Source organism: Bacteroidales bacterium (assembly GCA_017521245.1).
Taxonomy (GTDB): Bacteria; Bacteroidota; Bacteroidia; order Bacteroidales; family G3-4614; genus Caccoplasma_A.
The window spans coordinates 230,687-288,357 of the sequence record JAFXDI010000001.1; the positions used below are offsets into that span (position 1 = coordinate 230,687).

The 57,671-nt window shown below is 35.4% G+C and carries 44 protein-coding genes (2 of these 44 running past the window's edge); 26 read left to right on the top strand and 18 right to left on the bottom strand.

What is annotated here, in order from left to right; genetic code table 11:
- From metH to IKK64_00920, 3 genes are all read right to left on the bottom strand, one after another.
- On the bottom strand, nucleotides 1-1,471 hold the 5' portion of the coding sequence (gene metH / locus IKK64_00910; protein ID MBR4118620.1) for a methionine synthase. Its footprint begins 2,207 nt before the window's first position; only the first 1,471 of its 3,678 coding nucleotides appear in the window; its start codon is at nucleotides 1,469-1,471; the stop codon falls past the left edge of the window.
- Nucleotides 1,472-1,483: 12 nt separating this feature from the next.
- Nucleotides 1,484-2,047 (bottom strand): crossover junction endodeoxyribonuclease RuvC, encoded by a 564-nt coding sequence (gene ruvC / locus IKK64_00915; GenBank protein ID MBR4118621.1) that lies wholly within the window; start codon nucleotides 2,045-2,047, stop codon nucleotides 1,484-1,486.
- Nucleotides 2,048-2,875: 828 nt separating this feature from the next.
- The gene (locus IKK64_00920; protein MBR4118622.1) at nucleotides 2,876-4,210 is read right to left on the bottom strand and encodes an NADP-specific glutamate dehydrogenase; all 1,335 of its coding nucleotides are present in this window, start codon (nucleotides 4,208-4,210) and stop codon (nucleotides 2,876-2,878) included.
- Between the two features lie 340 nt (nucleotides 4,211-4,550).
- On the opposite strand from IKK64_00920, the gene dut reads away from it, so the two are divergent.
- From dut to IKK64_01010, 18 genes are all read left to right on the top strand, one after another.
- Nucleotides 4,551-4,988 carry a dUTP diphosphatase gene (dut, locus tag IKK64_00925; protein MBR4118623.1) on the top strand — a complete coding sequence of 146 codons (438 nt, stop codon included), beginning with the start codon at nucleotides 4,551-4,553 and terminating at the stop codon, nucleotides 4,986-4,988.
- A gap of 1 nt (nucleotide 4,989) precedes the next feature.
- Nucleotides 4,990-6,753 carry a tetratricopeptide repeat protein gene (locus IKK64_00930; protein ID MBR4118624.1) on the top strand — a complete coding sequence of 588 codons (1,764 nt, stop codon included), beginning with the start codon at nucleotides 4,990-4,992 and terminating at the stop codon, nucleotides 6,751-6,753.
- Nucleotides 6,753-7,571: a DUF4292 domain-containing protein gene (locus IKK64_00935; GenBank protein MBR4118625.1), complete on the top strand. Its 819-nt coding sequence runs from the start codon at nucleotides 6,753-6,755 to the stop codon at nucleotides 7,569-7,571. Before IKK64_00930 ends, IKK64_00935 begins: the two co-directional genes overlap by 1 nt.
- Before the next feature lies 1 nt (nucleotide 7,572).
- A complete protein-coding gene (locus IKK64_00940; protein MBR4118626.1) occupies nucleotides 7,573-8,796 on the top strand; it encodes a peptidoglycan DD-metalloendopeptidase family protein in 1,224 nt (407 codons plus the stop codon).
- 6 nt (nucleotides 8,797-8,802) lie between these two features.
- On the top strand, nucleotides 8,803-9,744 hold the full coding sequence (locus IKK64_00945) for a GNAT family N-acetyltransferase (GenBank protein ID MBR4118627.1): 942 nt from the start codon (nucleotides 8,803-8,805) through the stop codon (nucleotides 9,742-9,744).
- 8 nt (nucleotides 9,745-9,752) lie between these two features.
- Nucleotides 9,753-11,192, top strand: a complete 1,440-nt coding sequence (locus IKK64_00950; GenBank protein MBR4118628.1) for an O-antigen translocase — start codon at nucleotides 9,753-9,755, stop codon at nucleotides 11,190-11,192.
- 194 nt (nucleotides 11,193-11,386) lie between these two features.
- A complete protein-coding gene (gene dnaN / locus IKK64_00955; GenBank protein MBR4118629.1) occupies nucleotides 11,387-12,514 on the top strand; it encodes a DNA polymerase III subunit beta in 1,128 nt (375 codons plus the stop codon).
- Nucleotides 12,515-12,535: 21 nt separating this feature from the next.
- Entirely contained in the window at nucleotides 12,536-13,312 is a 777-nt protein-coding gene (locus IKK64_00960; GenBank protein MBR4118630.1) for a 3'-5' exonuclease, read from the top strand.
- A gap of 2 nt (nucleotides 13,313-13,314) precedes the next feature.
- Nucleotides 13,315-14,508, top strand: coding sequence for a bifunctional phosphopantothenoylcysteine decarboxylase/phosphopantothenate--cysteine ligase CoaBC (coaBC, locus tag IKK64_00965; protein MBR4118631.1), 1,194 nt, complete (start codon nucleotides 13,315-13,317; stop codon nucleotides 14,506-14,508).
- A 3-nt stretch (nucleotides 14,509-14,511) separates the two neighbouring features.
- On the top strand, nucleotides 14,512-15,420 hold the full coding sequence (locus IKK64_00970) for a DUF4835 family protein (protein ID MBR4118632.1): 909 nt from the start codon (nucleotides 14,512-14,514) through the stop codon (nucleotides 15,418-15,420).
- A 1-nt stretch (nucleotide 15,421) separates the two neighbouring features.
- A complete protein-coding gene (gene recN / locus IKK64_00975; protein ID MBR4118633.1) occupies nucleotides 15,422-17,077 on the top strand; it encodes a DNA repair protein RecN in 1,656 nt (551 codons plus the stop codon).
- 4 nt (nucleotides 17,078-17,081) lie between these two features.
- Nucleotides 17,082-17,819, top strand: a complete 738-nt coding sequence (rlmB, locus tag IKK64_00980) for a 23S rRNA (guanosine(2251)-2'-O)-methyltransferase RlmB (protein ID MBR4118634.1) — start codon at nucleotides 17,082-17,084, stop codon at nucleotides 17,817-17,819.
- Between the two features lie 170 nt (nucleotides 17,820-17,989).
- Complete coding sequence (locus tag IKK64_00985; protein ID MBR4118635.1) at nucleotides 17,990-22,777, top strand: DUF4981 domain-containing protein; 4,788 nt, start codon at nucleotides 17,990-17,992, stop codon at nucleotides 22,775-22,777.
- 312 nt (nucleotides 22,778-23,089) lie between these two features.
- Nucleotides 23,090-23,767 (top strand): hypothetical protein, encoded by a 678-nt coding sequence (locus tag IKK64_00990; protein ID MBR4118636.1) that lies wholly within the window; start codon nucleotides 23,090-23,092, stop codon nucleotides 23,765-23,767.
- A gap of 5 nt (nucleotides 23,768-23,772) precedes the next feature.
- Nucleotides 23,773-24,318 (top strand): cob(I)yrinic acid a,c-diamide adenosyltransferase, encoded by a 546-nt coding sequence (locus IKK64_00995; GenBank protein MBR4118637.1) that lies wholly within the window; start codon nucleotides 23,773-23,775, stop codon nucleotides 24,316-24,318.
- A gap of 118 nt (nucleotides 24,319-24,436) precedes the next feature.
- Nucleotides 24,437-24,658 (top strand): DUF2795 domain-containing protein, encoded by a 222-nt coding sequence (locus tag IKK64_01000; GenBank protein MBR4118638.1) that lies wholly within the window; start codon nucleotides 24,437-24,439, stop codon nucleotides 24,656-24,658.
- 244 nt (nucleotides 24,659-24,902) lie between these two features.
- Nucleotides 24,903-26,069: an exonuclease SbcCD subunit D gene (locus tag IKK64_01005; protein ID MBR4118639.1), complete on the top strand. Its 1,167-nt coding sequence runs from the start codon at nucleotides 24,903-24,905 to the stop codon at nucleotides 26,067-26,069.
- Between the two features lie 13 nt (nucleotides 26,070-26,082).
- The gene (locus tag IKK64_01010; protein MBR4118640.1) at nucleotides 26,083-29,487 is read left to right on the top strand and encodes an AAA family ATPase; all 3,405 of its coding nucleotides are present in this window, start codon (nucleotides 26,083-26,085) and stop codon (nucleotides 29,485-29,487) included.
- Nucleotides 29,488-29,580: 93 nt separating this feature from the next.
- Here IKK64_01010 and IKK64_01015 read toward each other — a convergent pair whose 3' ends face one another.
- The 3 genes from IKK64_01015 to IKK64_01025 all read right to left on the bottom strand — a co-directional run bounded on the left by IKK64_01015 (nucleotide 29,581) and on the right by IKK64_01025 (nucleotide 35,778).
- A complete protein-coding gene (locus IKK64_01015; GenBank protein ID MBR4118641.1) occupies nucleotides 29,581-31,740 on the bottom strand; it encodes a S8 family peptidase in 2,160 nt (719 codons plus the stop codon).
- A 173-nt stretch (nucleotides 31,741-31,913) separates the two neighbouring features.
- Nucleotides 31,914-33,887: a threonine--tRNA ligase gene (thrS, locus tag IKK64_01020; protein MBR4118642.1), complete on the bottom strand. Its 1,974-nt coding sequence runs from the start codon at nucleotides 33,885-33,887 to the stop codon at nucleotides 31,914-31,916.
- A gap of 208 nt (nucleotides 33,888-34,095) precedes the next feature.
- Complete coding sequence (locus tag IKK64_01025; protein ID MBR4118643.1) at nucleotides 34,096-35,778, bottom strand: T9SS type A sorting domain-containing protein; 1,683 nt, start codon at nucleotides 35,776-35,778, stop codon at nucleotides 34,096-34,098.
- Between the two features lie 169 nt (nucleotides 35,779-35,947).
- Here IKK64_01025 and ybaK point away from each other — a divergent pair, with 169 nt between their 5' ends.
- Entirely contained in the window at nucleotides 35,948-36,430 is a 483-nt protein-coding gene (gene ybaK, locus IKK64_01030; protein MBR4118644.1) for a Cys-tRNA(Pro) deacylase, read from the top strand.
- Between the two features lie 344 nt (nucleotides 36,431-36,774).
- Here the strand turns inward: ybaK and IKK64_01035 are convergent, their stop codons facing one another.
- From IKK64_01035 to tilS, 10 genes are all read right to left on the bottom strand, one after another.
- Nucleotides 36,775-38,025 (bottom strand): phosphoglycerate kinase, encoded by a 1,251-nt coding sequence (locus tag IKK64_01035; protein ID MBR4118645.1) that lies wholly within the window; start codon nucleotides 38,023-38,025, stop codon nucleotides 36,775-36,777.
- Between the two features lie 94 nt (nucleotides 38,026-38,119).
- Entirely contained in the window at nucleotides 38,120-38,950 is an 831-nt protein-coding gene (gene pyrF / locus IKK64_01040) for an orotidine-5'-phosphate decarboxylase (GenBank protein MBR4118646.1), read from the bottom strand.
- Between the two features lie 104 nt (nucleotides 38,951-39,054).
- Entirely contained in the window at nucleotides 39,055-40,164 is a 1,110-nt protein-coding gene (prfA, locus tag IKK64_01045; protein MBR4118647.1) for a peptide chain release factor 1, read from the bottom strand.
- A 181-nt stretch (nucleotides 40,165-40,345) separates the two neighbouring features.
- Entirely contained in the window at nucleotides 40,346-41,119 is a 774-nt protein-coding gene (locus tag IKK64_01050) for a prephenate dehydrogenase (protein ID MBR4118648.1), read from the bottom strand.
- A gap of 98 nt (nucleotides 41,120-41,217) precedes the next feature.
- Nucleotides 41,218-42,291 carry a bifunctional 3-deoxy-7-phosphoheptulonate synthase/chorismate mutase type II gene (locus IKK64_01055; GenBank protein MBR4118649.1) on the bottom strand — a complete coding sequence of 358 codons (1,074 nt, stop codon included), beginning with the start codon at nucleotides 42,289-42,291 and terminating at the stop codon, nucleotides 41,218-41,220.
- A 30-nt stretch (nucleotides 42,292-42,321) separates the two neighbouring features.
- Nucleotides 42,322-43,485, bottom strand: coding sequence for an aminotransferase class I/II-fold pyridoxal phosphate-dependent enzyme (locus tag IKK64_01060; protein MBR4118650.1), 1,164 nt, complete (start codon nucleotides 43,483-43,485; stop codon nucleotides 42,322-42,324).
- Between the two features lie 259 nt (nucleotides 43,486-43,744).
- Nucleotides 43,745-44,734: a hypothetical protein gene (locus tag IKK64_01065; protein ID MBR4118651.1), complete on the bottom strand. Its 990-nt coding sequence runs from the start codon at nucleotides 44,732-44,734 to the stop codon at nucleotides 43,745-43,747.
- Nucleotides 44,735-44,840: 106 nt separating this feature from the next.
- Nucleotides 44,841-45,953, bottom strand: a complete 1,113-nt coding sequence (locus tag IKK64_01070) for a hypothetical protein (protein ID MBR4118652.1) — start codon at nucleotides 45,951-45,953, stop codon at nucleotides 44,841-44,843.
- 153 nt (nucleotides 45,954-46,106) lie between these two features.
- Nucleotides 46,107-46,946: a GntR family transcriptional regulator gene (locus IKK64_01075; GenBank protein ID MBR4118653.1), complete on the bottom strand. Its 840-nt coding sequence runs from the start codon at nucleotides 46,944-46,946 to the stop codon at nucleotides 46,107-46,109.
- A complete protein-coding gene (gene tilS, locus IKK64_01080; protein ID MBR4118654.1) occupies nucleotides 46,947-48,266 on the bottom strand; it encodes a tRNA lysidine(34) synthetase TilS in 1,320 nt (439 codons plus the stop codon). It lies immediately after the preceding gene.
- A 135-nt stretch (nucleotides 48,267-48,401) separates the two neighbouring features.
- On the opposite strand from tilS, the gene pheS reads away from it, so the two are divergent.
- The 7 genes from pheS to IKK64_01115 all read left to right on the top strand — a co-directional run bounded on the left by pheS (nucleotide 48,402) and on the right by IKK64_01115 (nucleotide 55,896).
- The gene (gene pheS / locus IKK64_01085) at nucleotides 48,402-49,421 is read left to right on the top strand and encodes a phenylalanine--tRNA ligase subunit alpha (GenBank protein MBR4118655.1); all 1,020 of its coding nucleotides are present in this window, start codon (nucleotides 48,402-48,404) and stop codon (nucleotides 49,419-49,421) included.
- A 3-nt stretch (nucleotides 49,422-49,424) separates the two neighbouring features.
- Nucleotides 49,425-50,054 (top strand): endonuclease III, encoded by a 630-nt coding sequence (nth, locus tag IKK64_01090; protein ID MBR4118656.1) that lies wholly within the window; start codon nucleotides 49,425-49,427, stop codon nucleotides 50,052-50,054.
- 393 nt (nucleotides 50,055-50,447) lie between these two features.
- A complete protein-coding gene (locus IKK64_01095) occupies nucleotides 50,448-52,625 on the top strand; it encodes a tetratricopeptide repeat protein (GenBank protein MBR4118657.1) in 2,178 nt (725 codons plus the stop codon).
- A gap of 82 nt (nucleotides 52,626-52,707) precedes the next feature.
- Complete coding sequence (locus tag IKK64_01100; protein MBR4118658.1) at nucleotides 52,708-53,334, top strand: TetR/AcrR family transcriptional regulator; 627 nt, start codon at nucleotides 52,708-52,710, stop codon at nucleotides 53,332-53,334.
- A gap of 12 nt (nucleotides 53,335-53,346) precedes the next feature.
- Nucleotides 53,347-54,093 carry a 3-oxoacyl-[acyl-carrier-protein] reductase gene (fabG, locus tag IKK64_01105; protein ID MBR4118659.1) on the top strand — a complete coding sequence of 249 codons (747 nt, stop codon included), beginning with the start codon at nucleotides 53,347-53,349 and terminating at the stop codon, nucleotides 54,091-54,093.
- A gap of 214 nt (nucleotides 54,094-54,307) precedes the next feature.
- Entirely contained in the window at nucleotides 54,308-54,994 is a 687-nt protein-coding gene (locus tag IKK64_01110) for an RNA pseudouridine synthase (GenBank protein ID MBR4118660.1), read from the top strand.
- A gap of 5 nt (nucleotides 54,995-54,999) precedes the next feature.
- Nucleotides 55,000-55,896, top strand: a complete 897-nt coding sequence (locus IKK64_01115; protein ID MBR4118661.1) for a WYL domain-containing protein — start codon at nucleotides 55,000-55,002, stop codon at nucleotides 55,894-55,896.
- 203 nt (nucleotides 55,897-56,099) lie between these two features.
- Here IKK64_01115 and IKK64_01120 read toward each other — a convergent pair whose 3' ends face one another.
- Together IKK64_01120 and IKK64_01125 are read right to left on the bottom strand one after the other, a co-directional pair.
- A complete protein-coding gene (locus IKK64_01120; GenBank protein ID MBR4118662.1) occupies nucleotides 56,100-56,612 on the bottom strand; it encodes an NUDIX domain-containing protein in 513 nt (170 codons plus the stop codon).
- A 4-nt stretch (nucleotides 56,613-56,616) separates the two neighbouring features.
- Nucleotides 56,617-57,671, bottom strand: the 3' portion of a protein-coding gene (locus IKK64_01125; protein ID MBR4118663.1) for a DNA topoisomerase 3. The gene runs 1,030 nt beyond the window's last position; only the last 1,055 of its 2,085 coding nucleotides appear in the window; its start codon lies beyond the right edge, outside the window — the gene reads right to left on this strand; its stop codon occupies nucleotides 56,617-56,619.

Sequence of the window (57,671 nt, forward strand, 5' to 3'; positions counted from 1 at the left end):
TAAAAGTGTCAGCTTGTCCCTCTTCGTCAAAAGCCATAACCACAACCGCAGCCCCCATATCTCTAATGCGTTTAGCCCTCTCTTTGAATATCTCTTCACCCTCTTTAAGACTTATAGAGTTTACAATAGCTTTACCCTGTACATTTTTCAATCCTGCCTCAATAACTTCCCAATCCGAAGAGTCAATCATAAAAGGAACTCTGCAAATTTCAGGCTCTGCGGCAAGAAGTCTGAGAAAGGTAATCACCTCCTCTTTAGCATTTAACATGCCATCATCCATATTGATGTCAATAATTTGAGCACCATCGTTAACCTGTTTAAGAGCAATTGATAGAGCCTCGCTGTAACTCTTCTCATTAATCAACCTCAAAAACTTTCTTGAACCAGCAACATTACATCTCTCGCCAACATTAACAAAGTTATTCTCCTTGCATACAGTCAAAGGCTCAAGTCCGGCCAAAACAAGTTTACACTCCTTCTCGGGGAGAGTGTGAGGCTTACCATTTTTAGCAATTTCAGCAATAAGTTTAATATGCTCAGGAGTAGTTCCACAACAACCACCAATAATATTTACAAGTTGCTCCTCAATATATGGCTTAATATCATTTGCCATTAATAGGGGAGTTTGGTCATACTCTCCAAATCTGTTAGGTAAACCAGCATTAGGATGAACCGATATCGCAAAAGGAGCAATCTCCGATAATCTGCGTAAAAAAGGTAAAATATCCTTAGCTCCAAAAGAACAGTTAATTCCAACTGTTGTAATAGGAGCATGAGATATTGACGCAACAAAAGCTTCAAGTGTCTGCCCGGAGAGAGTACGACCTGTGTTGTCGGCAATAGTAACCGATATCATCAATGGAAGTTCAATACCTTTCTTCTTAAACAGATACTCCACAGCATCAATCGCACACTTTAAGTTAAGAGTGTCAAAGACAGTCTCTAAAAGAATAATATCAACACCCTCATCAATAAGCACCTCAATCTGCTCGCAATATGCATTATAGAGTTCATCGTATGTAATTGCTCTTGCGGCAGGGTTATTAACATAGGGGGAGATAGAACAACTCTTATTGGTAGGTCCAACACTACCTGCAACAAAGCGAGGTTTATCGGTAGTAGAGAACTCTTTTACGGCCTCTTTAGCAACTCTTACAGCACATCTGTTAATTTCCTTTACATAACTTTCTAAACCATAATCACTCATCGAAACCGATGTAGCATTAAAACTATTAGTCTCAATAATATCAGCACCAGCCTCAAGGTACGCTTTATGAATATTCTTGATTATGTTAGGTTGGGTGAGAACTAAAATATCGTTATTTCCTTTTAATTCATTTTGATAATCCTTAAATAAATCCCCTCTAAAATCATTCTCGCTCAAATTTAACTTCTGAATTTCAGTACCCATAGCACCATCCAGAATAAGAATACGACTATTTAGAAGTTCTCTCAGGTTGTATATTGACATAAAAATAAAATACTATTTAATAATTTTATTGGGGTTTTTAGAAATAAACTCTTTCCAACTCTTGCATCCCTTTCCTGTAATTGGCGATTTCATTTGATAAAAGTGGCATAATGCAGCCGCAACAGCATCCGTAGCGTCAAGTTGGGGAGCCATCTTCTCATCGGGTATATGTAAAATACGTTTAAGCATATCAGCCACTTGCTCTTTTGAAGCAGCACCATTGCCGGTAACAGCCATTTTAATTTTAAGGGGAGCATACTCTGTAATAGGTAATTCGTGATGAATAGCGGCAGCCATAGCAACACCTTGAGCTCTACCAAGTTTTAGCATCGATTGCACATTCTTTCCAAAAAAAGGAGCCTCAATAGCCAACTCTTTAGGAGAGTATTGAGTAATTAAACTTGAAACACGTTCATATATTCTGTTGAGTCTAACATAATGACTCTCAAACTTATTAAGTTTAAGAGTGCCCATCACCACTAACGATGGTTCTTTACCATTACACTCTATAATACCATAGCCCATAACGTTAGTACCGGGGTCAATGCCTAATATTTTAATATTTGTATCTGCCATTCTTTACTATTAAAGTACAAATATACGATTAAGCGAGCGAAATAATATCAAGTTTACTTGAATATTTCACAGCGAGTGGAAGTATATTGGAGGTTTACCTCAAATATAGAATAAAAAAGCGAGCGAAATAATATCAAGTTTACTTGAATATTTCACAGCGAGCGAAAGTATATTGGAGGTTTACCTCAAATATAGAATAAAAAAGCGAGCGAAATAATATCAAGTTTACTTGAATATTTCACAGCGAGTGGAAGTATATTGGAGGTTTCCCTCAAATATACAATAAATAAACGAGCGAGAAATAAGAAGTTAACTTCAATATTTTTACGCCGAGAGCGAATGATTTTTGACTATATCATAAATAAAACAAAGAAAAATCAAACAAAATGTGAAATTCTATATCTAAAATAGTGCTAATACAAAAAAATATATATAATATTGTATCTGTAACCAAAAAGAGGGAATATATAGAAGTTTAACCGATAATACAGATTTATATCGTTATCGTTTTGTTAATTATATTTAGAGATAATCTTTTATTTTTTTTGATAAATATTATACTCTAAAGCAACCTATCCCTTAATATTTTGAAATAACAAAGTACTGAGTCCATTAATTGTGCTCAATTAATGGATTTTGTAATGTTTTTTCATGATTTTGATGTGGTGTGTCCGTGAGGTTGCACCACATTTTTTATGAGAAAGTTATGGAGTTATTGAATATATATTGTAGGGAAGTGTAATGCTATTTATAATTTTATCTGAAACATAAAAAAGTTCCAAAATCTTTCGACTTTGGAACTTAAATATTGAGTATTGTCTATATTAATTACAAAACACCTTGAGCCATCATTGCTTTAGCAACTTTCATGAATCCAGCAACGTTTGCACCCTTAACATAGTTGATGTATCCATCCTCTTGTTTTCCGTAAAGAGTACATTGAGAGTGAATATCTTTCATAATTGATTGAAGTTTAGCGTCAACTTCTTCTCTGCTCCAACTTAGTTTAATTGAGTTTTGAGTCATCTCCAAACCACTAACAGAAACACCTCCGGCATTAGCCGCTTTACCAGGAGCATAAAGAATCTTGGCATTCAAGAACTCCGCAATAGCGTCGGGAGTTGAAGGCATATTTGCACCCTCTGATACAGCAAAACATCCGTTTGCAAGAAGTGCGCGAGCATCATCTCCGTCAATCTCATTTTGAGTTGCACTTGGCATTGCAATATCGCATTTCTCATTCCAAGGACGAGCGCCTTCAACATATTTGCAACCATATTTCTCAGCATACTCTCTAATGCGTCCGCGTTGAACATTTTTTAGGTTGAATATGAAAGCAAGTTTCTCTTCATCAATACCATCTGGGTCGTAAATATAGCCATTACTATCTGACATTGTAATAACCTTAGCACCAAGGCTGATAAGTTTCTTAACTGTATATTGAGCAACATTACCCGATCCTGATACAGCAACTACTTTATCTTTAATGTCAATGCCTTTGGTTTTTAGCATCTCAAGCAAGAAATATACGTTACCATAACCTGTTGCTTCAGGGCGAACCAATGATCCACCAAACTCAATACCTTTACCTGTGAAAGTACCAGTGTTTTCAAGAGCCATTTTTTTGTACATTCCATACATGTAACCAACTTCACGACCACCAACACCAATATCACCAGCAGGAACGTCAGTTTGAGGTCCTATATGACGCCACAACTCAGTAACGAATGCTTGGCAGAAACGCATAACCTCCATATCAGATTTACCACGGGGGCTGAAGTCTGAACCTCCTTTACCACCACCCATAGGTAGAGTAGTAAGCGAGTTTTTGAAAGTTTGCTCAAAAGCAAGGAATTTCAAAATAGAAAGGTTTACAGAAGAGTGGAAACGGATACCACCTTTGTAGGGACCAATAGCGTTATTGTGTTGGATACGATAACCCATGTTAGTTTGAACTTGACCTTTGTCATCAACCCAAGTAACTCTAAAAGTGAAAACTCTGTCAGGAATACAAAGTCTTTCAATCAAATTATATTTATCAAACTCAGGGTGTTTGTTGTACTCCTCTTCAATTGTCATTAAAACCTCTTCAACTGCTTGATGATATTCAGGCTCGTTGGGAAAGCGTCTTTTCAAATCGCTTAAAACTTTTTTAACTTCCATTTTTTTATAAATTTAAAATTGTTATTAATTCAAAACACTTATCTTGTATAACCTATTTGTGTGTTGTTTTGTTTGCAACCTGATAGGCGTTTTTTCAAGACCGATGCAAAGGTAATATACTAAAACGTAATTTTGCAACTTTTTTACGATTTTTTTTGACAAAAGATGATTTTTTTACACTTGTACTAACAAAAAGTTATCATAATTGCAAAAAATATGCCTTTTTGTTACAAAATATATTCGTAAAATATACACCAAATATACAACTAAATAAAATTGCTAACCTATTGTTATACTCGCACATATTTATTATCTTCGCACCATAAACAAATTAAACAAAATGGTAAAGGTAAAAGTTATAAATAAAGGAAAACATGCACTTCCCGAATACGGAACATTGCATGCAGCAGGAATGGATGTAAGAGCCAATCTTTCGGAATCGGTAACGTTAAAACCTATGGAGCGTAAAATAATACCCACAGGTTTATATATTGAGTTGCCCGAAGGATATGAGGCACAATTACGACCACGTAGTGGATTAGCAATAAAAAAAGGAATAACACTTTTAAATACTCCAGGAACAATTGATGCCGATTATAGAGGCGAGGTAGGAGTTATATTAATAAATCTTTCGCAAGAAGACTTTATTGTAGAAGATGGCGAGCGCATATGTCAAATGGTAATAAAACCATATACTCGAATTGAGTGGGAAGAGACAGAAACTCTTGAAGATAGCGAAAGAGGAGCAGGAGGCTTTGGACATACAGGAGTAAAATAAGATGCTCTATCAAATTAAATTAGCGAAAAAGATATTTTTATTGGTGTTACTATTTCAAATAACATCAACAGTAACCCTTTTTGCTGATAACGGAGAGCAAAACAATGATAAGATAACATATCTTTTGTTAGAGGCGCAACGTCTTGAGCAGACTCATAACCCGGACTCTCTTGTAGCTGCATTTGAAATGTTGAAAGCGGCCATAAAAGATGACAACTTGAATCAGGACGCAAGATTTAAACTCTCATCATATTATTACAAGATGAATATGCCCGACAAATATTATGATAATATATTGAAGGCGGCATATTCTGACACCACAAACTATTACTATAACATAGTAGCGGCAGATAATGCACAAAAAATTGGGGATTACGAAATGGCTACGGAGATATATGAGAGATTAATCCGAAACTATCCCAATGATGAGAGCCTCTATACAATGATGGCAAATCTCTATTTAGAACAAGCAAATATTGAAAAAGCCATAGAGTGTTACAATAAGGTTGAACGATTGACTGACAACACGGAGTATGCTGCATTTGCAAGAGCAGATGTATATCTCTATTTAAAACAATACGACAAAGCCGCCTCTGAATTTAAGCGTCTGTTAAAAAACGATTCCACCAATATAACCTATCTATTATCTCTGTCGCAACTCTATATCCAAATAGATAGTCTTACACAAGCAAAAACCTATATCAGCAAAGCAAAAGATGCAGGAGCAGGTTGTGAGATATCGTTATATGATTTAGAGTATTACAAGGCTCAGAATAACAATGATAGTGCAAAAATATCAATGTCTCAGGTGTTGAGTTGTCCCGATATAGTATATAGTGCAAAAAAAGAGATATTGCGAGAATATATATCAGGCATTTTAGATAATAATGAAAAACTCAATTCATCATACGAAGAACTACAAGCTGATTTAAAAAATACCGATTCTCTATTTAAATATTTGATAGAGGAGAATCCTCGCGAAACATTTATAAAGATGCTCTATGCTGAGGTTTTACAGATGCAACAAAGATATTCTGAAGCAATAGAGCAGTGCCATTCAGCACTCTATATTTCGCCATCAGATATGGATATTCATCGACAATTAATAAGAATGTTAGCATTCTCTAAAAACTATGAAGCAATGAATATTGCAGTAGAGAATGCATCGGAGTATGCCGATTCAACATTTATATTAGAATCTTCAGCATACTACTATTCAACTCAACAAGTCGAAAAGGCTATATCGGAGTTAAACTCTGCGGCACAAAAATACAGTTCACCGCTATTCCTTTCACAAATATACTCTACAATAGCAGATATATATTTTAATGAAGGGGAGAAATATTTACCAGAGAAATACTATAAATTGTCGTTAGAGTATAATCCAGACAATACAATGACACTCAACAATTATGCCTACTATTTAGCACAAACAGGAGGAGATCTCTCATTGGCAGAGAATATGAGTGCCAGAACCATTAAAGAAAAACCCGATGATCCAACATATCTCGATACATACGCATGGATATACTTCAAACAAGGGAAATATCTCTTTGCTGAGTTATATATAAAAAATGCAATGGATAAAGGAGGACGAAATAATCCTGAGGTTGTAGAACATTATGGCGATATATTATATCATCAAGGAAAAGTTGAAGATGCGCTTGTGCAATGGCAAGAGGCATTAGAGATGAACAAAACCTTAGGTAATGATAAAGCGATTCTTAAACAGAAAATTGAAAAGAAAACTTATATCAAAGAGTGATGAAAATTAGATATAAACACATATATATACTGCTACTGCTTATAGTTTTTTTAGTATCTTCGTGTCGAACAACAGATGAAATATCAATACCAGAACAAGAGACTAAGAAAAGTGAATTGTTAATATTTGAGAAGATAATAGAGCAGCAACCACAATTTTCAACAGCAACAACAAAATGTAATGTTGCTATCGACAAATTGAGTTCAAAGGCTCAAATAAAGATGATAAACGGAGAGTATATTCAAATATCTTTAACACCACTATTAGGAATAGAGGTATTTAGGATAACAATGACTCAAGACTCAATTTATGTAATTGACAAAATAAATTCACAGGTAGCAGAAGAACCCCTTGCTTCAGTAAAAAAATATCTTCCACAAGGAGTAGGTATAAAAGAGTTACAAAAAATAATATTGGGAGTTCCATTTCTTGTTGCCGATACGCTAACAAACAATAAATATAAAAAATTTGAATGGAATAGAACTCCAGAAACAGTTCAAATGCAAAGTGTATTAGATAAGTCGGCATCAATTATGTTCTCAAACAATTTAGAAGGAGTATTGCAATCAACAACCATTGAGTATAATGCAAAACCAATAGTGGAATTTAAATATACCTCTCACAAACCCGATGCTCAAGCAAAGTTACGACCATCACAAATTAAAGTATGGTCAAATATTCCGCAATTAGGTATGCCCATATCGGCAACAATAAGTGGTATGTCAGTTGAGTGGAATAAAAGAGTAGTAAAAGATACAAAAATCTCATCACGTTATAAACGAGTCTCATTAAGTCAACTATTAGGGAACTATTTTTAATATGATATTCAGGGTAATAATCTTTCTGTTAGCATTTGTAATAGCAACACCAACTGTGAGTGCTGCATCAACAAATGTAAAAACTCTTAAAGAACAAAAGAGTAAGGCAGATAAACAAGTAGCAAATACAAATAAAAAACTAAAGGCAGCGCAACGCGAAGCAAAAAAATCACTATCTGCTTTAAATGAAATATCTGCCGAGATAAAGACGCAGAATAGAGCAATAAATAAACTCAATAACGAAATAAGCCGATTGCGCAGAGAGGAGAATGCTTTAACTCGTGAAATAGAGCTTGCCGAAAAAGAGATAAAAGCAAAGAAAGACGACTATGCTAAGTCAATGCAGAGCCTATATCGAAAAAACTCAGGGCAGGATATATTTATATTTCTTTTCTCTGCCAACTCGTTTAAACAAGCAATGCGAAGAGCAAGATATTTAAAGGAGTTCTCAGCATGGCGAAAAACACAAGCATTAGAGATTACCGAACATCAACAAAAGTTGGAGAAGAAGCGTGAAGAGTTACGAGAATTGCGTGAAGAAAAAAACAAAATAGTATTGCAACGAACAACTGAGACGAATAAACTTAAAACTCAGGAGCAGAAACAAAAACAGATAGTAAATAAAGCTAAGAAAAACGAAAAGGCTCTACGTAAAGAGTTGGAGAAGCAGAAAAAACAAGCAGCGGAGTTAAATCGTAAAATAGAGCAATTAATAGCAGAGGAGGCACGACGCTCATCGTCATCGTCATCATCAGCAGGTGGCTCATATAGCGGTTATAAGATGACAAAAGATGAGCAGAAATTGGCTACAAATTTTGAGCAAAACAAAGGTAAATTGCCAATGCCATTATCTGGTAAATATAAGATAGTTGGTCATTACGGAACGCAACAACACTCTGAGTTAAAATATGTTCAGGTAAACAATAGTGGAATAGTAATTAAAACAATACCGGGAACATCGGCACGAAGTGTTTTTGATGGAGTAGTAACCCGTATATTTGTAATGCCGGGATACAATAGTTGTGTGATTGTCCGACATGGAAACTATCTAACCATCTATTCAAACCTTAAAGAGGTATATGTAAAAACTGGCGACAAGGTAAAAACACGCCAAGCAATAGGAAAGATATATTCAGATATTGAAGATGACAATGCAACACTATTGCACTTCCAGATATGGAAAGAGACAAATAAATTGAATCCGGAAACGTGGTTAGGAGATTAAACGGATATGAATACCATAATATGTAAACGATACAACTCCTCATTTGCATCAGAGTGGGATAGAGTAGTAGAGGAGTCACGTAATGGAACATTTTTGTTTAAGCGAAACTATCTCGATTATCACTCAGATAGATTTCGTGATCACTCCCTGATGTTTGAATTAGGAGGAGAAATTGTTGCACTATTTCCAGCCAACCAAAAAAAAGAGATAATCTATTCTCATCAAGGATTAACATACGGAGGGGTTATAATGACTTCGCGTTGTAAAGGAGCATTGGTGCTTGAAATTTTTGAGAAGATGATAGGATATTATCGTGCTAATGGAATAAAAGAGATTATCTATAAACCTGTACCGCACATATATCATATTAAACCTTCTGAAGAAGATATATATGCTTTGTATAGATATAAAGCAGAACTCTATTCGTGCGGAATATCATCAACCGTAGATCTTACACAAGAGGTCTGTTTCAACTCTTTAAGAACAAGAGGTATAAAAAAAGCATTGACAAACAATATTGAGATAAAGGAAGAGTTTAATTTTGCTCCTTTTTGGGAAATGCTAACCCAAAATTTACAACAACGTCACTCAGTATCCCCTGTGCATACACTCAAAGAGATAGAAATGTTAAGGGATCGTTTTCCTGAAAATATCCGACTATACACCGCTACACAATCCAATGAGTTATTAGCAGGAGTAGTAATATATGAAACGCCAATGTGTATTCACTCTCAATATATAGCCTCATCGCAGAAAGGGAGGGATATGTCAGCATTAGATCTGCTCTTTTCAAATCTTATAAAAGAGCGTTACAAAGAGTATAGATATTTTGATTTTGGAATATCAACCGAATCAAACGGAGAGATACTTAACGAAGGATTACTATCTCAGAAAGAGGGCTTTGGAGCAACGGCTACAATATACAATTCGTATAAAATAACACTCTAAAAATATCCATGTCCGAAAAAAATAGCATATATAAAAGAATAGTTAATGCAACCTCCCTTTTTGGAGGAGTGCAGGTGATAAATATGCTATGCTCCTTAATCCGAAATAAAGTAATAGCAATACTGCTTGGAGCCGAAGGCGTTGGACTAATAGGTCTGTTTAATAGTGCAATAGAGATGGTCTCTTCGATGACCAATTTAGGCCTGCGTCAAAGTTCGGTGAGAGATATCTCTTCGGCATATAATACCACCACAGAAAAGTTTAAAAAAATAGCAGGAGTAGTCCGTAAACTCTCTCTTGTTTTAGGACTTCTGGGTGCTATGGTGTTTATTGGAGCAGCACCGCTTTTAAGCAAGATAACATTCGGAACAGATAAAAATCTATGGAGTTTTGTTATTCTGTCAGCAGCACTATTGTTTAATGCCTTGTCATCAGGCGAACAAGCAATATTGCAGGGTAGCGAAAAACTGAAAACCTTTGCCAAATCAACAGTAGCGGCCAGTGTAGTATCGTTAATTTTCTCACTTCCTTTGTACTATATATTTAGAATAGAAGGAGTAGTACCATCATTGTTGCTGACTTCCATATTTGCCTTCTCATTTAATTATTTGGCATCTCGAAAAGAGAAAATAGGAACAGAAAAAGTCTCTGTAAAAACAGCCTTTAAAGAGGGAAGTCCAATGTTAAAGTTAGGAATATATATGACTATTAGTGGGTTTATGACAACATTATTGAACTATATACTAATAGCATGGATGAATAACTACTCAACAATGACCGAAGTTGGATATTATCAAGCAGGATTTACCCTTGTAACACGATATGTAGGAATGGTATTTGTGGCAATGTCAACAGAGTATTATCCTCGATTGTCAAAGGTACAAAGCGATAATAGTCAAGTTTCGCTTCAGGTATCACGACAAATGGAGAGTTCAATCTTGATGTTGCTTCCAATTATAGCACTATTCCTATTGTTTCAAGATTGGATAATAGAACTCCTGTATTCGCCACAATTTGCAGTTGTATCAGCCTATGTGGGATGGGCAATCCCGGGAGTACTATTTAAAGCAATATCATGGTCGTTAGGTTTTATACTATTGGCAAAGGGAGAGGGAAAACTATTCTTAATAACAGAACTTATATCCGACGTAACAACATTGGTAATCAGTGTATTGTTGTATCTAATGTTAGGTCTTGAGGGATTGGGAATTGCCTATACCATTAACTTTGCAATATACACAACCTATATGTGGGTAATATGTAAAAAACGATATTGTTTTATCCCCGAAAGAACATTCTATTCGGTCTCTTTGATAGCATTTGTTTTAGTCTATACGCAAGCAATAATAGTGAACTTTGAGATATCAAGCTATGTTATACCATCCATTCTCTCTGTTATAGCAATACTCTTCTCATCTGCTGTGCTTTATAAGAGGCTAAAAGCATAGAGATACTTTTCACTGAAATACCTCAAATAGTGATAACTATCGGTTATAATTAAAGTTATCAACAATTAACTCAATTTTTTATATATAAAACAGAATATTTCTCAAAAAAACATTATATTTGCTTTTGTATGCCTTATGTTTTAGCAAAAAGGCAATTGGTTGAATATAAGTAAAATAAATAAAAAATAAGAATTATGAAATTTGTAGTATCAAGTTCTTCACTATTGTTTCATTTACAAACAGTTGGAAGAGTAATCAGTTCAAAAAACACAATCTCTATATTAGAGAACTTTTTGTTTAATTTGTCAGGAGATAAATTAACAGTAACAGCCTCTGACCAAGAGACAACAATGACCACATCAATTGAGGTTCAAGAGTCAGAAGGAAGCGGATTGTTTGCAGTATCAGCAAAAATGTTATTAGACTCGTTAAAAGAGTTGCCCGATCAACCATTAGCATTTGAAATCAATGATGAGACTTTAGACATATTACTATACTTCCAAAATGGTAAATTTAACTTTGTAGGAATAAACGGAAGTGAATATCCACAAAGAGCACAATTAAGTGAGATAGCAAAAACAATATCAATGGATTCAAGTGCATTGTTAAAAGGAATCAATAACACAGCATTTGCACTTGCCGATAACGATTTGCGTCCGGTGATGAGCGGTATCTATTTTGATGTTCACCCAGAATATGTAGTGTTTGTAGCATCAGATAGTCAAAAATTGGCATGTTTTAAAAATATGTCAGTTCAAACAGGACTTCAAACATCGTTTATTTTACCACGTAAACCGGCAGCGTTGTTAAAAAACATATTAGCAAAAGAGAGTGGCGATGTAACAATAACATTTGATGAGAAAAACGCATGTTTCAATCTTGAAAACTTCATTTTGAATTGTCGCTTGATAGAGGGAAATTATCCAAAATATGCCTCTGTAATACCACAAAACAATCCAAGTCAATTAATAATTGACCGTTCTATATTTACAACATCATTACGTCGTACGGCAATATTTTCAGACCAAGCAAGTAGTTTGGTAAAATTACAATTATCTCCCGATAAACTTATCGTATCAGCAAAAAATACCTCTTTTGCAACATCTGCCGAAGAGAGTGTAGCATGTAGTTATACAGGAGATACAATGAATATTGGATTTAGTGCCAACTATCTAATAGAGATATTGAACAATATGTCATCACAAGAGGTTTCAATACAACTATCTGATCCTTCAAGAGCAGGAGTTATTGTGCCAATGCAAAATGATGAGAACGAAGATATGTTGGTATTGTTGATGCCTATAATGTTAAACGACTTTTAAATAGTAGGTTCGTAGAACGCAATGGAACTTAATATCAAGAATCCGATAGTATTTTTCGATTTAGAAACAACGGGTCTTAACATTGCAACAGACCGAATAATTGAGATAAGTTATTTAAAAGTCTGGCCAAATGGTAAAGAGGAGAGTAAAACCCGAAGAATAAATCCAGAAATGCCAATCCCACCACAAAGCACTGCTATACATGGAATAACAGATGCCGATGTAGCCGATTGCCCAACCTTTAAGGAGATAGCAAAAACCTTGGCAGCAGAGATAAAAGGTTGCGATTTAGCAGGGTACAATTCAAGTCGATTTGATGTGCCGCTTTTGGTTGAAGAGATGTTAAGAGCAGGAGTTGATTTTGATATATCAAAACGTAAGCAGATAGATGTACAAACAATATTTCACAAAATGGAGCAACGTACACTTACTGCTGCCTATAAGTTTTATTGCGACAAAGAACTCGATAATGCGCACTCGGCACAAGCAGATACCCGAGCAACATACGAGGTGTTAAAATCACAATTAGAACGCTATCCTGATTTGCCTAACGATATGGCTGCATTGTCTGAATTTACCACCTACAACAATAATCTCGATTTAGCGGGAAGAATAATTGTGGATGAACAAGGGCGAGCAATATTTAACTTCGGAAAGCACAAAGGGAAATTTGTATATGATGTCTTTGCAACAGATTTAGGATTTTACGATTGGATGCAAAAGGGAGAGTTTACTCTTAACACAAAAAAAGTATTAACCAAATTGTATGCAGAGTATCAACTAAAAAAGAGAGGTTGATAATGTTAAAAGGTAAACATATAATTTTAGGGATTACAGGAAGTATAGCTGCATACAAAGCAGCATACCTAACCCGGTTGTTAATAAAAAAGGGAGCAGAGGTGCAGATCGTGATTACACCATCGGGCAAAGAGTTTATCACCCCTGTAACCCTTTCAGCATTAACAGGCAAACCAGTAGTTTCTGAGTTTTTCACTGCAAACACAGGGGAGTGGCATAGCCATGTCGATTTAGGCTTGTGGGCAGATGCAATGGTTATTGCACCGGCAACAGCCTCAACCATAGCAAAAATGGCAACAGGAGTTGCAGACAATATGCTAATAACAACATATCTGTCGGCAAAAGCACCAGTATTTGTTGCTCCGGCAATGGATTTAGATATGTATAAACACCCATCAACACAAAATAATCTAAAAACATTGCAGTCGTATGGTAACTACATAATAGAACCGGCATCAGGATTCTTAGCAAGTGGGCTCGAAGGTAAAGGACGTATGGAAGAACCCGAAAACATTGTAGCATACCTCGAAAAATTTTTTACCAAAGAGCAAAAGTTTGCAGGTAAAAAAGTTATGATAACAGCAGGACCAACATACGAAAAAATTGACCCTGTTCGCTTTATAGGAAATAACTCAACAGGAAAAATGGGATATGCCATAGCCCAAGAGTTTGCCTCACAAGGAGCAGAAGTGACACTAATATCAGGGCCTGTAAATCTCTCGTGTGGTCAAGAGATAAAACGAATAGATGTTGTATCGGCAAAAGAGATGTGTAAAGTATCGCAAGAGGAGTTTGTTGATGCTGATATTGCAATAATGTGTGCAGCAGTAGCCGACTATGCACCCAAAGAGTATAGTGCAACAAAAATAAAGCGAACAGGAGATTTAACCATAGAGTTGGTACCAAACCCTGATATCGCTGCAACTTTAGGAGAGATAAAAAAAGAGAATCAAATATTGGCAGGATTTGCACTCGAAACAAACGATGAAGAGGCAAATGCACAATCCAAACTTAAGAAGAAAAATTTAGACTATATAGTATTAAACTCACTTGCCGACAAAGGAGCATGTTTTGGATACGATACCAATAAGGTAACCATAATCGGCAAATCGGGGGAAAAAGAGAGTTATCCCTTAAAATCAAAAAGAGAGGTAGCAAAAGATATAGTTGAATACACATACAAACTATTAAAATAGCCAATGCGTAAAATAATATCGTTCATATTTTTTTCTCTATTAGCAACTACTCTATATGCACAAGAATTGAATTGCAAAGTAACAGTCAATTCAAGCAAAATAGAGAGTGCAGATACAGATTTGTTTCAAACTTTGGAGCAATCCATAACTGAATATATGAACGATAGAAAATGGAGTAATGCACAAATAGCGGTAAATGAACGTATTGATTGCACAATATATATAACAGTAAATTCAGTAGAAGATACCCGTTATAATTGCGACATACAAATACAAGCAAGTCGTCCAGTCTATAATAGTAATTACACCACTACCACATTAAATTTTAAAGATACAGAGTGTAGTTTCACATACCAAGAGTACGAACCACTCATATATAACGAGAGTATGTTTGAGAATAACCTTACATGTATTCTCAACTTTTATGCCTATTTGATTTTAGGAATAGACTTTGACACTTTCGCTCCAAATGGAGGAGAACTCTTTTTTCGCCAGGCAGAAAAATTTGTGATGATGGGGCAAGGCTCACAAGAGGCTGGATGGGAAGCATTTGGAAGTAATCGCAACCGAGCAGCCATATTGGCAGGATTTACCGAAGAGCGAACAGCACCCTTTAGAGAACTCTTATACCTATATCATTTAAAAGGATTTGATGAAATGTCTGTTTCGGTAGATAAGGGACGCAAAGTAGTAACAGAGACAATAAAAAATCAATTAAAAAAGATATATGAGGATAACTCAATGTCTGTATTGTTGTCAATATTCAGAGACTCAAAATTAGATGAATTAGTGAGTCTCTATTCTGAAGCACCCCAAACCGAACGAGAGGAAGTATATAAAATACTCTCCAACCTATATCCCACAGAGGAGCAACGCCTATCACAACTACGCAAAGGAAAAGAGAACAGGTAATATGTTAAAACGATTAAGCATAAAGAACTATATATTAATTGATTCCTTGACCATTGAATTTGGTCAAGGATTATCAGTAATAACAGGCGAAACAGGAGCAGGAAAATCAATACTTGTAGGAGCATTAGGTTTGTTAGCAGGAGCAAAACCTGACTCAAAGAGTATATCACCGGGAGCCGCCAAAAGCATAATTGAAGGCGAGTTTGATATCTCAAAATTATCCCTCCAACACATATTTGAAGAAAATGATATCGATTACGAGGATGAGACAATAATCCGCCGAGAAGTTTCGGAGAGTGGTAAATCAAGAGCATTCATAAATGACACCCCTGTATCAGTATCACTACTCAAAGATTTGTCAAAACATATAATAGAGATACACTCACAACATCAAAACCTACTCTTGGCAGATAACACATTTCAGTTAGATGCCGTAGATATATATTCAGGTAACGCAGAGCAGTTAAATCAATATAAAGAACTCTATAATGAATATATAAAAAAACAGAACGATTTAAAACAACTATTATCCCTTCAACAACAAGCAAAGCAAGAGGAGGAGTATATAAAATTTGTAGTTAACCAACTCAATGAAGCCGCAATAAAAGATAACGAAGAGGCAGAATTGGAGGAGGAACAAAATTACCTGTCACATGCCGAAGAGATAAAAGAGGGGTTTTATAAAACATCCCTCCTGTTTGACGAGGAGGATGGCGTTAATTCTAAACTCTCAAGCATGTTGTCCGAGATAAGGGCAATAAACAAAAAAGTAAAAACAGGCGATCTGTCAGATCGTTTAGAAGCACTATATATTGAAGCAAAAGATATAGCATCTGAGGTTGCTTCCCGACTTGATGAGATAGAGTGTGATCCACAACGATTAATAGAAGTAGAGGAGCGATTATCATTAATATACACACTTCAGAAACGCTATTCTCAACCCGATGTACCATCTCTACTACAATATAAAAAAGAGATGGAGGATAAACTCCAAACAATTGATGGAGCCGATGCAGTAATAGAGAAGTTAGAGAAAGATATAGCAAAACTGAAAATAGACCTTGTTGCAGCTGCAAACAACCTCACAGCAGCACGACAAAAAGGAGGAGAGTCATTTGCTAAAGCATTAATGGATATGGCACGCCCACTATCACTACCAAACCTAAATTTCAAAGTAGAGTGGGAGTCAACAGAAGAGTTTACCGAAAACGGAACAGAGAGAGCAATATTTACATTCACAGCAAATAAAAATATGCCACTCTCGCCACTATCAAAGAGTGCATCAGGAGGAGAAATATCACGTTTGATGTTATGTGTAAAAGCAATGATAGCAACAAACCGAGCAATGCCTGTAATGCTATTTGATGAAGTAGATTCAGGAATATCTGGCGAGACAGCAGGAAAAGTAGGAAGAATAATGTCCGAAATGTCATCTGAACGACAAATAATAGTAATCACCCACCTACCTCAAGTTGCAGCAAAAGGAGCGTGTCATTACAATATACAAAAACAAGACACAGAAGAACGAACCATTGCTATTGTTAAGAAACTAAATCAAGAGGAGAGAATAGCAGAGGTGGCACGAATGATGAGTGATGGAGATATAACCCCGGCAGCAATGAGTTTGGCAATACAATTATTAAAAACAAATAAATAGATAGATGATAAAGAGTAGCGATATGATATTTGGCATTCGTGCCGTAGCAGAAGCAATATCAGCAGGAAAAGAGGTAGATAAAATATTAATTCGCAAAGATCTCTCTGGAGAGTTGGCAGGAGAACTCTTTGAAATGTTGCGAGGAAGTAACATTGTAGTGCAACGCGTACCACAAGAGAAGTTAAACTCAATCACACGAAAAAATCATCAAGGAGTAATAGCGTTTATCTCACCAATAAATTATCAACCTATCGAAGAGATAGTAGCATCACTATATGAGCAAGGTAAAGTTCCATTTATCTTAGTGCTTGATCATCTAACAGATGTTCGCAATTTTGGAGCAATAGCACGTACTGCCGAGTGTGCAGGAGTAGATGCAATAATAATACCCTCAAAGGGAAGCGTGTCGGTAACAGCAGATGCGGTAAAAACATCGGCAGGAGCATTAATGAATATACCAGTCTGTCGAGTACAATCATTATATAACAGTGTTAAGTATCTAAAAGATTGTGGTTTGCAAATAATGGGAGCCTCTGAAAAATCGAATATCAATTACACCGATGCCGATATGACAACACCATTGGCATTGGTAATGGGAGCCGAAGACAAAGGCATCTCAACAGAGATACTATCGCTCACAGATACAACAGTATCGCTACCTCAATATGGAAAAATAGCCTCATTAAATGTATCGGTTGCAGCAGGAGTAATGATATATGAAGTATTGCGTCAGCGTAAATAAATTAAGAGTCTATTTAAAAACTTATTAAAAATCAGCACTATAAAAGAACTAAAATTTTATTTGTCAAGAAATATTACATATATTTGCAAATAATATAAAATTCATATTAACGTATAATTATATTAGGTGATAACAAATTTTGTATAATACAAACAACTAAAATATAAATTATGAAAAAAATCTATTCTTTAATTTTGAGTCTATTCCTAATTTGGAGTTATACTCAAGAGGTTAGATCAGAACTAATTGAAAATTCTGTATGGTACACTATTCAGAGTAGTTCTGGCTATTATGTAAGCAATGGGGCATCATCAACCAATGGGACAAGAATGTCTTTAACACTTGATAATGCAAATGCAGGAATAAATTGGACACTTACTAAAGTAGGGGAGTATTATGTAATAAATTCTGCTGCGGTTGCCCAGTCAATGGATTGTGGAGGATCAACCCCTACAACAATGAGTCAATGGGATAAAAGCACAACAAACCAAAATCAATGGTTTATTTTAGAACCAGTATCAGGGAAAACAGATACATATCTAATAATACCATATAATGCACAAGGGAGAGCATACTATGCAAATGGATCAAGCACATTAGAACCAACTGTAAAAAACACAACAGATGCAACACAACACTTTAAATTTACCTATGTAAAAGAAGTGGTGCCTGATTATTGGGAAAATGAGACCATATTTGAAGAGAACAAAGAAAATGGTCACGCAACATATATCCCCTATCCATCAAAGGCGCAAATGGAGGCAGATCAATATTACCAAACACCATGGACAACCCCAGAGTCAGACTACTATATGTCGTTGAATGGAACATGGAAATTCAATTTAGTAGAAGAGCCATCACTACGACCAATGGATTTTTATAAAAACGATTACGATGTATCAACATGGGATGATCTACCAGTTCCTTCAAATTGGGAGATGCACGGATACGATAAACCAATATATGCAAACGTAGAATATCCACATGCCAACACTCCGCCCACAATTCAACGCAGATCAGGGTATAGCGGATATGGAGTAAATCCAGTAGGCTCATATCGTAGAACATTCACTTTGCCGGAGAATTGGGAAGACAAACAAGTTTTCATAATGTTTGGAGGAATATATAGCGCAGCTTATGTATGGGTAAACGGTCAATATGTAGGATACACACAAGGAGCAAACAATGATCATGAGTTTGATTTAACCAAGTATCTAAAATCAGGAGAGAATACTCTATCAGTCCAAGTTTTCCGTTGGAGTGACGGAAGTTATTTAGAGTGTCAAGATATGTTCCGTATGAGTGGAATATTTCGAGATGTATATCTATTTGCCACACCAAAAACATTTGTACGCGACCACTACATCACATCAAATCTATCATCAAGTAGCAACTATACATCAGGAACATTTAATCTTGAGGCATGGATAAACAACCGTGCAGAAACAGCACAAACTGTCAAAGCACAAGTAGAGTTGAAAAACCCAGCAGGAGAAACAATATATACATCAGCAGAGCAAACAGTCAGCAATTTGGCAAGTGGCGCAGAGCAAAAACTAACATTCACAACATCACTCTCAAACCTTTTGCCATGGACAGCAGAAACACCTAATCTATACACTGCTATTGTAACATTAAAAGATAATTTAGGGCAAGTAACAGAAGTATTTTCAACAAAATACGGATTCCGTCATATTGATATAGCAAACAGAAAAGTTAGAATCAACGGCGAGGAGGTACTATTCAAAGGAGCAAATCGTCATGACACACATCCCCGATACGGACGAGCAGTAACAACAGAGAGTATGTTGCAAGATGTAGTTATGTTTAAACAAAACAATCTGAACATAATCAGAACCTCTCACTATCCAAATGCAGCAAAAATGTATGCAATGTTCGACTACTATGGTCTATATACAATGGATGAAGCCGATTTAGAGTGTCATGCTAATACCAGCATAAGTAACTATACATCATGGGCACCAGCCTTTGCCGATCGTACACGCCGTATGGCACAACGCGATCGAAATCACCCCTCAGTAATATTCTGGTCATTAGGTAATGAGAGTGGTGATGGTGTAAACTTTACTGATGCCTACAATGCAATCCGCGAGATTGATGACAGAATAATACACTATGAGGGACAAGGAAGTTGGAATCATACCGATTTGACATCAAATATGTATCCAACATTATCAGCCCTATCAGGAAATGATGCCAGCAGTGACAGCCGTCCACATTTTGTATGTGAGTATGCACATGCAATGGGAAATGCAATAGGAAACCTTAAAGAGTATTGGGATCTAATAGAAAACAGTAACAGAATAATAGGAGGATGTATATGGGATTGGGTAGATCAATCAATTTACAATCCCGAAGACCTTGTAGCAGGAGTAGAGAATCCTCGCCTATATACAGGATATGACTTTCCTGGACCACATCAAGGTAACTTCTGTTCAAACGGAATATTAACATCATCACGAGAAGAGAGTCCTAAATTGGCAGAAGTAAAAAAAGTATATCAATATATAAAGATAAACTCATTTGATACCACTACAAAGAAAGTAAGTATCACAAACAAATATGACTTTATCAATCTGAACCAATATGATTTGGTATGGGAAATAATGCAAGATGGAAAAGTTGTAGAAACAGGAAAAACAAACATCTCATTAGGGCCAAATCAAACAACAAGTATAGTAATCCCATATACAACCTCAACCGTAGCATCATCAGAATATCTTTTAAATGTAAAATTTGCATTAAAAGAAGCAACCCGATGGTCTGATGCAGGACGAGTAATGGCACAAGAGCAATTCTCAATAACACCTCAAATGGCATTGCCAGAGATAAATACAAGTGATGAGACCTCAACATTATCAGTAAAAGAAGAGAATGGCGAAATAATCATTACAGGCGATAAAATATCAGCAACATTTGATGCCTCAACCACAATAATAAAATCTCTTAATTTGTTAGGAAGAGAAGTAATATATAACAATAAAGGATTTGAGTTCAGTTTCTTCCGTTATATAGAGAACGATAAATATACCACCACATCGGTATATTATATGAATCCATCAATAACATACAATCAATCGGTTGATGGAAAAACCATAACAGTAACAGCAGTCAGAACAGTAACAAATCGTTGTCAATATACAATTATGTACACATTCTATGCAAACGGAATAATGGATATGGATGTAACATTAGCAGCCCAAACTTCAGATTTAAGACGTTTAGGACTAACATGTTCATTAGTACCCGGATTAGAAAATGTAGAGTATTATGCACGAGGACCATTGGAGAACTATTGCGACAGAAAAACAGGATCATTCTTAGGAATATATAAAAACACTGTAACAGGATTTGAAGAGAAATATGTAAAACCGCAATCAATGGGTAACCGTGAAGATTTACGTTGGGTAACATTCTCTGATGAAAGTGGAAATGGAGTAAAAATAACAACAGAAGGACAAGTAAACTTTACAGCCTTACATAATACAGATCAAGAGTATGTACCACTAAATCACTGGTGGGAGATAGATAATGTACGTCGCGATGAGATAATACTCTCATTAGACTATATGCAACGAGGAGTAGGAAACGGAAGTTGTGGAAATGTGCAAACAATTAGTGAATACTGCATACCTTATGCAACACAAAACTTTAAATTACGATTCGAAAATTACGGAGGCAAACCTGACACAGGAGGATATTGCTACCCTGAAGTAGAACAATCAGAAGAATCATATATTACAAAATTTGAAGTAAGTGGTGCAAAATCAGGAAACATAAATTATGTAGCAACATCAGCACCTCAAAACACATATCGAAACTACTCAACAATAGTGAAACATACCTATAACAAATGGTTAAGGTTAGCAGTTGAGGGAACAGAAGCAATGGCAAATAACTACATAGCAGTATTTATGGATAAAAACAAAGATATGGAGTTTACTGCCGATGAAATGTTGCTATATAGCAAAGATGCAAGTTCGTACGAAGCATATATATATACCACAGAATATGAATTAGATACCTACCGCATAAGAGTCATAACAGACAAATATGAGCAAGGCATATCGCCAATAGATCATATCTGTACAGGAATAGTAAACGGAGAAGTTCATGACTTTAAGTTAAAATTAGAAGACGAAGTATTTATTGATAACACTCCAACGTATTGTACACCATCGGGATCGATGCACTCTGAGGGACAAGCATATGTAAAAGCTATAACTACAAGTGGAGCATATAAGAATATATCATATTCACGCACAACAACCCCCAATGGCGTATATCAAGTATTGTCTGACACAATAGTAGTAAAACCGGGTCAAACATTTACTATAAATTTCGTTGCAAATGATTTAGGAAGTAGAGGCTCTGTAAAACAAGATTTAAGATATAATGTAGCATCACTATATACCGATTTTAATGCAACAGGCTCATTAATGCAAGCACAGCAATTTGGATATTTAAACACAGGTTCAGGCTTTGGAGGAAACATTGTAGCAAATTACGATTATGTAATGAATATATCAACCCAAATAACCGTTCCGGATGATGCCCCCTCTGCAACAACAATAATAAGAATGGGATACTCAAACGCATGGGGATCATACCCTGTGGCATGTGGTTCGGTAAATGAAGGAATGATATACGATATACCTGTAAGAGTAGAAGGTGAAGAAACCGGAGTAGAGGAAGAGTTTGAAGCTTCACAAATATCAGTATATCCAAATCCAGCAACCAACTATGTAGTATGTAGCGGAGTACCATCAGGAAGCTTAGTAAGCATAATATCAATGAGTGGAGTAGAGATGATAAGAACTCAAATATACGGAACATCAGAAACCGTTAATGTAGCCAACTTGGCAAACGGATTATATATAGTTCGTATATACTCAGAAGAGGGAATTATCTATACAGGAAAATTGGTAAAACGCTAAAATAATAAACCCCTAATAAACAAGAGCGAGGAGAGTGATACCACTCTCCTCGCTCTGTTATAATTAAAAAAAGAAAGTTTATATAAAAATAACATTCGCTTAAAACAAAACAGAAACAAGATTGTTATATAGGTATAAAAGTTATCCTCTTTCTTGTTTTTGATATATTTCAAGTTTGAAAGGTTAGTTCGAGAGAACTGACCTTTTTTTATAAATTGCGAGAAAAAAAATTTATTAAAACAAGCAAAAAACAAAACCATTAGTTAACTTTGTATTAATAACGTAAATAAAGATTTACATCTAATCTTTTTTATGCAAAAAACAAGCAAAGAGAAAAGGAGTATATTCAGAAGAATAAAGCGACAATATAGTAAAGGCGTTCGCAACATAATACACCGTAAAGGACATGGTGTACACTCACCCTATGTATTTAACTTTATAACACGTGTAATAGAGGAGAAAGCAAGATACTACGCTTACGATAAAATAGAGGAGCAATATAAACAATTAAAAATACAATCAAAAAAAGGAGTCGTACCCAAGCCACAAACATTAAAATATTACAAACTCTTATATCGAATACTAAACCGAGTAAAACCACAAAACGTATTAGAGTGTGGAAGAGATTGCGGATTAGTGGATACCATATTTCTCTTGGCTAATCCCGATGTACAAATAACAAGAGTTGAAGAGAGTGATTACAATACAGAAATCCCTGTCTATTACACAACAAATCCATTACCCGATTTAATATACATACATAAACAAACCGAAGAGGGATACAAGCAAATATACAATCACCTATCTTCAAAAATAAAGGATACATCAGTAATAATAGTGTCGGGGATAAGATCAACAAAACACTCATACACTAATTTTGTAGAGTTTGCATCAAGCAAAACAATAAAGGTAACAATAGATATATACGACTATGCAATATTGGTAGCATCTCCAAAACTAAATAAACAAACATTTAAAATAGGATTTTAAAGAGTATGAAGATATATACAAAAGGAGGCGACACAGGCACAACCTCATTAGTAGGAGGAACACGAGTGTGTAAGCACTGCACAAAAATAGAAGCCTACGGAACAATAGATGAATTAAATTGTTTTATAGGAGATTTATTAACAGTAATGCAAAGCACCACTGATAAAGAGATATTAAACAAGATACAAAACTGGTTGTTTAATATAGGCTCAATATTAGCAAGTGAGGAGGAGTATATAAACAAAATGCCACAAATAGGAGAGGAGCATATTGCAGTTATTGAAAAACGTATTGATGAGATAGATGCACAACTCCCCAAACATAATAAATTTATACTACCACAAGGAGTACCCTCAGCAACAAAAGCTAATATATGTCGCACCGTTGCGCGTAGAGCAGAAAGATGTATATGTGCTTTAAAATCAGAAGATAACGTATCTGATATTGTACTTAAATTTATAAATCGTTTATCCGATTATTTCTTTGTTCTTTCTCGCTATTGTAATATAATTGAAAATAAAGAAGAAATATTTTGGGATAATCATTGTTAAATAGAAAATATTTTATATTTTCGTGGTCGATTTGCAAAAATGAGTGTTAAATTATTTTAAAATCAAAACTCTAATAGCAAGTAATATAAACGTTAAATTATTAAAAGTTAGATAGAATATGTATTGGACATTAGAATTGGCTTCAAAATTAGAGGATGCACCATGGCCAGCATCAAAAGATGAACTAATCGATTATGCTTACCGTTCAGGAGCACCATTAGAGGTAATTGAGAATCTTCAAGAGATAGAGGATGAAGGCGAGGTATATGAATGTATCGAAGACATTTGGCCCGACTATCCTACAAAAGAAGATTTCTTCTTCAACGAAGAGGAGTATTAATCAATCTATGAAAAATATAATTGACAAAATAGAGAAAAGGCACCCAATGGTGCCTTTTCTCTATTTATATATATTATAAACTTTCATCTCACATGAATCATTTCATAAAAGGAGGGGAATATAACAATAGAAATCCCAAATAAATGTTTATAACTTTTAATTAATAATAGTTGTTACCATTAAAAAGAAATCAGTAATTTTATACATTCTAATTATTACTGCAATCAAAAAAATAAAGTCTATAATGAAATTATTGCATACAAGCGATTGGCATTTAGGGCACACACTCTACAACTACGATAGGGTAGAGGAACAACAGAGTATGATGAGTCAGATGATAAGTATAGTATCTGAGCAAAAGCCCGATCTGTTTTTACTATGTGGAGATGTATATCACACCTCACAACCATCATCGGCAGTACAAACTATGTTTACCGATTTTTTAGTACAACTGCACGATGCCAATCCCCAGATGCATATAATAGTAACAGCAGGAAACCATGACAGTGCCACCAAACACGAAATTTTCCGTACCCCATGGCGTTCAATGAAGGTACATACAGTAGGAACACTCAATAAAGAGAACATATCTGATCATATTATAAAAATAGGAGATAAAGGATATGTATTGGCAGTACCCTATGCCAACACACGCAACATACCCAATGGATTTTTCCAAAACCTGTTAGATGAAGTAAATTCACAAAACAGAGAGTCTCTTCCTGTTGTACTAACAGCACACACAACAGTAAAAGGTTGCGATTATATGGGACACAGTAATGCAACTGATTTATCAGTAGGAGGTATCGATACCCTAGACATAGAAGAACTTGGCTCTGGTTATGATTTCTTGGCACTTGGTCACATACACCATCAACAATATGTACATACAGGTAAGCACAATGTAAGGTACTCAGGCTCGCCACTTGCAGTAAGTTTCGATGAAGCGTACCCACATACAGTAACAATGGTAGATATTGAAAAACATGGAGCAGTACCAGTAACAACCCAAATAGAGATAACCAATCCACGTCCTTTAGTAACACTCCCCACCGAAGGAGTAGCTACATGGGATGAAGCAAAAACATTACTAAGCAAGTACCCTGCTGATATACCAGCCTACATTCGGCTAAATGTAGAGATAGAGAACTTCTTATCACCTAACGCAAATGCCGAAGCAGTTGCACTAACAAAAGAGAAACAGTGTAGATTTTGTTATATAAATGCAAAACTTAAAAATTCGGGAGGAGTAGAAACAAAGGTAATGACCATTCAAGAACTCCAGTCCGAAGCACCTATCGACATTGCACGTCAATATGCTAAAGACAAAGGCATTGTCTTTGATGAAACAATGCAAACACTATTTCAGGAGGCATTAGGAAGATTAAATGAAGAGATGCGCAATGAGTAAATGAATTAGAGTTATGAAGATACAAAAACTAACAATCCACAATATAGCATCGGTCGAAGATGCAGTTATCGATTTTGAGTCGCAACCATTAGCCGATAGTGATATATTTCTAATAACAGGAAAAACAGGTTCAGGAAAATCAACAATCCTCGATGCAATATGTCTTGCTTTATATGCCGATACCCCTCGATTAACAAATTGTAAAATGGGCGGAAAGGTAGAGGATGCAGGAAAGAGCGATTCCTTAACACTTAAAGATCCCCGACAACTATTAAGAAGAAATGAGGCAGAGGCGTATGTAACTTTGACTTTTATTGGAAAGAATGAGATTAGTTATGAGGCAACATGGAGTGTGCGTAGAGCAAATAACAAAGTATCAGGTAAACTACAATCCAAAAGTTGGATATTAAAAAATATCACAAGAGGTATTACATTAACAAAAGATGCAGAAATTCAAGATGAAATAAAGTCTGCAATAGGATTGGATTTTAATCAATTTTGTAGAACAACCCTACTTGCACAAGGTGAATTTACACGATTCTTAAACAGTAATAATAATGAAAAAGCCGAAATATTAGAGAAGATAACAGGAGTAGATATATATTCTCAAATAGGAAAGCAAATATATATTATAACCTCAGAGAAGAGAGAAGCCTATAATACAATAAATAAACAAGTAGATAATATTCACATACTCACCGAAGATGAAATAACAGCAAAAAAAGATTTGTTAAACACTCTTGAAGAAGAGTATAAAATTATAAAAAAGTTAACCGAAAATGAATCACTAAAACTTGAGTGGCTTAAAACAGATATAAATCTAAAAGAGGAAGAGAGGAGTAGTTGCGAATCACTTCAAGAAGCAAAACAATTGCTTGAAGAACCTCATTTTAAACAAAAAGAGAAGCTTGTTCAAGAGTGGCAAGAGACAATTGATGCACGAGATAGTCTTGAGAAAATATCCAAAGCTAAAACCATACAACAGACACAAGAGGAGATACTTAGAACATTAGCAGAAGAGTTTCAAAGATTATTAGGTGGTTATAAGTATGAATTAACCCAACTCACAGCAATTAAATCTTCTATTGAAAAAATAGATACCTATTTTGAAAATGAGCAAGAAAATAAAACTATATACGAAAATGCACAAACAATCAAAACTCTTTTGCTCAATATTGCGGATGATTATGCGATAATAGAGGCAAAAAGTAAAATTATTGGGAATAATCGAAAATCACTAACAGATAATCTGTTACCTCTTCATCAAGAGGCAATACGTAAAGTTGAGGAGGTCAAGAAAGAGTATGCACTGAAAGCCGAAGAGTTAAACACAGCAAAAAAAGAACTTGAAGATATAAATCTTCCACAACTTCGTGTAGCGTATGCACAAGTAAGCGATTTGCTAAATAAAATAGCAATAGCAAAAGAGAGAATTGAGAACTTAGAGCAAGAGAAAAAACGTATTGAGAATTTAAAAAAAAGACTTGCAACTCAAGAATTATCAATAATAGAAAAGAAGAAACAGTCTGCTGATATGGATACCCCACTTCGAGAAGCAGATTTAATAATGAAAGAGCGAAAAGCAACATTAGACAAGCAGAAAGATACCGTTGATAAGTTTGCAAAAACATTACGTTCAAAACTTACCATAGGAGATGTATGCCCCTTATGTCAACAAAAGATAGTGTCGGAGATACCACATGAGGATACCCTGTCAGCATTGGTTGATGGTTTCATAATTGCGTATGAAGAGGCTGAAAATAATTACAACCAATTGCGAGAAGTAAAATTAAAAATTGATGCAGAGATTAAATCTGCAATTGAATCATATAACAGAGATAAGCAACTATTAGAAGCCGACAAGTCTGTTGAAGAGGCAACACAAAAAGTAATAAACGGCTGTAAAGATTGTGGAGTAGAAACACTAAATGATACAACCCTCTCAATACTAAATAATTTACAAGAAACAAACAATACAAAAAAAATAGATTTAGAAATAAAAATATCTATTGGAGAGACTAAAGAAAAAGAGGTTCAAAAAATCCAAACAACCCTAAATACTATGCGCGATAATGTAGATAAACTTAACAATAAAGTTTTAGAGGCAGAACATCGCATAGCCCAAGAAAATACAACAATAGAGAAAGAGGAGGGAATAGTAAAAATAAAAAGAGGCGAGGTAGAAGAAGACAAGACAAAAGTTCAAGAGTATCTGCCTTTAATTAAATGGGGTATAGATTGGAGTTTGCAACCACAAGAGTTTGTTGTAAAATTAAATTCAGAGTATAACAAATATAACACAACCCTAAATGAGCGAGAAGAACTTCAATCACAAAGTCATAAATTAGAAACTATATGTGGTAATGTAAAAACTATACTTGCAAAAATCCAAGAGTTAAATCCTCTATTACAAACATATAATCCAATAGATGTAGTAAAAATAGAAGATTTAGAAAATGATACAAGAGCATTAGCAACAAATATAACAACAGCACTTGGCAATTTAAAAATAGCAGAAGGTATGATAAAAGAGAGTTCTGAAGAACTTGAAAAATATCTATCTTCACATCCATCTATAACAAAAGAGAGAGTAATAGAACTAAATACATATACTTCCGATAATATAAATGCAGAGACTGAGAGTATAAAAAAGGTTCGAGAAAACTTTGTAGCAATTGAGGCTCAATATAAGATGTTAAAACAGCAAATAGAGACACATCTTAAGAAATGTCCCCAGTTATCAGACGAGGAAACCATAGAACTAATAGTTCAACGAATGGCAGAACAAGAGAGTAATTCTGTTAAGATAGTTGAAACTAAAGTGTCAATTGAGCAAGAGTTAAAAAATAATGAGGAGCAAAATCAAGAACTCAAAAAACTTCTTGATGAAAAAGAGGCTAAGCGTATAGAATATGAAAATTGGAGTAAAATAGACAATCTTTTAGGTGATGCAATAGGAAACAAATTCCGTCAAATAGCCCAGAGTTACATCTTATCCAATTTAGTACACTCAGCAAACAATTATATGAGATCTTTAACAGATCGTTATCTTTTAAAAGTAGAACCTGGAACCTTTGTAATAATGCTTCAAGATGCCTATCAAGGTTATCTTTCTCGAGCAGCAAGTACAATCTCAGGCGGAGAAAGTTTTCTTGTATCCCTTTCGTTGGCATTAGCCCTTAGTGATATAGGCACAACCCTGTCTGTAGATACACTCTTTATCGATGAGGGATTTGGAACACTAAGTGGAGATGCTCTACAAAATGTTATTGATACCCTCCGTACCCTTCATATAAAGGCAGGACGTCATGTAGGAATAATATCTCACGTAGAGGCACTTCGAGAGTGTGTGCCCGTACAAATACAAGTAATACAAGAGGGAACAAACTCAAGCAGCACAATAAAAGTTGTATCTTAAATTGAATAGTTGTCATAATAAAGATGCTGGAGTAAAGGTGTACTTCTCCAGCATCTTTCTAACATTCAAGTTGTTATAATATAACTACTTTATTTATAAAATAACTTTAGTGGCATTTGCAAAATTGTCGCCATCAATTTTTATAATATAGATACCATTATCTGAAATCTGGTTAAAGAGAATCTCTTCACCTGCATTTGCACAACCAATAAGTTTGTTAATTAGAAGTTTACCAGTGATATCATAAACAGCAATAGAGCAATTACTTATATTGTTAGTGAATAAAACATTTATCACTCCATTATTTGCATAAACCCTTACATTGTTATTGTTCTCAGTAATATAGCTCTCCTCAATACCATTCAACTCTAAAATCTTTTTTAATCCACCCCAAGCATCAAGTTTTCCATATCCCCATGTATTGTTAGGTTGACTGCCAGTCCATTCATCTCTTATTGCAGTTTCACTAAAAATCTCTCTAACATCTTCGGGGGTAAGATTAGGATTAGCCTCTAACCACAAAGCCAGAGTACCGGCAACCATAGGAGAACTCATAGAAGTTCCTCTTATAGCACCCCAATAGTAGTTAATACCATTAACAGTAACAGTATCACCACGTTGAATTTCGGTACTATTGTTGCTGACTGAGTATGAAGAGTTAGACATTGATGAAACAAGATACTCACCGGGAGCAGCAATATCAGGTTTCATTCTTCCGTCAAGGGTTGGACCAATACTTGAGAAACTTGATATATCTCCCAAAGTAGAAGTTGCAGAATATGCTCTTGATACATACGAGCCAACACTTATAATACGTTTACCGGTACCGCCTATCTCGGCAATGTTACTCTCAAAATCACCGGGAGTCCAACCCTCAAGATTTGATTTATTGGTAAATCTGCTATAATAGTCATCGCACCAACCATGAATTGTAGTGCCTGTTGCTCCTATAACTTTAAAACCAATGGTATATCCTGTTTTTACAGAACTAGCAAGAGCCATAACATTTATATGAGGTCTGTTGCTACCGGGTTCAAGTTCACAACCAATTTGAATAGCTACATTCGCTCCAACGTTATCAACCTTTGAAAGAGAGAATTCGTGAACACCAATATTACTTGATGATACAGCCTCTGTCTCATTAACTACAGTACCATCACTTGCCTTAACAACGCAAACCTTAACTTTAAACTCTTGATTATGTTCTGCATAAAAATCGCATTGAGAAGCATAGTAGGTATTATATTTAGTAAGTAAATTAACGTATGTTCTCAAACTATCTTGTGCTGTAGTAAACGTCTTTTTAATATGTTGTCTATGGTTACCTTCGTTACCTGCACTACCTACAAGGAGTTTACCTTCTCCTTGAAGAGCATCACAAACTTGGTCAAGAATAGAACATCCGTCGTGGGGACCATAAACATCACCTAAACTTATATTGACAACACAAGGTTTATTAACGCTATCGGCATAATCATAAATATATTTTAAGCCATCGCTTATTGAGTTCCATTCAATACTTTGATCGTTATAGTTGTAACTAACAACTACAATATCCGTTTCGGGGGCAACGCCATGAAAGTTATTCTCTTTATAACTACCAGCAGCAATACCTAAAACATGGCAACCATGAGTTTCGTATGTGTCATCAAAACCAACATTTTCAATATCCTCTTCACTCTTGTATTCGCTACCATAACTATAACCTTCAGGAGGAGTACCAGTATTAATAGGCTGATTCCAAAAACGTTTAATACGAAGATTACCATCTTTGTCGTAAAAATTTATATGGTTCAATTGAACACCACAGTCAATGATGCCAATAACCACACCCTTACCAGTATATGCCGAAGGTAACTCAATACCATTGATAATATCATCTACATTAACAGCTTCTCTTGCTTTATCTAATTTTGGTTTTGGTCTGCCACCAGAATCAATTCTCTTTACTATGTCAAGAGAAGAAATTTCATCTATTGCATCAAGAGGAATACGTGCCGATATAATAGAATCCAAAACCATATTAACCTTTACGCCATACTCTTCCAATGAGTAGGGGTTGCAACCCTCTTTAACAATAATATAAGCACCAATTTCAGAGCATCTATCTTTCGAAGATTTTAGCAACGAACTATTTTCGTTGTTAATCTCATTTATAAAGTTGAATGTATTTATAGATAGTTTATTGTTATAACCATTTGCATAAACAAGAGTGGAAATAACTAAAAATGCAAGAGTAAAAAAATTTCTCATAATCTAAAATTTAGAAAAATATCAGCAAACCATTTTGCTGTGATGTGGCAAAGTTACAAATAAACCTCTGTATTTCAAAATATAACTAACACCAAAGAGTGTTAAAATAGCAAAGGGCATATCAACGATATACCCTTTAGCCTTGTAAACAAATATTTATTTAGTAATAATTATCACTTATTCTCTTGAGGAACCTCTTTGCGGATAGCCTTAGTTCTAATCTCTTCACAGATTTCAGAAACAAACTGAGCCAAAGGTTTGCTACCCTCATCGCCGGCAAAGCGACTACGAACAGCAACCGAGTTGCTCTCTTCCTCTTGTTGACCAATAACCAACATATAAGGAACACGATTGTTACGGGCATCGCGGATCTTGTATCCAATCTTCTCCGCTCTGCCATCAACAGTAACAAGCACTCCGTTGCGTTTAAGCTCTGCTGCAACCTTGTCAGCATACTCAATATATTTGTCAGATATAGGTAATATACGCACTTGTTCAGGAGATAACCAAGTTGGGAATTTACCCTCATATTTCTCAATCAACCAAGCAAGAGTACGCTCGTAGCAACCCATACTTGTACGGTGAATAATATAAGGTCTTACTTTCTCTCCGTTTTGGTCAATGTAGTACATATCAAATTGTTCGCTCAATAGAGCATCCCATTGAACAGTAATCATAGTATCCTCTTTACCATAAACGTTCTTAGCGTTTATATCAACCTTAGGACCATAGAATGCAGCACCACCAACCTCTTCAACAAAAGGAATTTCAAGTTCGCGTAACATTTGGCGAATATGCTCTTGAGTCTCCTCCCAAACCTCAGCAGTACCAATATATTTAGTAGTGTTCTCTGGGTCATATTTAGCCAAAACGTAAGTAACATCATCTTGCAGACCAAGAGTAGTCATAACATGTTTAGCCAAAGCAAGACAGTTTTTAAACTCTTCCACCATCTGGTCGGGGCGAACAATTAAGTGTCCCTCGCTTATAGTAAATTGACGAACGCGAGTCAAACCGTGCATCTCACCAGAATCCTCATTGCGGAATAGGGTAGAGGTCTCGCTATAACGTAAAGGAAGATCTCTATAAGAGTGTTGAGTTGCTTTGTAAACATAATATTGGAAAGGACAAGTCATAGGACGAAGAGCAAACACCTCTTTATCCTCCTCCTCGTTACCAAGAACAAACATACCATCTTTGTAATGATCCCAGTGTCCCGAAATCTTATACAAATCGCTCTTTGCCATCAAAGGAGTTTTAGTTCTGATGTAACCCCACTCGTTATCCTCCAAATCCTCAATCCAACGTTGAAGAGTTTGAACAATCTTAGCACCCTTAGGCATAAGCAAAGGCAAACCTTGACCAATAACATCAACAGTTGTGAACAACTCCATCTCTCTACCAATCTTGTTGTGGTCAATGTTTTTGATATGCTCCAAGTGAGCGAGATAAGCATCGCAATCCTCTTTAGTAAAGAACGCAGTACCATATATACGCGATAACGAAGCATTGCTCTTATCACCACGCCAATAAGCAGTTGAAGTTGAAAGTAACTTAAAGCCCTTAATCATTTTAGTATTTAACAAGTGAGGGCCCATACAAAGATCAACAAAATCATCTTGTGAATATAGAGTAATAGTCTCTCCCTCAGGGATAGCATCAATAAGTTCTAACTTATAAGGCTCGTTTTTAGCCTTCATAAGTTCATAAGCCTCATTTCTTGAAACAACCTTACGCTCAATTCTTGGGTTCGATTTAATAATCTTCTTCATCTCCTTCTCAATCTTCTCCAAATCCTCTTTGCTGAAAGGAGCACACTCAAAGTCATAGAAGAAACCTGTTTCAGTAGCAGGACCTATTGTAACTTTAGCCTCAGGGAAAAGATGGGTAACCGCCTCTGCCATAATGTGAGTAGTGGTGTGGCGAAGAATATGAAGAGCCTCCTTGCTATCGGTAGTAACAAGTTCAATATCGCAATCCGTCGTGATAGTCGTTCTTAAATCGGTAATTTCGCCGTTTAATTTAACGGCAACAACACTATTTAAAAGTTGAGGATCAATCGATTTTAAAACATCGATAAAATTTACCTCGTTGCTCTCAGTACAAAACTCTTGAGCATTTCCGTTAAGTAATTTAACTTTAATCATCTGACTATCTTATAAATAAATTAGTAAATATCAATTATATAATAGTTCTTATTCCTATATAGAAATATCTTCTCTGTAAACTGCAAAGATACAAAACAATCCAATAATAAACAATAGTAATAAAAGTCAAATAAAAAGATAAAAACAATAAAGAGGCTATCTCAATATTCTTGTTTGATAGCCTCTTTTATTGCTCTTTATTATTTAATTATTTCACAATAATTTTGCCCGATTTATAAACATTCTCTCCTGAAATATGGTAAATATAAACACCGCTTTGCGGGAACTCACTTAATGATATTTGAGTTATTTCATCAGATAATTTCTTCTCTTTTACCATAATACCTTGAGTATTGTATAAACTTAATTTAAGATGTTTATTATTATCTGATTTTTCTATTACAAGAGAGTAGTTATCAACTCTAATATTAATATCAGAGGAACTATTTAGGTTCTTAACGCCATCTGGGTTAATAACTATAACTTCTTTGTAATAAGGCCTATAAAAGAATCTTTTTCCTTTATATGTAAATGACTCTAAACTAGGCAAAGTTTGTGAGCCTGTCAATAATAGCGTATAATCAAACCATAGTCCCATTCCTGTTGAGCCTATTCCCCTCGTAAGACCATATACCATATTATCCTCACATAACTCCGCTATATCTATATGATTACAGTTGTTGTATATCCATGGGAAACAACTCTCTCCTGTCTCAAAATCATATAATGGATATTCTGTATCATATAGTGTCACTCTACTTTCATAATCATCATTCCCTCGACTATAAGAGCAGTCGCTACAAGTTTGAATATAACATTCAGGTTTTACATAAACTTTCTCTCCCTCTACTCTTGTTCCTGCAATAAAACTACCTGTTTCATCATATAACTTTGAATAAGTTTTATCATTAATTATAGTGTCACCCTCTAAATAGTACTTAACTGTAAATGTACCTTCAGGACAATAATAAAATTTTGTTGTATCTCCTATCTCCTCAATGCCACAAATAAAATCGTTAGCCATAGTGTTTTTATATCTTATTACCCATTCTGCATCTTCAGTAGGAAATACATCAGGTAGTTTTATATCTTCTTCCGTTTTAATTCCCTCGCCAAATGTAAAAGGTACAATTTCTACTTCTCCAAAAGTCCCTTTATACATTGTCGCTTCTATCGTTCCATAGTCACTGGGCATAAAGCCTTCCGAGTTAGTATTGCACCCCTCTTCAAAATCCCAATATCCTTTAAGAGAATTATCATTTAATAAGGGGGCTGTCATTGTTGTTTGAATTTCGTTTTGCGTTAATGCTTTGTTGTAGAGTTGTACTTTGTCAATGTATGCGTTTAGAGGAGCAGATGTAAAATTTTGACCTCCTATCATAATTATTTTATCATCTTCAACGTACGTTCTTATTTGAGAAGTAAGAGTATATATGAGTTTCCCATCTATATATAAATCAATATTCAAGGTAGAGGTTTTGTATTCAAATACAAAAGTATAATAGTGCCATTTGTTTGTTTCTAAGATAAATGAATCATCTACTAACTGCGAAGAGGGAGGAGTATTAGCTCCATTTCTGACTGTGTATGCTATATCTCCCGATTGATTTATAACTCCCCACATCCAACCCCAACTATTCATTGGCCACTCATCAGTTACATCTCTAATATTAATCAATTGAGATATTTCTGTATTGTCATTAAACTCTTTTATATTAGCCCAAAATGAAATTGTATAAGATTCTTTACTGTCAAAAGTTATTTGATCTACTGGTATGCCAAAAGCATTCTCTTCTAAATCTATTCCACGAGGTTGTTCACTATTTGCACTCGCAAATGTAGAAGATAATACTATTAATGCAATTAGTGCGATTGTTTTTTTTAGTCTCATAACTTCTCTTGTTTTTGAGGTTAATTTTTTGCAAGATATTAAATAAATTAATAATATGCAAGGGAAAAATTACCCCCCCCCTATTTTAACATATATTAACTATATAAACAATACAAATTGGATAATTACCAACTTATTATTACCTTCGCATTTGCAAATTAAGATAACGATGAAACCTCAAAAGATAAATAAAACCAATGTTGCACGTCTGTTAGACAAAGCAAAAATTGAGTATGAGTTGATACCCTACGAAGTAGATGAGAGCGACCTTGGGGCTCAGCATATTGCCGACCAACTTGGCGAAGATATAAATCAGGTATTCAAAACCCTTGTGTTGCGAGGTGATCGCAACGGACTGTTTGTTTGTGTTATACCGGGTAATTGCGAAGTAAACCTAAAATATGCAGCAAAGGTATCTGGTAACAAAAGTGCCGAGATGATAGCAATGAAAGAGTTATTACCTTTGACAGGTTACATTCGTGGAGGTTGTTGTCCAATAGGAATGAAAAAGCCATATCCCACATTCTTTCACTCAACAGCCACAAACTTCCCTTATATATATGTAAGTGCAGGAGTGCGAGGATTACAACTTAAAATATCGCCTCAAAAACTAATCGATTATGTAGGAGCAGAAATTACCGAACTATTTTGAAGATAGTTGTTAGTTGTACGCTGCTGTGCATCTTATTTTTTGTTGTTAGAAATTACTATTAATTAAATGAGCGGAAATCCAAAAGGACTTTCGCTCTGTTTTAATGCTTTATTAGAAAGGTTAAGATACAACAAACTTGGCGAAGAAAATGACGGGAGCATACAGACGTATGTGATCAAAATAAAAGAGAAGGAACATTATATTCCTTCTCTATATTTTAAAAAGTTTGATAGTTGAGATAAGTTTTGGGATTTGTGTAGATTTTTTTAAGCGGAGTTTAGTTTCCTAAATGAGCATTAAAAAATCAAACAAAGGACAAAAATTAGCCAACTTGCAACTTTTTACTAGCCTTTGATAGCCTTAATACCTGGCAACACCTTACCCTCAATAGCCTCTAACAAAGCACCACCACCTGTTGATACGTAAGATACTTTGTCTGCCAAACCGAATTTGTTTACACATGCTACTGAGTCTCCTCCTCCTACAAGTGAGAATGCTCCGTTTTCTGTTGCCTCAACTATTGCATCAGCAATTGCACGTGATCCTGCTGTGAAGTTGTCGAATTCGAATACTCCAGCTGGGCCGTTCCAAAGGATTGTTTTTGCATCTTTGATAGCGTTAGCAAACAATACGCGAGTATCAGGACCTGCATCAAGACCTTCCCATCCTTCAGGAATTGCTCCAACAGGAACAATTTGAGTGTTTGCGTCGTTACTGAATGAATCTGCAGCAACACAGTCTGTTCCAAGTACAAGGTTTACTCCTTTTGCTTTTGCTTTCTCAATGATGTTTAGAGCAAGGTCAAGTTTGTCTGTCTCACAGATCGAAAGACCTACTTCTCCGCCCATTGCTTTTGCAAATGTGTATGTCATACCACCGCAAAGGATTAGGTTATCAACTTTATCCATCAAGTTCTCAATGATACCGATTTTTGTTGATACTTTTGAGCCTCCCATAATTGCAGTGAAAGGACGTTTAATATTGTTAAGTACGTTCTCAACAGCATTTACCTCTTTCTCCATTAGGTAACCTAACATTTTGTTATCTGCGTCAAAGTAGTCGGCGATAACTGCTGTTGAAGCGTGTTTACGGTGTGCTGTTCCGAATGCGTCATTTACGTATGCATCAGCATAACTTGCAAGTGTTTTAGAGAACTCTTTTTGACTTGCTTTCATTGCCTCTTTTGCCTCTGCATATGCAGGATCTTCTTTATCAATTCCTACAGGTTTTCCTTCCTCTTCAGGATAGAAACGAAGGTTCTCAAGTAATAAAACTTCTCCTGGTTTAAGTGCTGCTGCTTGTTCTGCTGCTTTTGCACAGTCTGGTGCAAATTGTACTGCTACTCCAAGTTTCTCTGCTACTACGTCTTTGATTTGTCCAAGTGAGAATTTAGGATTTACTTTTCCTTTTGGTTTTCCCATGTGTGACATGATGATTAATGCACCACCGTCAGCAAGAATTTTTTTAAGTGTAGGAAGTGCTCCGCGAATACGAGTATCGTCAGTAACTTTTCCATTCTCATCTAGAGGTACATTAAAGTCAACGCGAACGATTGCTTTTTTACCTGCAAAATTGTAATTGTCGATTGTTTGCATAGTTTTTTTTATTTTAATTGGTTATGTTTCTTGTATATGAGTGCGAAGTTAATAAATTTTCGTTAGTTTATATATATTTTTTTTGCTTTTTATATTATACTATCCCTCTCTCTTTTAGTATTGCCTCCATCTCTTTTTGCACAGACTCTGCTGCTTGTGCTGCAGCCTCTGCAAAGTCTTCTCCTTTTGACACATATATAACTCCACGTGAAGAGTTAACTAATAGTCCGCAATCTTCAATCATTCCATATTTACATACATCCTGAAGACTTCCTCCTTGAGCTCCTACTCCTGGTACTAATAGGAATGATTTAGGTGCAACTTTACGAACATCAGTAAAGCGTTCTCCTTGTGTTGCTCCAACTACAAACATCATCTCATCTGGTGTTGCCCATGTTTGTGCTGTACGCATTACTTTTTCGAATAGTTGCTCTCCCTCTGTATCTGTTGTTAATTGGAAATCGTGTGAGCCTTTGTTTGAAGTTAATGCTAATAGAATTACCCATTTGCCTTCGTAGCCAAGAAATGGTTTTACGCTGTCCTCTCCCATATAGGGGGCTACAGTTACAGAATCAATATTTAAGTGTTCAAAGAATGAACGAGCATACATCTCTGATGTGTTTCCTATATCACCACGTTTTGCATCAGCAATTATAAACATATCGGGATAGTTCTCTTGGATATATTTCACTGTTTTCTCAAATGCTATCCATCCCTCTACTCCTAAACTTTCGTAGAATGCTAAGTTTGGTTTATACGCTACACAATATTGTGCTGTTGCATCAATTATCGCTTTATTGAAAGCAAAGATTGGCTCTTCCTCTGACAACAAGTGTTGAGGTATTTTTTTAATGTCTGTGTCGAGACCTACGCACAAAAATGAGCGTTTACGTTTGATGTTCTCAAAAAGTTCTTTACGTGTCATGTCTATTTAGTTGTTAGTTGTCAACTCCGTTGCCCATTTGGGTAGTTGTTAGTTGTTAGAAATTTAAATGCTAAAAACAAAAAACTAACAACTAAAAACTTAAATTATAGTTCACTCTCTTTTAATCTCTCAGCATTCTCGGCAATCATAAGGTTATCAATACAATCTTGTATATCGCCATCCATAAATGCTGATAGGTTGTATATGGTATAGTTTATGCGGTGGTCAATTATACGTCCTTGAGGATAGTTGTAGGTACGTATTTTTGCTGAACGGTCGCCTGTCGATACCATTGTTTTGCGTTTGCTCGAAATGTCATCGATATATTTTTGATGCTCTTTATCATATATAAATGTACGAAGTCGTGCCAATGCTCTCTCTTTATTTTTTGGTTGGTCGCGTGTTTCGGTACACTCAATCAATATCTCTTCTGTCTCGCCTGTATTAGGATTCTTCCACATATAACGCAAACGAACTCCAGACTCAACTTTATTTACGTTCTGTCCTCCTGCTCCTCCTGAACGGAAAGTATCCCATTTTATCTCACCTTCGTTTATCTCAACATCAAATTGTTCAGCCTCTGGTAATACGGCTACTGATGCAGCAGAGGTGTGTACGCGTCCTTGTGTCTCGGTTACCGGTACTCGTTGCACTCGGTGTACTCCTGATTCGTATTTAAGAGTTCCGTAAACTTTCTCTCCGGATACAGAACAGATAATCTCTTTAAATCCTCCACTTGAGCCTTCGCTTACGCTTGATACTTCAAGACGCCAACCTTTTGTTTCGCAATATTTTGAATACATACGGAAAAGATCTCCTGCAAATATTGCTGCCTCATCTCCTCCTGTTCCGCCACGAATTTCTAGTATTGCATTTTTATCATCTTGTGGATCTCCCGGAACTAAAAGAAGTTTTATCTTCTCCTCAATTTGTGGTAATGCCTCACTATTTATATCTAACTCCTCTTTTGCCATTTCACGCATTTCGGCATCATCCTCACTCTCCAATATCTCCTTTGCCTCAGCAATAGAGTTTAAGCATCCTTCATACTCTTTTTTTGCCTCTACTATTTTTTCAAGGTCTTTATACTCTTTGGTGAGTTTTACATATCGTCTTTGGTCGGCAATTGTTTCAGGGTCGGTTATAAGCGTTGCCACCTCCTCAAAGCGAAATTGCAGAGTCTCTAATTTATCAAGTAAAGTGTTGTTACTCATATTCTTTCTTATATATCTTCTATACTAAATAGTGCAAACCGAGAGCGGAACTAAACTTGTTTAAGTTATGCCGAGGTGTAGCCTATTTTCGCGGTAGTTTATCTACCGCAAAGATAATTAAAAAAAAGTGAGCAACCAAGTTTTTTATATTCTTGGTTGCTCTTTTTGTTTTGTGTTGTTTTTACTTCAATTTTCCTCGAATTGCATTCAAGTATTTTATCATTCCTGATGCGTCTTTCTCTTCTACCATCTTTTGTAATATAGATAACTGTTTTTGTATATCTTCTAATTGTTGTGGTGTGTGAGGGTTGAAAAGAATTTCGGTTAATAGATAGTCATCTTCTGATAGCAATCCTCGAGCTATGTTCATGTGCTTTTTGAATGTTGTTCCTGGTGCATCTTGATGTTTCATTACACTTGCAAAAACTAATGTTGAAGCAAAGGGAATTGATAGCGAGTAGGCTATTGTTTCATCGTGCTCTTGGAATGTATATTCAAATATGTTCAAATGTAACTTGCTATACAAGTCTTTAAAAAAGACTTTTCCTAAGTGGTCACTCTCTGAAATGATTATTGTGTTTTGTGTACTTAAATCACTTAGGTTGGCAAATGTTGGCCCGAACATTGGGTGTGTTGAAACAAACGGACGCCCTGCCTCTTTATAAAATTCAGGCAACCCTGTTTTTACTGATGCTATATCTGAAATTATACATCTTTCGGGGAGATATGGTATCACCTCTTTAAAAGCATCAATGGTATATTTTACCGTTACTGCATTTATAAGTAGTTCGGGTTCAAACTCTTTTATCTCCTCTAATTCTGAAAATCGTAGGGTGTTGAATGTAAATCGTAAGCGTGCAGAATCTTTATCGAACATTGCCACTTCGTGTTCAAAACTTAACACATCGGCAAAGAACGATCCCATCTTGCCTGCTCCCATTATTAATATTTTCATAATATACAGATTTCTATGCTAACTAAGATATCTAAGATAACTATCTCTTAGAAGATTATCTTATACATCTTAGTTAGCAAAGTTTTATCAAATAACAATTAGTTATCGCTTTTCAATATCTCAACTTGTTGACGAACACTCTCTTCGTGTATGGCTTGCATAATTGTCATCATAAATTCACCTTTCATTTCAGCTGCTTCAGCTTGCTCAACTCGTTTTTTCAATATCTCATCGTAGCGTGCTGCTTGAAGAACTGTCATTTTATGTTCTTTTTTAAATCTTCCTATCTCGCGAGATACACGCATACGTTTTGCCAAAAGGTCTATTAGTTCGTTATCCAATACATCAATTTGTTTACGAAGGTCTCCTAAGTCTTCGGTAGTTGTGTGTTGGTCACGTATAATCAAATCATCTAATACAAGATCAAGTGCTCCCGGTGTTATTTGTTGGTTCTTATCGCTCCATGCATAGTCAGGAGAACAGTGTGACTCTATTATAAGTCCGTCAAATCCCAAGTCCATTGCTTGTTGAGATAGTGGAGCAATAAAATCACGTTTTCCACCGATATGACTGGGATCACTAAATATTGGTAAATCCGGCAAACGACGACGCAACTCAATGGGTATATGCCATTGTGGCGAGTTACGATATACTTTTTCATCGTAGCTGCTAAATCCACGATGTATTGCACCTATTTTGCGTAGTCCTGCATTGTATATACGTTGTATTCCTCCTATCCATAGTTCTATATCGGGGTTTACTGGGTTTTTAATCAATACTGGAATGTCTGCTCCTTTTAGTGCATCAGCAATCTCTTGCATAGCAAAGGGGTTAGCTGTTGTTCTTGCACCTATCCACAACAAATCTACTCCGTGTTTTAATGCTTCAAGTACATGGTATTGGTTTGCAACCTCAGTTGCTACATACATTCCTGTCTCTGCTTTTACTTTTTTAAGCCACAAAAGACCTTCGCTTCCAACTCCTTCAAAACCTCCCGGTTTTGTGCGTGGTTTCCATATTCCGGCACGGAATATTTTTATACCTCGCGATGCTAAATCTTTTGCTGTCTCCATTACTTGATCCTCTGTCTCTGCACTACAAGGACCTGCTATTACAAGTGGGCGTTTTGCGTCTAACCCTGGAAGGGTGATTGGTTCAAATTGCATTTCCATAGTTGTATGTATTAAATTTTTATATTCTGTTTATAATATTGCTTTAATTCTCTCTTTTGCTTCTTTTAATTTCTCTTCTGTTGCACATAGTGATATGCGTATAAATTTATCGCCTTCGCTTCCAAATATCATTCCTGGTGTTATGAATACTCTTGCATCGTATAATATTTTATCGGCTAACTCTGCTCCATCTTTATATTTATCAGGGACTTTTGCCCATAGGAACATTCCTCGTTGTGCCGGATCAAATTTACATCCTAACATTGTGGCTATCTCTTCGGCTAATACTCTTCGTGGACGATATATTGTGTTTATCTCTTCGTACCACTCCTTGCCAAGCGATAGAGCTTTTGATGCAGCTATTTGCATTGAGCGGAATGTTCCTGAATCGATATTGCTTTTTACCCTTAATACCCACGCTACAAATTGAGGATTTGATGCTAACATTCCTACACGCCAACCTGGCATATTATGCGATTTGCTCATTGAGTTGAGTTCGATACATATATCTTTTGCTCCCTCTACTGATAAAATACTTAATGGATTATCGTTAAGGATAAAACTATATGGATTATCGTTTACTATTACTATGCCATGTTTTTTACCAAAGGCTACCAACTGCTCAAACAACTCTTTTGTGGCTACTCTTCCTGTTGGCATATTGGGATAGTTTACCCACATTAGTTTTACGTTTGAGAGGTCATTTTTCTCTATCTCATCAAAGTCGGGCAACCAATCGTTCTCCTCTTTTAGATTATAGGTTATTATGTTTGCCTCTGCTAAACGACTTACCGAACTATATGTTGGGTATCCTGGATTGGGAACTAATACTCCATCACCTTGATTTAGGAACGCCAACGAAATGTGCAATATTCCCTCTTTTGAGCCTATAAGTGGCTGTATCTCTGTTTTTGAATCAAGTTCTACACCAAACCATGTTGAGTACCATGTGGCAAATGCCTCGCGTAATTTAGCTATACCTACGTATGGCTGGTATCCGTGTGCTGTATCTTGTGCGGCATCGTTTGATAAAGTCTCAATTACCTCTTTATGAGGTGGACGGTCAGGACTGCCTATTCCTAAACTTATTACATCCAAACCTCGTGCATTCATCTCTGCCACCTCTTTTAATTTCTTCGAAAAGTAGTACTCGCTTATTGTTCCTACTCTGTTTGCAGGTTTAATCTCTTTCATTGTTATATTAATAAAAAATCCCGCTCTTTAAAGAACGGGATATTGTATTTGTTTTTATTTATTTCTTATATCTTACACACGCAAAACCCCGCTCTTACTTGATGTTAAAGTAAAAGTAATAATAAAAGTATGCGAATGTTGACATTAAGTTTTTCATCTCGTTTTTATGCGGTTTTGTAATTTCCACCTTGCAAAGGTATATAGATTTTTCTTCTTTACAAATATTTTGATATTTTTTTTCAAGATTTTTTTTTGCAAACTATTCAAATCTATAAATATTGCTTCTGCTTCGTTCTTGTTGCTCTCTTAAATCAAGTCGTAATTGTTGAATATAATCTGATAGATATGCGATCTCGGGATCATATACGCTCTTCTTGCGTGAATGGAGTGCGAATGATATACGTGCCCACATTAACGACTTATCAAAATTGTGTTTTATCTCTTCGTACATTGCTAAATTTGCTGCTGTTCGTGCTTGAAATTTCTTTGAACGTTTATTTTCATAAAGATATTCCCATATAAATGACGCTTCATCGTATTTTCCTTCTCTCCAAAATTTATCTGCTTTTCGCATCATTCTGTTGCCTGAGACAAAATAGAGTCGTACAAAACTTTTGTTACTTGGCATAAATTGTGTCGATGCTACTCTTGCTATATTGGGAACTAATTTATTTATACATTCATTGTGTGATGGTAATGAATTTATTGCCTCTTCACGTGTATAACCTGCTCCATTAAATACTAATGTATCAACACACGAATATGATACTATTGTATCATAATTAGGACGGGCAATAGAGAGTTGTATTTCGGTGGGCACAAACAAATCAACAAAGTGCCAATCTTCATCTATTGTTCCTGAACGATAATAGGGATTTATATAAACCTTATTTAATGCTATAATATTATTTCCCGAAGGATTGTACTCTTCTATCTTATTCTTAGTTATTGGTTGCGAAGAGGGAGAATCAACAATGTACTCTTTTACTATGCAGGGGGATTCTGATGAGTTTAGTCTGTCTGATATTGCTGCAAATATATATTGCGCAACAGAGTCTTGTATCTTCAATACTGTTTGATTCTCTTGTACTGATATTTTGCTTACATTATATAATAGCACAATTGGGGTTGTATCAGAAAGAGCAATATTGGGAGCGTTCTTTATATTATACTCTACAACTTTCATTGATGTACAACTCATCATTGTAAGCATAATTGTTAGAAACAGATATATGGTTCCTTTTTTCATATTCATTACTTTGTGTTTTATATCCTAAATTCCCGATTTATATACACAAAAGTAATGAATATTTTTATTTATAGGTTATTTCTGATTGTTAAATTGAGTATAAATTTTAATACCTATATGGCGGTGGTGGCATAATGGTATTGGGAGTGTATCCCGGACCCCACTCATTCCAAGGAGTAAGCACTACTCTTAAATTTATGTCGCCGTAAGTGTGTAACTCTAATATCGGATTTTGTCTGCAATTTAGATATACTAACGATGAACATAATGAAACATCAAGAGTTGTAATAGAGTTATTACTACAATCGAGATGTTGCAACAATGTTCGGGCATGTAAATCCAAATCATCGATACTATTGTACGAGCAATCAATAAACGAAAGATAATCACACTCTTCAATATTTATCTGTCGTAAATTATTATATGAACAATCGAGGTGCGTTAGCAATGGAGAGTTATATATTGAGAAATAGGTCATATTGTTATTGCTGCAATAGAGTGTTGTCAGTTTCTTTAAATTCATAGGCACAAATCGTGTTATATTATTGTTGTCGATATTAAGATTTGATAGCAAGGGAACTCCCGATAAATCAATTTGTGTTAGATTGTTATATCCGCAATAGAGATTAAATAGGGAGTCGCAACCTGATACATCAATATCTTGCAGTTTACATCCTTGTATATTTAATGTATTAAGAGTTTTTGAGGCAGATGCAGTAAAAGTTGTAAAATCGTTATTACCACAATTTATTATTGAGATTGATGGTATTAACGATACATTGAGTTCTTTTAAATGGTTTTTATTGCATAAGAGGTGCTTGAGAGAGGTGCAATTTTCCAAGTTGAGAACCTCAATATGATTATTTGATATATTTAAACTTTTAAGATTTGTACACCCTGATATATTTAATGAGGTGAGTTTGTTTCGTGATAAATCAACGGTTTGTAGCATTATCATATCTGATAAATCCAATTCGCCTGAAAGGGAATATCCTCGCCACATTATTGATTTTAGATGCCCATTACTCCATTCTACGCCATGCCAAGAGAGGGGATTATTCAAATCTTTTATTCCCATTGCTTGTGCATTGGTTTTATTTGAGTGTGCAGTTTGTGATAAGAATGTTTTTATCTTTTTTAGTTCGCTCTTATCAATTTGCTGTGCATTGACTGTTAGTATTGCAAAAATTAGAAGTGTTAGAAATAGAACTCTTTTCATAGTACAAAAAAAATAGTATATGCTTAAAACATATACTACTCTTATTATGTTCGTTGCTTTGCAACAATTAGTTTAGCACTTCGTGCTAATTAGGAATTAGTACGTGACCTCGCCACAATTAGAAAATAGCAATTATTTCATTTCTCATTTATATTAACACAACTCTATTGTGGTTGGAGTTATTGTTATAAGTTTTGCTTTATATAATGCTCCTATTGCTTTTTTGTAACTTTTTTTACTACAACCGAATATCTCGGCTATCTCTGTTGCCGATGATTTATCTGATAATGGGATTATCCCGCCTGATGCTTTTAGTTTATCGTATATCTCTGTTGCAAGGGCATCCATTGCTTGAACATCGTACCCTATTTTTTGTAGAGTTATGTCTAACTTCTCATCATTTCGGATATGTTTTACATAACCTTTTAAACGGTCGCCTTTTTGTATGGGAACAAATATCTCATTGTCATATATCATTCCGCTATGAAGACTGTTTACTATTACCTTCCAGCCTATATCGGTTTTTTGAGTTATAAGCAAATCAACCTCTTGGTTAAACTCATACTCAACAGGTGTATTATCTAAAAACTTATTTAGTTTTGCCGATGCAACAAGGCGTTGACTTTCAACATCGGCATAGATATATACTATATATTTGTAGCCCTCTTTCATCTCGCTACGTTGTTCGCGAAAAGGTACTAACAGATCTTTTGGTAATCCCCAATCTAAAAATGCTCCTATTCGGTTTACTGATTTTACTTGCAAATAGGCAAATTCTCCTGCTTGAGCATAGGGTTTTAGTGTGGTTGCTATTATGCGATCTTCGGAATCGAGATAGAGGAAGACCTCTATTTCATCGCCTACCTTTGTTCCCTGGGGGATATATTTGGTTGGTAAAAGAATTTCTCCAAACTCTTCACCACCATCAAGGTACATCCCAAAGTCCAACTCTTTTACTACTTTTAGTGTGTTATATTTTCCTAACTTTGCCATCTATTTTATTGTAAATTTAGCAACTCGTTTTGTTGTTTCGGTTATTTTATATTTATTGCTTTGTCTTTCGCCAACCAACCACAAAATTTCATCAACGGCAACCAATAGCCATATCTGCTCTTTTTGTAAAAGTGAGAACTTGTGGGTTGTAAAATAGTCGCTTAACTTTTGTGTTCCTTTCATTCCAAAGGGCATAAATCTATCTCCCATTCGCCAATGACGTAGTTTCAACCCGGAAGGAAGCTTGTCGGCATCGAAATATGCACAACCTTTATCTCGGGTGAGTGGTGGCAAATCTTCAATATTGATATACTCCACCCTCAACATCTCCTCAGCAGGATATGTTATTATGAAGTTATCCTCTTGCCCCAATGGTGATACAATAAGTTTATTACGATCTTTTATTATTCTGTGTGTTAATGAGAAGAATCTTTTACCTGATTCATCTCCAAATGAAGATATTATATCGTTTAATTGCGATGTTGCAAAACCATACGTCTTTATTATTTCATATAGTATGGTGCGTGGTGCTGATTGTTGTAAGAGTTTTTGTATATCAATATATGCAATATCTTCTCTTGTATCTACAACTTCATCAATTATCTTGTTAAGGGCAGAACGATATATTAACTCTGTCTCTCTCAAATGTGTAGCTGTTGATTCTATTGCCTCGTAAATCGAAGGGTTTATCTCTTTCATCATTGGTAATATACGATTGCGGATTTTATTACGCACATATATTACCTCTTTATTTGTGCTATCTGTTACATAGTTTAATCCGCTTAATTGGATATACTCCTCAACTTGGTTACGAGATAATGAGAGTATTGGGCGAATAACCGTTCCATTTAGTGGAGCTATACCTGTTAGTCCAGAAATTCCAGTACCACGAATAAGGTTTATCAATACAGTTTCTACAGAGTCATCGCGATGATGAGCCACTGCTAAATATCGGCAATCAAGAGCTATGCGTTGCTTTTCAAACCACTCATATCGTAACTCTCTACAAGCCATCTCAACAGATATTTTATTTTCAGCAGCATATTTTAGCGTATCAAACCGAACCTCAATAAAAGGTACTTCCAATTTTGTTGCAATCTGCTTTGCAAAGTTGCGATCGCGATCAGACTCTTCGCCACGCAATGCAAAATGGCAATGTGCAGCAAAGCAGCAATATCCTAACTCTTTGAGTATTGAAAGAAGTGCAACAGAATCTGCTCCTCCGCTTAATCCAACTAATATCTTATCGCCAACAGATAGTGGAATATTGTGAGAGATATACTCTTTTACTTGAGATATTATTTGGAGTTTTGTTGCCATTTTATCTTTTTACGTGATTTTATGATGCGAAAATAATATTTTTAACTCTGTTGTGGAAATATTTATGAGAGTTATATTATAAAAAGTCGCTTTAAATTATTAATTTTGCAACGTTTTAAACAAAATGACTCTGTAATGATAACTAAAATAGAGAATTTAAAGAAAGAGATTGAGGCGTTAAAGGCTTCAAATGCCGAAGAGGTTGAAGCTTTACGCATTAAATATTTGAGTAAAAAAGGTGAAGTAACTTCGTTGTTGGCAGAATTTAGAAATGTTCCTGCCGAACAAAAACGCGAAGTTGGTAAACTTATTAACGATCTTAAAGAGTTTGCCACAGAAAAGATTAACGCTCTTAAAGAGGATGTTTTGAGTAATGTTAAGGAGGATGATACTATTGACCTTACTCGTTCAGCATATGTTTTAAAGAGAGGTACTCGTCACCCATTATCTATCGTTAAAAACGAGATTTGCGATATATTCGGCAAACTTGGTTTCTCAATAGCAGAGGGTCCGGAGGTTGAGGATGACTGGCACGTATTCTCATCTCTTAACTTTGCAGAAGACCACCCAGCTCGCGATATGCAGGATACATTCTTTATTACTCGTAACCCAGATGTGCTTCTGCGTACACACACTTCATCGGTGCAAACTCGTGTTATGGAGAAGGCTCAACCACCTATCCGCATCATCTGTCCAGGACGAGTATATCGTAACGAGGCTATCTCTGCTCGCGCACACTGCTTCTTTCACCAAGTTGAAGCTCTGTATGTTGACAAAAATGTCACATTTGCCGATCTTAAACAGGCTCTATTGTTCTTTGCAAAAGAGATGTTTGGTCCAGAGACTAAGATTAGACTTCGCCCATCATACTTCCCCTTCACAGAGCCTTCGGCTGAGATGGATATATCTTGCAACCTGTGTGGAGGTAAAGGATGTTCTTTCTGTAAAGGAACAGGTTGGGTTGAAATTCTTGGTTGCGGTATGGTTGACCCCAACGTCTTAGAGGCTTGTGGTATAGATAGCAAAGAATATACAGGTTATGCTTTAGGTATGGGTGTTGAGCGTATCACTAATCTAAAATACCAAGTTAAAGACTTGCGTATGTTCTCTGAAAACGACAAACGTTTCTTGGAGGAGTTTGAGTCGGCTTTATAACAGATGAAAATTCAGGAGAGATATAACAATATTATAAATTGGTTTAAGGCCAATATGCCCATAGCTGAAACGGAGTTGAATTATGAAACTCCGTTTCAGTTGCTTATTGCCGTTATACTGTCGGCTCAATGTACTGACAAAAGGGTTAATATGATTACCCCTGCTCTATTTGAGGCATACCCTACGCCCGAAGTTTTGGCAGCAGCCACTCCCGATGCCGTTTTTGAACTTATACGCAGTGTTTCGTATCCTAACAATAAGGCTAAACATCTTGTTGGTATGGCTAAAAAGTTATTGAGCGATTTTAATGGCGAAGTTCCTTCGGATATTGATAAATTGCAAACATTGCCCGGCGTGGGCAGAAAGACTGCTAATGTTATTGCTGCCGTTGTTTTCAACAAAGAGGCTATGCCTGTTGATACTCATGTTTTTAGAGTTTCAAACAGGATTGGTTTGACAAACAACTCCAAAACTCCTTTGCAAACTGAAAAGACTCTTGTTAAATATATTCCTGGAGAACTCCTTCCTATTGCACATCATTGGCTGATACTTCATGGCAGATATGTGTGCAAGGCTCGTAAACCCGATTGTCTGAATTGCGGTATTAAAGAGTGGTGTAAGAGTTTTAAATAAATTTTAGATGAGTAAATCTGCGAGTAAGCTCCCTTTAATAATATATATTTATAACAACAAAAAACTAACAACTTTTAAAAGCATCAATCCCCAAGCTTATCTCAACTATCAAACTTTTTTAAAATAGAGCGAAGGGGTATCTGAATGTTACTTATCTTTTATGTCAAACAATTTGTCTGATCTATCTAATATCTTGTTATTAAATACTTTTGTCTATTGTTTTTTTACAGAACCTTTTTTGAGTAAAATATATACTCTTCCTGCATATCAAACAAAAAACAAATGAATTACAAAAAAATAGACTTTAACTTTCTATTTTACAATTTTAAATATCTTAGTTCTCAATTGTTTGGCATAGTATTTGAATTTAATATGATATAAAATATTTTAGCAATGTTAGAAGTAGCAGAAAGAGAACGAGAAAATATTTACGGATCTTTGTCCGAGGGTCAAGTGTTTAAGGCAATAAAGCAAATAGAATATCTGTTTGATGAAGCAATAGAGCCTACTCAAGATCTTATTGAGAAGGTAAAAGAAATTAAATCAACATATTCTATAATGACACAATATCTAAACGTAGAAGATCCTCAAAGAGTTGATATACATAATAGATTAATCATTTCATTGTATGAGATAGTAGATGAAACTATTGATATATTTATACAGAATAACTTAGTTTCAGGTTATATATACGACAAACGTCGTTATTATGATTCTATTGATACCATTGATATTGATAAAGAGATAATGCTCTTGAAAGAAGAATCAAAAAAGAGCATAACAACTGAAACTCTTAAAACAATTGAAAATATTCAGAATGAGATATTTAATATAATAGCAACATCATTGACAATAAAAACAAAAGAAAAGGCCGCAATACTTTCTCTTGTAAATAGTGATGAATTTGGAATAGTTACCTCTTCATTAGTAATATCAGCACTAACAATCTCAGCTATATATTTCTTCTCTGAGGATAAGTTACTACTTCTCCTTGATACATACTCAAAAAGTAATTGCGAGGAGGTGAAGCAGAGAGCTCTTTGTGGAGCGTTAATTATATCCTATATACATCGTAATAAAGTAAATCGATCTAAAGCTGCAAAGTTAAGAGTAGAAATGCTCTCTGCTGAGAATAATTTCTGCGAAGATGTTCGCTATATTTTTATACAATTTATTCGTTCATTAGAGATTGAGAAATTGTCAGATATGTTAAATAAAGAAATGAGGAAACTGACAGCAGAACTAAATAATGAACTATTATCAACAATAAAAGATAAGAATATTGAGAGTGTAAAAGAACTTGAATCTTTGTTTGAGGAGAATCCCAAATGGGCACAAAAGATTGAAGATAGTGAATTTGAAAAGAAATTAAGAGAGATAAACGAATTACAATTTGAAGGTTCAGATGTATTGATTTCAACATTTTCACAAATGAAAGATTTTTCTTTCTTTAAATCAATACAAAACTGGTTAAGACCATATACAAATGAATATAGCGAAATATATGACAGTATAAAAGAGCTTCCCAAGTTGGGCGATATTCTTGAAAAAACATTCTTTTTGTGTAATTCAGATAGATATTCTTTGCTCTTCTCTTCGGAACTCAATAAACTTAATAACCTAATGTTGACAGGTCTTCCGAGTGATATAAATATGAGTGATATGTTTACCGAAAATATTGAATCATCAAGAGCGGAGGCAAAATTAAGAGCAAGATTGTATATTCAAGATCTTTATAGATTATTTACTATATCAAAATTTAATCTTCCCAACATATTTGCAACACATATAAATCTGTATGAAGTAGATATATTAGAACCCGTCTTCCAAGATGAAGAGACCTTGCGAAGTATAGGAGAATTTTATCTATCAAAAGGGTATTATACATATGCAAAAACATATTTTAAATTATTACTTAACAGTAACCCAACAGATTATCTCTTGTATCAAAAGATAGGATATTGCAATCAGATGCTTAAAGACTATAAAGGAGCAATTGAAGAGTATGAAAAAGCCGACATTATAACAAAGGATATATGGACAATTACTCGCATAGCCTTATGTTACAGATTAATTGGAGATACATCAAAAGCCATAGAATATTATCAAGAGGCATTAAGATTAGAGCCCGATAATACCTCATTTGAGATGCAGATAGGTTATTGTTTATTAATGGCAAATAAATATAATGAGGCATTGGAATGTTTTTATAAAGTAGATTTTATAACAGACGGAACTCCAAAAACATGGCGAGCAATAGGATGGTGTTTGTTTTTGTTAGGTAAATTTGATGAAGCTCAAAATTATTACGAAAAGATTTTGTCTACTGCCCCAACCCCTAATGACTATATAAACATCGGACATATCTATTTAATAAAAAATGATATAAATAATGCTCTATCTTCTTATACAAAGAGTATTGAAATGAGTCTAAATGACACTGGTAATTTTGAGGATTCAATCTTAAAAGATAAAGAAATACTACTTAAATTAGGAGTCTCAGAGACAAAACTTTCAATATTACGAGATATTGTAATTAATAATGCAACAACTAACAAAAGCACACTATAATTATAGTTGTGAAATTTAATACTCGCCTTATTTGGCAGTTAGTTATATTTGCGTTATCTTCGCAATATAAATATATTATAATATGAGGGGTGAAAAAACACGATTAAAATTAATTGAGGTAGCACGTCAACTCTTTATAAAGTCAGGAGTTGAATCTACAACAATGAATGATATCGCTATCGCAGCTGGAAAAGTTCGCCGAACCCTATATACCCACTTTAAGAGTAAAGAAGATATATATTGGGCAGTAGTTGAATCAGAGATTATGCAGTTGATAGAGAAACTTAAATCAATTGTAAATCAAAATTTGCCCCCCGAAGAAAAACTTGCATACTATATCTTTCATCGACTTGAGTTAATAAAAGAGATAGTATTGCGTAATGGAACCCTCCGAACAGAGTTTTTTAGAGATGTCTGGAGTTTGGAACATGCTTGGAAAGATATTGGACAACAAGAGATATCTCTTTTACGCTCAATATTACAAGAAGGTGTTGAAAGCGGAGCATTTGAAGTAGATAATATTCAAGCAACCGCCATACTAATACACTATGCCTTACGTGGATTTGATGCTCCATACGTCCGTAACCATTTTCAACGAATGGCGCCAGGAAGAGAAGAGATTAGAGCTGCGGCAATAGATTTAATATTAAATGCAGTAAGAGCAAAAGGAACAGTTTGTACAAAATATATTTATCCCGACAGTCATTAAAAAATAAAATATATGAAACTATTAGAAGGAAAAGTTGCTATAATAACCGGAGCAGCAAGAGGAATTGGAAAAGCAGTTGCAATGAAATTTGCTCAAGAGGGAGCTAACATTGCATTTACCGATTTAAAATATGATGAAAATATGCAAAAAACCGAAGAGGAGATTGCAGCATTTGGAGTAAAAGTAAAAGGATACGCATCAAACGCAGCAAATTTTGCTGATACACATAGTGTTGTAGAGGCAATAATGGCTGACTTTGGAAGAATAGATATATTAGTAAACAATGCAGGAATAACACGTGATACACTAATGTTGCGTATGACCGAAGAGCAATGGGATATGGTTTTAAATATAAACCTAAAATCAGCCTTCAACTTCATTCATGCAGTATCACCAATAATGATGAAACAACGTGGCGGAAGCATCATCAATATGTCATCAGTAGTAGGAGTAAGTGGAAATGCAGGGCAATGCAACTATTCGGCATCAAAAGCAGGAATGATAGGATTAGCAAAATCAATAGCTAAAGAGATGGGACCACGTGGCGTAAGAGCAAACTGCGTAGCACCGGGCTTTATTATTACTGAAATGACAGCAGTATTGCCAGATGATGTAAAAGAGGCATGGGCAAAACAAATACCACTACGTCGTGGAGGAACACCCGAGGATGTTGCTAATGTATGTACATTCCTAGCATCAGACCTATCATCATATGTGTCAGGACAAGTAATACACTGTTGTGGTGGAATGAATATGTAATATTCAAATTCAATTAAAAATACTTTAATGGCGGTGTGTCATAATTGACAAACTACTATGTTGTTTTCAATATTAGGGCTCAGTTATGTACCTATGTACACTCCTTTCTCCCTAAATTTCAACGCCTTGTATTTTATCAATTCTTATACACCTTAAGAGGCTGAATCAAAAATTGCATTTTGACACAGCCTCATTTTTAAATAAAACAAATAAAGTGGAAGTTCTTTACGAAGACAATCATATAATAATAGTTAACAAAAACAGCTCCGAGATAGTGCAAGGAGACAAAACAGGCGACAAACCACTCTCTGAGATTGTAAAAGAGTGGATAAAGGAGAAGTATGCAAAACCGGGAAATGTATTCATAGGAGTAACACACCGACTGGATCGTCCTGTGAGTGGAGTAGTAGTATTTGCAAAAACAAGTAAAGCACTATCTCGACTAAATGAAATGTTTAGAGTAGGGGAGGTAAAGAAAACCTATTGGGCAATAGTAAAGAACAATCCACCCTTTGAAAATCAAACACTCAAACACTACATATATCGTAACGAAAAGCTCAATAAAAGTATAGCATACGATCATCCTAAAAATGGAGCAAAAGAGGCAGAGCTATCCTACAAACTATTAGTAAAGAGTGTAAACTATAACCTTCTGCATGTAAACCTAAAAACAGGAAGACATCATCAAATACGATGTCAGTTGTCAAAAATTGGGTGTCCCATAAAAGGCGATTTAAAATATGGAGCCGAACGCTCAAATGCTAACGGAGGTATATCGTTACATGCTCGTTCGATAGAGTTTATACACCCAGTATCAAAAAAACTAATATCAGTAACAGCACCAGTTCCAACTGATGACAGATTGTGGTTAGACATGGAACAGGCAGCAATAAATTTATAAAAACTATGGCGCAAAATCTCTTTAACAGATATGTATGGTTGGTAAATACCCTTTACCGTAATAAACGTATGACCTTAAAAGAGATAAACAACAGTTGGGTTCATACCGATTTTTCAGATGGAAACCCAATACCACGCCGAACATTCCACAACCATCGCGAAAAGATACAGGAGTTTTTTGATATAAACATAGAGTGCGACAGAGTAACAAATGAATACTACATTGAAGATGTTGATTCTCTTTCAAATGACAAAGTACGTTTTTGGTTGTTAAACTCATTTGCGGTAGAGAATATAATAAATGAGCAGCAAAAACTACACGATAGAATAATGTTAGAGAAGAACCCTTCGGGGGAGATATATCTCACAACAATAATTGAGGCAATGCGCGACAGTAAGGTGTTGCAATTCACATACCGAACTTTTAGCGAAACAGAAGAACACGTAGTTACCCTACTGCCATATTTCATACGAATATTCAAACAAAGATGGTATATAATAGGCTTTAATCCAGAATACAATCAGTTACGAATATACTCACTCGACAGAATGTCATCTGCCGATATACAAAAAGAGGAGTTTGAATATCCTTCAGACTTTTCACCAGAAGATTACTTTAAAAATAGTTTTGGAATAATAGTAGAAGATAAGAGCGTGGAGGTTATAGTATTAAAGGTAAATGCACCCCAAAATAGCTATATAAAAACATTACCGCTACATCACTCACAAAAGCAGTTGTTTGATTGTGATAGTTTTACAACATTTCAATACACCCTCCTCCCAACCTTTGACTTTAAGCAAGAGATACTCTCTATGGGTGCAAAAGTAGAAGTATTACAACCCTTATCGTTACGAAACGAGATAATCGCAACCCTGAAACAAGCATTAGAAAACTACGATTAGCAATCAGTTATCAGCAATCAGCTGTCAGTTAACAAACATTCGTTTGTTGAATCTGCTCACGCTCGGCATAACACAAACAAGTTTGGTTCTGCTCTTGCTTACTCGTAGATTTGTCAGTTAGGTTTATTGGACTAATTAGTCTAATTTGACTAATACAAAGTGAAGCCGTAATTCCTCATTGTTGCGAAGCAACTAACTAATTCCTAATTGGCACAAAGTACCGAACTAATCTTTAAAAATTCGCTTTCAAAATTGGGGGTGAAAATTCCTTTACCAATGTTGTTTTGTATATCTGTTATACTCCAAAATCTACCTTCATCAACTTCGTCAAGATCAGGAGTAATAACACCATTATATACAGTTTTGTAGCAATTGATAAGTTCGCGTTCAATCTCTGATTCAAACAGATATTTAGTAACCAAAGAGAACTCAAATTCGGTAATGCCCAGCTCTTCTCGAGCCTCACGCTTTAAAGCTACCTCAATCTCCTCGCCATAATCTATGTGGCCACCAACAGCTGTATCCCATTTGCCGGGTTGAATATCCTTCTTCATAGAGCGTTTTTGAAGATACAACTCACCCTTGTCGTTAAGGATATGTAGATGCACAACTGGGTGTAGAGGTTTGCTGCCTCCATGACAATAACTTCTTGTAGCCTTGCCAATAACAATACCCTCTTCGTCTACTAAAGGGAATAGCTCATCACCATTACTCATTGCCTTAATTGTTATTAGGTTTATAATTTTCTGCAATAGAAGCCAATTTGTTGCTATCTGCATCGGCACTACACTCTAAGAATGGAATAGTAAATCTACAACCACTCTTCCATTCAGAGCAACCGTATGCACTCTTACCCTTAATCAATATACCCTTACCGCAAATGGGGCATTTAACATCTTTATTGGCCTCTTTCTTAACCTTAGGTCTCTTCTCCGATTTGTTAGTTTGTTTACTCTTCTTCTCTTTTGTTGAAGAGCCACTTTTCTTGCTATTATTACTACTATTCTCCTCAATGGTAATAACCTTGTAACCTGCATTTCTAACATTGGTTACAATATCCATAACCATCAATTTGAGTTCTTCCAAGAATACTTTACCGCTATACTCTTTCTTCTCAATTTTACGAAGTTTATTCTCCCATTGACCGGTAAGCTCAGCAGATTTCAGAAGTTCTTCATCAATAGTATCAATAAGTTCAACACCGGTAGGAGTAGCAAACAAACTCTTACGCTCTTTTCTTATGTAGTTACGTTTATAAAGAGTCTCAATAATAGCTGCTCTTGTTGATGGACGTCCAATACCGTTCTCTTTAAGAGCGTCCCTAAGTTCATCGCTGTCAACAAACTTACCGGCAGTCTCCATTGCTCTAAGTAGAGTAGCCTCAGTATATGGTTTAGGAGGTTGAGTCATCTTCTCCGAAAGAGTAGGAGAGTGAGGTCCACTCTCTCCTTTAACAAAGGTAGGAAGAATCTTCTCCTCATCTTCATTTTGATTATCATCATCCCCTTTACTCTTCTCAAAAACAATACGCCATCCCTGCTCTAAAATTTCTTTACCGGTAGCTTTAAACTCTACCTCATTGCACTCACCTAATACCGTTGTAGTAGCAAATTTGCAATCGGGAAAGAATACCGCTATAAATCGCCTCGCAATAATATCATAAACCTTTCTCTCGTTATCCGAGAGAGAGTTTGGCGTAACATTAGTGGGAATTATAGCATGGTGGTCAGTAACCTTTGAATCATCAAAAACCTTTTTAGATTTAGGAAGACTTT

Coding starts and splice junctions, on each gene's coding strand:
- ruvC (MBR4118621.1), bottom strand. CDS start 2,047: ATGGCAGATACAAATATTAAAATATTAGGCATTGACCCCGGTACTAAC.
- IKK64_00920 (MBR4118622.1), bottom strand. CDS start 4,210: ATGGAAGTTAAAAAAGTTTTAAGCGATTTGAAAAGACGCTTTCCCAAC.
- dut (MBR4118623.1), top strand. CDS start 4,551: ATGGTAAAGGTAAAAGTTATAAATAAAGGAAAACATGCACTTCCCGAA.
- IKK64_00930 (MBR4118624.1), top strand. CDS start 4,990: ATGCTCTATCAAATTAAATTAGCGAAAAAGATATTTTTATTGGTGTTA.
- IKK64_00935 (MBR4118625.1), top strand. CDS start 6,753: ATGAAAATTAGATATAAACACATATATATACTGCTACTGCTTATAGTT.
- IKK64_00940 (MBR4118626.1), top strand. CDS start 7,573: ATGATATTCAGGGTAATAATCTTTCTGTTAGCATTTGTAATAGCAACA.
- IKK64_00945 (MBR4118627.1), top strand. CDS start 8,803: ATGAATACCATAATATGTAAACGATACAACTCCTCATTTGCATCAGAG.
- IKK64_00950 (MBR4118628.1), top strand. CDS start 9,753: ATGTCCGAAAAAAATAGCATATATAAAAGAATAGTTAATGCAACCTCC.
- dnaN (MBR4118629.1), top strand. CDS start 11,387: ATGAAATTTGTAGTATCAAGTTCTTCACTATTGTTTCATTTACAAACA.
- IKK64_00960 (MBR4118630.1), top strand. CDS start 12,536: ATGGAACTTAATATCAAGAATCCGATAGTATTTTTCGATTTAGAAACA.
- coaBC (MBR4118631.1), top strand. CDS start 13,315: ATGTTAAAAGGTAAACATATAATTTTAGGGATTACAGGAAGTATAGCT.
- IKK64_00970 (MBR4118632.1), top strand. CDS start 14,512: ATGCGTAAAATAATATCGTTCATATTTTTTTCTCTATTAGCAACTACT.
- recN (MBR4118633.1), top strand. CDS start 15,422: ATGTTAAAACGATTAAGCATAAAGAACTATATATTAATTGATTCCTTG.
- rlmB (MBR4118634.1), top strand. CDS start 17,082: ATGATAAAGAGTAGCGATATGATATTTGGCATTCGTGCCGTAGCAGAA.
- IKK64_00985 (MBR4118635.1), top strand. CDS start 17,990: ATGAAAAAAATCTATTCTTTAATTTTGAGTCTATTCCTAATTTGGAGT.
- IKK64_00990 (MBR4118636.1), top strand. CDS start 23,090: ATGCAAAAAACAAGCAAAGAGAAAAGGAGTATATTCAGAAGAATAAAG.
- IKK64_00995 (MBR4118637.1), top strand. CDS start 23,773: ATGAAGATATATACAAAAGGAGGCGACACAGGCACAACCTCATTAGTA.
- IKK64_01000 (MBR4118638.1), top strand. CDS start 24,437: ATGTATTGGACATTAGAATTGGCTTCAAAATTAGAGGATGCACCATGG.
- IKK64_01005 (MBR4118639.1), top strand. CDS start 24,903: ATGAAATTATTGCATACAAGCGATTGGCATTTAGGGCACACACTCTAC.
- IKK64_01010 (MBR4118640.1), top strand. CDS start 26,083: ATGAAGATACAAAAACTAACAATCCACAATATAGCATCGGTCGAAGAT.
- IKK64_01015 (MBR4118641.1), bottom strand. CDS start 31,740: ATGAGAAATTTTTTTACTCTTGCATTTTTAGTTATTTCCACTCTTGTT.
- thrS (MBR4118642.1), bottom strand. CDS start 33,887: ATGATTAAAGTTAAATTACTTAACGGAAATGCTCAAGAGTTTTGTACT.
- IKK64_01025 (MBR4118643.1), bottom strand. CDS start 35,778: ATGAGACTAAAAAAAACAATCGCACTAATTGCATTAATAGTATTATCT.
- ybaK (MBR4118644.1), top strand. CDS start 35,948: ATGAAACCTCAAAAGATAAATAAAACCAATGTTGCACGTCTGTTAGAC.
- IKK64_01035 (MBR4118645.1), bottom strand. CDS start 38,025: ATGCAAACAATCGACAATTACAATTTTGCAGGTAAAAAAGCAATCGTT.
- pyrF (MBR4118646.1), bottom strand. CDS start 38,950: ATGACACGTAAAGAACTTTTTGAGAACATCAAACGTAAACGCTCATTT.
- prfA (MBR4118647.1), bottom strand. CDS start 40,164: ATGAGTAACAACACTTTACTTGATAAATTAGAGACTCTGCAATTTCGC.
- IKK64_01050 (MBR4118648.1), bottom strand. CDS start 41,119: ATGAAAATATTAATAATGGGAGCAGGCAAGATGGGATCGTTCTTTGCC.
- IKK64_01055 (MBR4118649.1), bottom strand. CDS start 42,291: ATGGAAATGCAATTTGAACCAATCACCCTTCCAGGGTTAGACGCAAAA.
- IKK64_01060 (MBR4118650.1), bottom strand. CDS start 43,485: ATGAAAGAGATTAAACCTGCAAACAGAGTAGGAACAATAAGCGAGTAC.
- IKK64_01065 (MBR4118651.1), bottom strand. CDS start 44,734: ATGAAAAAAGGAACCATATATCTGTTTCTAACAATTATGCTTACAATG.
- IKK64_01070 (MBR4118652.1), bottom strand. CDS start 45,953: ATGAAAAGAGTTCTATTTCTAACACTTCTAATTTTTGCAATACTAACA.
- IKK64_01075 (MBR4118653.1), bottom strand. CDS start 46,946: ATGGCAAAGTTAGGAAAATATAACACACTAAAAGTAGTAAAAGAGTTG.
- tilS (MBR4118654.1), bottom strand. CDS start 48,266: ATGGCAACAAAACTCCAAATAATATCTCAAGTAAAAGAGTATATCTCT.
- pheS (MBR4118655.1), top strand. CDS start 48,402: ATGATAACTAAAATAGAGAATTTAAAGAAAGAGATTGAGGCGTTAAAG.
- nth (MBR4118656.1), top strand. CDS start 49,425: ATGAAAATTCAGGAGAGATATAACAATATTATAAATTGGTTTAAGGCC.
- IKK64_01095 (MBR4118657.1), top strand. CDS start 50,448: ATGTTAGAAGTAGCAGAAAGAGAACGAGAAAATATTTACGGATCTTTG.
- IKK64_01100 (MBR4118658.1), top strand. CDS start 52,708: ATGAGGGGTGAAAAAACACGATTAAAATTAATTGAGGTAGCACGTCAA.
- fabG (MBR4118659.1), top strand. CDS start 53,347: ATGAAACTATTAGAAGGAAAAGTTGCTATAATAACCGGAGCAGCAAGA.
- IKK64_01115 (MBR4118661.1), top strand. CDS start 55,000: ATGGCGCAAAATCTCTTTAACAGATATGTATGGTTGGTAAATACCCTT.
- IKK64_01120 (MBR4118662.1), bottom strand. CDS start 56,612: ATGAGTAATGGTGATGAGCTATTCCCTTTAGTAGACGAAGAGGGTATT.